Raw genomic sequence first — 57,450 nt, 5'->3', positions numbered from 1 at the left:
TGAGATGAGCGAGATGCGTCGGGAACGTAAAGATGCATCTGCGCGCTATAACGAGGTTTCGACGCAATTGACCGCAGCACAAACTGAACTGAAGAGCGAACGGCGCCGGAACACCGAGCTGCAGCAAAGATTGGATAAGCTGATTTCTGATTTTTCCGATGCGCAGGAGAAACTGGAGCGTTATACGCGTAATGGCTCCAGCTCTATTGTGGGGGGTGAGCAGTCCGCGGAGATTTCAAAGGAAAATGCCGCACTCCGCGAGGAGATGGCGGCTCTAGCGGCCCGGATGGTTGCAGCAACTGCGGAAAAAGAAGGCGAAGATTCGCCCATCGACGCTCTCGTGAATGCAAGCGGATCAGAAGGTGGAAATGAGGGCAACACGACTCGCCCTAAAAGTCTTGCCAGCCGCATTCGCGATTTACGCTAAAGCTTGAAAACGGGAGCTGCGAGTTAAAACTGCTCGCTCCCTATTCTGCTTTGATAACATCGGCCCAATCGGCATGCCGTTTTACCTGTGCCTGCATGAAGCTGCAGCGTGGAATGATCTTCCAGCCGGTTTTGCGAGCATCTTCGACGGCGTTCAATGCCAATGCCTGTGCCACACCTTTACCGCGCATCGAATCGGGTACGAAGGTGTGATCAATGGAAATCAGAGCGGGACCCAGCTTTGTGTAGGTCATCTCTGCTTCATCACCATCAATGACGACAAAGTAACGTCCGCTATCAGCATCATCATTTTTCTTTATCTGGATGTTTTCGCTCATCGGCGAACTCCTTCACAAGACTTGGCTCCTCTCTTCATATAGGCAGTATTGGCCAAAGAAAAACCCCGGCCGATTGACCCGGCCGGGGCTTAATTTGCGTATCTGCTGTTTCCGAAGAAACCGGCAGAATCTTAGTGTCTATACTGCTGGATACGTGTGGTCCTTAGACCGGCGAGACCATGCTCATCGATCGAGGACTGCCAGCCCAGAAATTCCTCCACCGTCAACGTATAACGCTGGCATGCCTCCTCAAGGCTGAGAAGGCCACCGCGTACAGCGGCGACAACTTCTGCCTTTCGGCGAATGACCCAGCGCCTCGTAGTGGCGGGGGGGAGGTCTGCGATGGTCAGCGGACTGCCATCTGGACCAATAACATATTTTATACGCGGTCTTGTCAGATCGGTCATTGTACTCTCTACACAACACTCAAGGACCTAATCGAGACCGAGACTAGCGCCACAGCTTTAAGAATTACCTAAACAGCCGGTAACTCTCTGGTAACACTTGCAAAAAAATGCCTTATTTAGAGAGAAAGTCATAAAAAAACCCGCTTATGCCGGTATTTTATTTTATGTCTCACGCGAAATTGTGACTGCAACGCTGCAAAATGCGCGTTGTTTTTGCTGCGACATCTTGGCAAGCACCCTTTGTGTGACCTATATAGGGCGCAAACCTAAACTTTGAGAAGCAGGGCATTTGCCCGGAAGCTGGAATCAATCATGAGCCTGAACAGCCTCGATCTGCCGGGAAAGCCGGAAGACACGCGCGTTGTCGTCGCCATGTCGGGCGGCGTCGATTCATCCGTTGTGGCGGGGATACTCAAACGTGAGGGCTATGATGTCGTTGGCGTGACGCTGCAGCTTTACGATCACGGTGCGGCGGTGCATCGCGCGGGTTCATGTTGCGCGGGCCAGGACATCGAAGATGCGCGTCGCGTTTCTGAAAGCCTCGGCATTCCGCATTATGTACTGGATTATGAAGCGCGCTTCCGTGAAGCGGTTATCGATCCATTTGCAAATTCCTATGTGAGTGGTGAAACGCCGATTCCGTGTGTTTCGTGCAATCAGACCGTCAAGTTTGCTGATCTTTTGCAGACTGCGCGCGAATTGGGTGCGGACGCTTTGGCAACCGGCCATTATATCCGCAGCAGCCAGAATGGCGACCATCGCGCGATGTTCCGTCCGGTCGATTCTGATCGCGATCAGAGCTATTTCCTCTTTGCCACCACGCAGGACCAGGTTGATTATCTGCGCTTCCCGCTTGGACATCTGCCGAAGGCGCAGGTCCGCGAAATTGCAGAAGAGATGGGGCTGACGGTTGCGAAGAAGCAGGATAGCCAGGACATTTGTTTCGTGCCGCAGGGCAAATATTCTGACATTATTTCCAAGCTGAAGCCTGAAGCAGCGACCCCTGGCGATATCGTACATATCGATGGCCGTGTTCTGGGGCGTCATGAAGGCATCGTGCATTATACCGTTGGTCAGCGCCGCGGTATCGGTGTTGCAACGGGTGAGCCACTTTATGTAGTGCATCTGGATGCCGCCAATACGCGCGTTATCGTTGGCCCACGTGAGGCACTGGAAACACACAAGGTGTTCCTGCGCGACGTGAACTGGCTAGGGGATGGTTCCCTTGATGCGCTGCCAGAAGGTGGTGTGGAGGTCTTCGCCAAGGTTCGTTCGACACGCCCGCCACGGCCTGCTGTGCTCCATCATGCTGATGGAAAGACATGGGTAGAGCTCGTTGACGGCGAAAGCGGCATTGCACCCGGACAGGCATGCGTTCTCTATTCTGATGACAGCAATACGGCGCGCGTGTTTGGCGGTGGGTTTATCGGACGCTCAGAGCGCGAACCGCAGGCTGAAGAAATGCTTCGTCGTCTGGTTGCCAATGCGGCGAATGTATCCGCTGCCTGAGAGTAAAATATTACGAATATGAATATCAAAGCCTCCGACATCGTCGGAGGTTTTTTTATTGGCTGATCCGTTTATTCAGCATCTACCATAACACAATTTAAACTAATTGAGATCGCGGTTAGTCATATCGATCCGATATGCCTTATAGCGGTTCCAATTAAGACTGAATCGTTGGAACCGCAGTAACTATTTGTTTTTACGCATGTCTTTATCCCAAAACCGGGTCCCATTTTGGGAGACATGCTTTAGGGCGCACTGCTCTCGGAGGTTCAACTAAAACGGCTGAAACGGGAGAGGGCGATACCGGATGCCGTTGCTACATTCAGGCTGTCGAACTCTTTGGACATAGGAATTCGCGCGCCAGTCAGTCGTGTCAACAAATGGTCAGGTAGACCATCTCCTTCAGTGCCCAGAAGCAGGGCTTGGCGCTTATGGTGTGGTGCCTGATAAATGTTCATCTCAGACGAAGGGCTCAACGCCAATATATCAAAATTGGCTGACTGTAGAGCGCTGATAATTTCTTCAATGGATGATCCATGAAAATAGGGCATCTTCAGCGTGGCACCCACAGAAACGCGGATTGCTTTTCGATAAAGTGGGTCGCAGCAGGTTTCGTCAAGGAGGACGCAATCAGCTTCGAAAGCGGCTGCATTACGAAAGATAGAGCCGATATTGTCATGGTTGGAAATGCCGCACAAAAGCACCACGAGCGCCGTTTCTGGTAGGCGGTCAATCATTTCGGAAAGCGTGGGTTGGGCTTTACGTCGTCCAACGGCAAGAATTCCGCGATGGACGTGGAACCCTGCGACCTCATCCATGACGGATTGAGGCACAGAATAAACTGTTACACCTGCTGGCAAATGCCTGAATTGCTCTTGTAGCCCATTTAGACGATTGTCGAGAACGAGCAGAGACTCTGTTTCGAAACGCGCATGGGCAGAAAATAGGACATTCAGGACGACTTTGCCTTCAGCAATAAACCGCTGTTGGCGACCAACCAGGTCTTTTTCACGAATATTCGTATAGGGGGATAAACGACCATCGCCAGAATCGGAAATTCTTACGACAACGCCGCGCGATCCGGTTTCTTCTTCCTTCATCGCACGACGTATGCCTCATGGATGTGCGTTATTGATGTATGACCGCCGCCAATTCACGTCGACGCGGAACAGGACTCATATAGAGACTTGAAAGCGTAGACAACATCAACTCAATGTGGGGTGAAGATACCATATAATAAATTGTCTGCGCATCACGTCGCGTCGATACGAGGTCAAGTGCCCGTAGTTTTGCGAGGTGTTGAGATAACGCCGATTGGCTAAGGTCGATTGCTTTTGCCAAAGCACCAACAGACATTTCATTGTGAAGTAACTTGCACAGAATGAGTAGTCTTTTGTTGTTAGCAAGAGCTGAAAGAAAATCAGCCGCTTCATCTACATTTTCTATTAAATCAAAAAAATTATGTTCATTGGTCATTTGCAGTCATACCCCCGTAAGACAGCATTAGGTTAAAAAAATGCCCGCGCAACATTTGTCGAAGGCACCTTAAAATTAATACTATACGGAGAAATTGAAAAGGGCTTGCTTATATTTACCGCCTAAAAAAACTATAAATTTGTCCCAAAACTGTCGAGGTTTTGTTTCAGCGGCGGGTTTTCAGCACACCTGTCAACATTTCCAGTGCCACGCCGTTAGAATCGGCCTGTACTGGAAAATGTGATCGAATGACATGATCGCCACTTGAGAGATTGAAGCCATCGGGGTCAAGGCTCATTATTTTCCAGCGACCCGCCGCATGATTGTGACGTTTTGCAAGCAAATCGATTTCTTTTTCGTACTTGCTATTGGCGTCATCAATGCCGCTCTGCTCCGATGAGGCAATGGCATCGGCTATTTCGGACGGATTTATAAGGTCGGTACGGCTAAGATTGAATGCTTTGCCGAAACCACCGTTGAGACTGGCAGATTCTACAACTAGCCTGAAGAAGACGAAATCACCCAAGTCGACATACAGCGAGCCCTTGGGGTTATGGTTTAGATAGCGCCGCCTTGTACGTGTATAGTCTGCTGAATCTCGTTCAATCTTGAATGCCGTGCAATGGAGCGTGATACGAGGGTGAGCGAGTGGATCTCCCTTGCCGGCTTCTCCCAATAGCAATGAGCAGGCCGGATTAGCGATCAGCCCGGGCGTATGTGCTGCCAGTCCGGAAACAAGAATGACAGGCGTCCCATCAACGTCCGTGGCGACCGCTACACGGCTAGCCAGTGGTCTGCCTGTTACCGAGTCAAGCACGGCCAGTGCACCATAGCGGGAGGTTCGCATCAGCGTTTTAGCTAACTGAATGGCTTGCGGAGTCGTGGGGCGAATAGGGCTTTGGTCTTCGGACATAAAAGCAGGCTCAAACATGAGAATAATTCACCAGTTAATAGCTGGTGAGGATGCAGGAGTACAGAGCCCGATCGATCTTTGTTTGTAGAGGGGCGATCGGCTTTAGTAACAGCTATCATTTTTTCATAGGGCTTGAATGGGAGTAGCTTGGAATCTGGCTGAGCTTAATCCGCTGCGAGGCATCTAATGAGACGGTTTTGTATATATTTTAAGCGCGAAGATTATTATAATTCGACGGCAGTTAGCGCAATTTTCTAAAACCTAGCACTATCGTGGAATAGAAATCTAATAATTTGGGGCAAAATCGGTTGAGAATATGACGGGATTCTAAAAATTGCGCTTGCAATGTGACAAGGCAAGCGTTTCGATAAGGCCAGGTTGCGCGCTTAGGGTGCGCGCAATATTATTTCCGTGGAGGCGGGCACTAAATGAAATTCTATAAAACACTTCTGGCGGCAACGGCAGTTGTCGCTCTGATGAGCGGCGCGGCATCGGCAAAGACCTTTGTATATTGCTCGCCAGCATCTCCTGAGGGTTTCGATCCAGCAGCTTACACCGGTGGTGACACGTTCGATGCGTCCGCGCATCCGGTCTATAACCGCCTTGCAGAATTCAAGAACGGCACGACCGAAGTTGTACCGGGGCTTGCAGAAAGCTGGGAAGTTTCGGAAGACGGCAAGGAATACACCTTCCACCTGCGTAAGGGCGTTAAGTTCCATTCGAGCGATTATTTCACGCCAACCCGTGATTTCAACGCTGACGACGTGATCCTTTCCTTCGACCGTATGGGCAACAAGGAAAACCCTTGGCACGAATATACGGCTGGCATTTCCTACGAATATTTCGATTCGATGGAAATGGGTTCGCTGATCAAGGAAATTCAGAAGGTTGACGACAATACCGTCAAGTTCATTCTGAACCGTTCGGAAGCTGCGTTCCTCGCCAACATCTCGATGCCTTTCGCTTCGATCATCTCGAAGGAATATACTGACAAGCTCGCTGCTGACGGCAAGAAAAGCGATCTCAATCAGGTTCCAGTTGGTACTGGTCCTTTCCAGTTTGTGGCTTACCAGAAGGACGCTGTCGTTCGCTTCAAGGCTAATCAGGACTATTGGGGCGACAAGCCGAAGATCGACGGTCTGGTTTTCGCTATCACCACCGATCCTGCAGTCCGCGCGCAGAAGCTTAAGGCTGGCGAATGCCACCTGATGTCCTATCCTGCTCCAGCAGACATTAAGGACCTTCAGGCCGACAAGAATCTCAAAGTTGATGAACAGGCTGGTCTGAACATCGCTTACTTCGCTTACAACACGCTCGTTCCGCCATACGACAAGCCGGAAGTGCGCAAGGCCCTCAACCAGGCTGTGAACAAGCAGGCAATCGTTGATGCAGTGTTCCAAGGTCAGGGACAGGTTGCTAAGAACCCAATCCCTCCGACAATGTGGAGCTACAACGACAAGATCGAGGACGACAAGTACGATCCAGAAGCTGCCAAGAAGGCTCTTGAAGCCGCTGGCGTTAAGGATCTGAAGATGAAGCTTTGGGCTATGCCTGTCAGCCGTCCTTACATGCCAAATGCACGTCGTACTGCTGAACTCATGCAGTCGGATTTTGCCAAGGTTGGCGTCAGCGCGGAAATCGTTTCGATGGAATGGGGTGAATACCTCAAGAAGTCCGGCGAAAAGGACCGCGACGGTGCAGTCATTCTCGGCTGGACCGGTGACAATGGCGATCCGGACAACTTCCTCGGTACGTTGCTCGGTTGCGCCGGTCTCGGCTCGAACAACCGCGCACAGTGGTGCTACCAGCCGTTCGAAGACCTGATCCAGAAGGCAAAGGTTTCGACCAACCATGAAGAACGCGTCAAGCTTTATGAAGAAGCTCAGGTGATCTTCAAGGAACAGGCTCCTTGGAACACCATTGCTCACTCGACTGTCTTTGTGCCGATGTCTGCTAAGGTCACGGGCTTCAAGCAGAGCCCGCTTGGTGATTATCGCTTCGAAGATGTCGATATCTCCGAGTAAAATCTGACAACACCAGCGGCCGGGTGTGGAGGTTCTCTCCGCACCCGGTCGGAGTTTTTGTATGTTTCGTTTTATTTTAAACAAACTCCTCTATCTGGTTCCGACGTTTATCGGCATCACGATCGTTGCATTCGCCTTCGTCCGCGTATTGCCGGGCGACCCGGTGCTATTGATGGCAGGTGAACGCGGCGTCAGCCCCGAGCGCCATGCGCAGCTATTGGCCCAGCTCGGATTTGATCGTCCGCTGTGGGAACAATATCTCAATTATGTCTGGAACCTTCTGCACGGCGATTTCGGCCAGTCATTGGTTACGAAGAAGCCGGTTCTGGTGGAATTCTTTGCCCTGTTCCCGGCAACGATTGAGCTTGCTGTCTGTGCGATCATTGTCGCCATTCTCGTTGGCATTCCAGCGGGCGTCATTGCTGCTGTGAAGCGTGGCTCCTGGTTCGATCAGGGCCTTATGGGCATATCGCTTGTTGGCTATTCGATGCCGATTTTCTGGTGGGCCTTGTTGCTGATCATCCTGTTCTCGGGTGTGCTACAATGGACGCCGGTTTCAGGCCGCATCTCATTGCTCTATTACTTCCCGCCAGTCACGGGCTTCATGCTGATCGATAGTCTGCTGTCGGGGCAAAAAGGCGCTTTCGCCTCTGCTGCCTCGCATCTCATTCTGCCGACCATCGTGCTTGCAACCATCCCGCTTGCGGTGATTGCACGTCAGACGCGTTCGGCGATGCTGGAAGTTCTGGGTGAAGATTATGTCCGTACAGCACGTGCGAAAGGCTTGCCGATTCGCCGTGTCATTGGTCTGCATGCGCTGCGCAATGCGATGATCCCAGTCATCACGACAATCGGCCTTCAGGTGGGTGTGTTGATGGCGGGTGCTATCCTGACGGAAACCATTTTCTCATGGCCCGGAATTGGCAAATGGATGCTCGATTCCATTTCGCGTCGCGACTATCCGGTCGTACAGAGCGGACTGCTCATCATCGCGTTCATTATCATGATCGTGAATTTGGTCGTCGATCTGCTTTACGGTCTGATCAATCCGCGTATCCGGCACAAGTGAGGGTATAATGACACACTCAGCAATTCAGCCGGAAGCCGTGAACGAAGTCGGAAAAATCCGTGCTTTGAAAGATTTCTGGTTCTATTTCAGCGTCAATCGCGGCGCTGTCATCGGTCTCTTCGTATTTATGGCGCTTGTCGTTGTGGCAATTCTGGCGCCTCTTATTGCTCCGCACAATCCATCGGAGCAGTTTCGTGATTTCATGCTGGCACCTCCGTTCTGGGAGCAGGGTGGAAGCACTCAGTTTCTGCTGGGTACAGATGCTGTCGGCCGCGATATGCTATCCCGCCTGATCTATGGCGCTCAGTATTCGCTGCTCGTGGGTTTTGTCATTGTCATCATTTCGATGTGTCTTGGCATCACTATCGGCCTCATCTCCGGCTATTTCGGCGGCGGTGTGGACACGGTTTTCATGCGTATCATGGACGTGATTCTGGCGTTCCCGTCGCTATTGCTGGCACTGGTTCTGGTCGCCATTCTCGGACCGGGCCTCATCAACGCCGTTCTTGCGATTACGCTTGTTCTGCTTCCGCACTTTTCGCGTCTGACCCGTGCAGCCGTCATGGCTGAAAAGGAACGCGAATATGTGACGGCAGCCAAGCTCGCAGGTGCAAGCAAGCTGCGTCTGATGTTCAAGACCATTTTGCCAAACTGCCTGGCACCATTGGTTGTTCAGGCCACGATGTCGTTTTCCAACGCCATTCTTGACGTTGCAGCTCTCGGCTTCCTGGGCATGGGTGCGCAGCCACCAACACCGGAATGGGGTACCATGCTTGCAGAAGCCCGCGAATTCATCATGCGCGCATGGTGGGTTGTGACCTTCCCAGGTCTTGCGATCCTGATCACAGTTCTCGCGATCAATCTGATCGGCGATGGTCTGCGCGATGCGCTTGATCCGAAACTGAAGAGGAGCTGATCGATGGCTTTGCTTGATATCAAGAACCTCACGGTTTCGTTCGATACATCGACTGGTCCTTTCAAGGCGGTCGATGGCATCGATATCTCGGTCGATAAGGGCGAAGTGCTGGCAATCGTTGGCGAGTCGGGTTCCGGCAAGTCGGTTGGTATGCTTGCAGTCATGGGCCTGTTGCCCAAGACGGCGACGGTTACTGCCGACAGCATGACATTTGATGGCCAAAACCTGCTGGCAATGTCCGACAAGGAACGTCGCAAGATCATCGGACGCGATATTTCGATGATCTTCCAGGAGCCGGTTGCCAGCCTCAATCCGTGTTTTACGGTCGGCTATCAGCTCGAGGAAGTTCTCAATCGACATATGGGGCTTCACGGTGCGGCCAGCCACGCTCGTGCGGTCGAGCTGCTTGAACTGGTCGGTATTCGCGATGCAGCGGAACGCCTGAAGAGCTTCCCGCATCAGATGTCGGGTGGCCAGTGCCAGCGTGTCATGATCGCTATCGCGATTGCCTGTAATCCAAAGCTGCTGATTGCCGATGAGCCGACCACTGCACTCGATGTGACTATCCAGAAGCAGATTCTCGATCTGCTGATGCGTCTTCAGGTCGAACACGGCATGGGCCTGATCATGATCACTCATGATATGGGCGTTGTTGCTGAAACGGCGGATCGCGTGATCGTGCAGTATAAGGGGCACAAGATGGAGGATTCCGACGTATTGTCGTTGTTCACTGCGCCAAAGCACCCTTATACGCGGGCTCTTCTTTCGGCTCTGCCTGAAAATGCGACCGGCGACCGTCTGCCGACGGTTTCTGACTTTGTTCTTCAAAATAGTGTCGCAGGAGAAGCGTGATGAGCGAGATCGTTCTCGAAGCGCGCGATATCAAGCGCGATTACCATGTTGGCGGCGGTCTTTTCGGCAAGCCTAAGGTTGTTCACGCCGTCAAAGGTGTGAGCTTCAAGGTCGAAAAGGGCAAGACCCTCGCCATCGTTGGCGAATCGGGTTGTGGCAAGTCGACGCTTGCGCGTATCCTCACTATGATTGATCCGCAGACATCCGGCGAATTGCTGATCGGTGGACAGGATGTGAACATTGCCCGTGATGGACTGACAGCAGAGATGCGCCAGAAGGTGCAGATCGTGTTCCAGAACCCTTATGGCTCGCTCAATCCACGCCAGAAGATCGGCGATGTGCTGGCAGAACCTCTGTTGCTCAACACCAAGATGTCAGCTGCCGAGCGTCGTGAAAAAGCGATGGAAATGCTGCTGAAGGTTGGTCTCGGCAAAGAACATTTCAATCGCTATCCGCACATGTTCTCGGGCGGCCAGCGTCAGCGTATTGCTATTGCTCGCGCATTAATGCTCAACCCGAAGCTGCTGATTCTGGATGAGCCAGTGTCGGCGCTCGATCTGTCGGTGCAGGCACAGGTGCTCAATATTCTTGCCGATCTGCAGGAAGAGTTTGGCCTGACCTATGTCTTCATCAGCCACGACCTTTCGGTCGTGCGCTACATTGCTGACGATGTGATGGTGATGTATTTCGGTGAAGTGGTTGAATATGGGCCTCGTGAAGAGGTCTTTACCAATCCACAGCACGACTACACGAAGAAGCTTTTTGCAGCCACGCCACGCGCGGATGTTGATGCGATCCGTGCTCGTGTTGAAGCGCGTGCTGCAGCACGCGCGGCGGCTCAGGCTTAACGCCATTGTCTCGATAAGAAAAACGCCGTCCTTTTGGGGCGGCGTTTTTGTTTGAAGACATTGTTTTAGAGCGACGTTTGTGCGCCCAAGAGGGTGCACGGCACTCTAGAGCATTTCCTGTTTTGATTGAGTCATTGGAAATGCTCTATCCATTTGTTTTTACGCGCATCGTGTTCCGAAAACCGCTTCGCACTTTTCGGGATGCGCTCTAATGCTGCCCTCGCTGTTGGTGCCAGGCAAGCGCGCGCACGATGTCGTCGGCGGCAATTTTGCCGATGATCGCGCCGTTCTCGACAATGCCCACATCACCGCCGCTGTCAGCAACGGCACCCATCAACTCGCGGATGAGCGTTTCGCGTCGTGTGGTTGCCGCAAACGGACGAGGTGCCGCATTACGGTCAAATGGCGTCATGATATCGCCCGCGCGCAAAACGCCCAGCGGATTCATGTGGGCCACGAAGTCGGCGACATACTTGTCTGCTGGCTGTAGCAGGATTTCCTGCGGTGTGCCGCATTGGACAATCCGTCCGCCTTCCATGATGGCAATGCGATTACCAATCTTCATGGCTTCATCAAGATCGTGGCTGACGAAGACAATGGTCTTCTTAAGCCGTGATTGAAAAGCCAGAAGTTCATCCTGCAAACGTGTTCGGATGAGCGGATCGAGAGCGGAGAAGGGCTCGTCCATAAGCAGGATCGGTGCGCCGGTCGCAAAGGCCCGGGCGAGGCCAACACGCTGCTGCATGCCGCCTGAAAGTTCACTCACCTTGCGCGTGGCCCAATCTTGCAGGCCCACCAGTTCGAGCTGCTTGCGTGCCTGTGCAAGCCGCTCGTCCTTACGCATGCCGGAGATTTCCAGCCCGAAAGCCACATTCTCTTCGACCGTGCGCCAAGGCAACAGACCGAATTGCTGAAATACCATCGAGACGAGTTCAGTTCGTAAGTGCCGCATCGTGCCGCGATCGGCTTTGCCCACGTCAATCGTTCGCTCACCGTCACGCACCAGAACGCTGCCGCGTGAAATTGGATTGAGGCGATTGATGGCGCGCAGCAGGGTGGATTTTCCCGAGCCCGAAAGGCCCATCAAGACAAGAATTTCGCCTTCCTGAATATTGAGCGAGCAGTCATGTACGCCCAAAACAAGATCGGTTTCTGCCTGAATTTCTGAGCGCGAAGCGCCGCGATCCGCCAGTTCAAGCGCGTTATCGACATTCTTGCCGAAAATGATGCTGACATCTTTCAAGGCGATGATCGTCATGATTGGCTCTCCTACTTTTCGCGTCCGGCGCGGAAGATGCGGTCGAGCACGATGGCGACCACGACGATGACGAAACCTGATTCAAAGCCCAGCGCGGTATTGACCGAATTGAGCGCGCGAACCACAGGCACACCAAGCCCATCAGCGCCCACAAGCGCTGCAATCACCACCATGGACAGTGACAGCATGATGGTTTGGGTGAGGCCGGCGAGGATTTGCGGCATGGCATAAGGCAGTTCGATCTTCCAGAGAAGCTGAGTGCGGGACGCCCCGAAAGCTTCGCCCGCTTCTATCAGCGAGGATGGTGTCGATGAGATGCCGAGATGTGTAAGCCGTACGGGTGCGGGCAGAACGAAGATCGCAGTGGCCAGCAAGCCGGGTACCATACCGATGCCAAAGAAAACGATGGCCGGGATCAGATACACAAAGGTCGGCAGCGTCTGCATCAGATCGAGAACTGGCCGCAGGATTGCATAAAGGGTGGGACGATGGGCGGCCGCAATGCCGAGCGGTACACCGATTGCCATACAGAGAAAGCAGGCCGACAGAACCAGCGTCAGTGTTTTGAGGGTGCCATCCCAATAACCCTGATTGATGATGAACAGAAAGCCAATAATCGTCAGGATAACCACCGAAATACGGCGCTGGATAAACCAGGCGATCACTGCAAAAATGACGATCAAGACGAGGGGATGCGGGAGCTGTAACAAGTACAACAATCCATCGATGAGCCACTGCATGATCGCAGCCAGCGTATCGAAAAAACCACCCATATTGTTCGTAAGCCAATCGACCACCGACTTTGCGGTTGGTCCGACTGGAATCTTATAGTCCGTCAGCCAGTTCAACGATCATGTCTCCTGCTGCGTGCTTTTCTGTTTGTTTTACGCATTTCCGAATGCAAAACCGATACGTACGTTTGCTGGAATTGCTCTGGATATTTACCCACAAATGAGTAGGCCGCGGTGATCCGCGGCCCGAGGCTTTGAAGATTACAGGCCGAGTTCCGACTTCACTGCCGGCAGGCCTTCCTTGCCATCAGCAGTGGTCACACCGTCGAGCCATTTGTCGAGAACAGCAGGATTTGCCTTGAGCCAAGCGTTTGCGGCCTTTGCTGGATCTTCGCCGTCGTCAAGAATCTTACCCATGATCTCGTTTTCCATTTCGAGCTGGAATTCGAGATTGGTAAGGAACTTGCCAACATTCGGGCATTCCTGCGCATAGCCTGCGCGGACATTGGTTTCGACTTTGGCGCCGCCAAGGTTCGGGCCGAAGAAATCGTCGCCACCGGTCAGATAGGCGATTTCAAAGCGCTTGTTCATCGGATGTGGTTCCCAGGCGAGGAACACGATCGGGTCCTTGCCGCGAACGCTCTTGCCGACCTGTGCAAGCATGCCCTGTTCTGACGATTCAGCGAGCTCAAATGACTTCAGGCCGAATGCATCCTTGCTGATCATGTCGAGGATCAGACGATTGCCGTCATTGCCTGGTTCGATGCCGTAAATCTTGCCACCAAGCTTGTCTTTGAAAGTGGCGATGTCTTTGAAGTCCTTGAGCCCTTCGTCATAGGCATATTTTGGTACGGCGAGGGTGTATTTCGCGCCCGTCAGATTGGTGCGGAGTGTTTCGACGGTCTTGTCATCCAGATAAGGCTTGAGATCGGCGCTCATGGACGGGTTCCAGTAGCCGAGAAACACATCAATGTCTTTCTTGCTGAGCGACGCATAGGTCACTGGCACGGAAAGAACCTTGATGTCGGTCTTGTAGCCGAGACCTTTGAGAATCTCAGTAGCCACCGCCGTGGTCGAAGTGATGTCGGTCCAGCCCACATCGGAAAAGCGAACGGTGGAGCAGCTTGCCGGTTCGGCCGCGAAGCTGGTGCCCGGCAGTGCGAACACAGCTGTCGTTAAGGCTAGTGTACTCAAGGCATACTTGAGGGTGGACGTCGAAGTGGACTTCATTTCTCTCTCCATTAACCGGGCCGTTTTGACGGTTGATTGTTTTTCCGGTTCCGGCTTTTAGCAAACACCAAAGATTTCGCCGATCAAGTACCATTGCGGCGAAAATATTTCTGATTGCGACTTTGGGGTGTGTTGTACTCGTTTTTTATGGACCGTCAGTCAAAAAGGTTCTGCAGATGAGGCTTTGTAAGCCGAAGCAGTGCGAAGTGGCGCCATGTTACGCAAGGGGCATCTTGTTTCAACCCTTGAGCGCTGAAAACACGCGATAAAGTCAGAGACAGGCTGGTTCAAGGTTGTCGAAAAGCTTGCCGCACTCTATTTGAGATGTGTGAAGCTAATCAAAATATGCTGATCAGTGGTCAGCGGCTTTTCGGGCCAGTTGCCGGATAAGACCCGGACAATCTAAAATGTCGAATAGCCTGCAATTGCAGGCAAGAGGAAGGAATTTTTACGGTGTGGAATGCAGTACGGGGCGTTTTCTCCTTCCTTGGTCGATTTATCGCGGCGTTGGCCCGCTTGATAGCAGTACCGCTCGGCGGTTTATGGCGGCTTTTCCTTAAGCTGGGAAATTTGTGGAAAGTTGCGATCGCCGTGGCCGTAATTGGACTGGGCGGTCTTTATATCTATTTTATCTGGCAAACGCAGGTCTGGACCAACTTCAATCCTGATTATCCAGCCAAGTACAGCTATCAGACGGCAGTGACACCCGGCGAGGAAGTGCAGAAGACACCTGCGCCATTGGCTGCAACGCCCGAACCGGCAACGCCAGCACCTTCCGAAAATAGCGCTGGTGGTACGGATACGACACCTGCCGCTGGTAACGGCGACACAAACACGCAGTCCGAAACCTCGACGGAGTCACAGTCGCAGCCGATGCAGGCCGCGCAGATTCCATCGACTGCGCGTAAGTGTTCGCCTTCAGCAATTGCTGAAGTCGCAGCTGATCTCACCGATTTCAACGTGAACCAGAACGCGTGGATTTCCTCCATGCTGCTCTACAAGGTTGGTTTCTTTGGAATCGATTGGGATCGCACGCCATTTCTCGATAACAAGGCATCGTTCCAGCGCGGCATCAATGCAGCCGTACGCCGTACGGCTATCGAGTTGGTAGACAATATTGGCCGTTTGCGCGGCACATCCCAAATCGACGGAGATCTGCAAAAAGCGCGTGGCAATCTGCAGTTTGCCGAAGATGCCTGGTATTTCGGCCTGAGCCCGTTTGGACCAAAGACCCCGACGCCAAGCTATTATCGCTCGGCAATCAAGGACTTACGTTCGTTCAATACGCGTCTTGAAAACTGTCAGGCCACGTTTGACGCGCGCGCCGACAATCTGATCCAGTTTGTCGATCGCATTGCGAGCGATCTGGGTTCGACCTCAGCAATCCTCAAGGACCGTGCAGAGAATTATCATGCTGGTTGGTTTGATACGCGCGCCGATGATCGCTTCTGGTTCGCTTATGGCCAGCTCTATGCCTATTACGGCCTCTTGCGCGCTGCCCATTCGGATTTCCGCGGGGTCCTGGCTGAAAAGCATCTTGATGGCGTATGGGATGAAATGGAACGGCAGTTGCGCTCGGCGCTCGATATGCAGCCGTTCATTGTTTCAAACGGTAGCCCGGATGCATGGTTTACACCGTCACATCTGACCACGATGGGCTTTTATATCCTGCGCGTTCGTTCCAATCTGGTCGACGTAAAGCAGGTTCTGGAGCGCTGATCTGCGATGGAATTGCCATCACTATTGCGTCAGGCTGTAGACACGACGCTTGAAGGAGTGGCTCTGGCCGACCTCAAGCGCGCGTCTGAGGTTTTGTCGCGGCGCTATCGCGCGGAAACACGCGATGGTCGCCTGCATATTTCTGACGAACTTGCCGCTAAGGCCTATCTTGCTGCGCGATTGCCTGCGACCTATGCGGCAGTGCGCGCAAGTTTTGAAAGCGTTGCGGAAGTGTGCCCAGACTTTGCGCCGACGACTATGCTTGATGTAGGCTGTGGGCCGGGGACCGCACTTTGGGCTGCACGCGAATGCTGGCCCGATCTCGCATCGGCGACCATGATCGAAGCAAGCCCTGCGATTCGTGCAGTGGGCGGCAAGCTTGCGGAAAATGTGGGTCTTGAAACGGAATGGCGCGCGGGCGATCTGGTCAGGGAAAAGCTTGATTTTCCGCAAGCTGATCTTGTGACGATCGCCTATGTTCTTGACGAGCTGGCACCTCATGATCGCAAGGCGCTTGTCGAACGGCTATGGGCTTCAGCCCGCCATCTGTTCGTGATTGTAGAGCCGGGAACTCCTGCAGGCTGGCAGCGCATTCTCGACGCACGCGCGGCGCTCATTGAACAGGGTGCATATATTGCGGCACCTTGCACGCATCAGCTCGAATGCCCGTTGATTGCACCCGACTGGTGCCATTTTTCGCGCCGGGTTGCTCGCTCCCGTATTCATCGTCTGACCAAGGATGCTGAAGTGCCATGGGAAGACGAGAAGTTCATCTATCTGGCTGCGACGCGTGATCGGTCGCTTGCTGCATCAGCGCGGGTGATTGCGCCCACGCGTGTCGGTGGCGGCAAGGTGGCACTGAAACTTTGCATCGAAGATGGAAGCGCTGAAGAGCGTCTTGTCACCAAGCGGGACGGTGAGTTTTTCCGTTGGGCGCGCCGTGCCGATTGGGGCGATGCGGCATTGGGAAGCTAAGCCATGAAGATCAGTCTCGTCCAGTTGCGTTTGCTCGAAGCGGTAGCCGAAACCGGCAGTGTCGGTGCGGCCGCACGGAAGCTGGGCCTGACCCAGTCAGGGGCCAGTCAGGCGCTGTCGACGCTTGAGAAAATCCTCGGACTGGATCTGCTTGCCCGTAAACGCGACGGTGCGATGCTGACCGCTTTTGGGCAGACCATTCTTGATGATGCGCGCAGTGCTTTATCGGCTGTGGATCGGATAGAAGCTCAGGCACGCAAGATGGTCACCAATGCGCCTGACAGGCTGCGCGTGGCTGCCATTCCCAGCCAGCTGGAATATGTGGTTCCTGATCTGCGCAAAACTTTTTTGCGGCTCCATCCGTGTGTGGAATTCAGCACTTTTGAAGGCGGACACGACGATGTAAGCCTTTGGGTGAGTGACGGCATTGCTGATATTGGCATTACGTCACTGCCATTTTCCGGTTTGGAAGCGGTTGAAGTAGGGCAGGAAGAATTGGTCGTGGTCGGTCGACGTGACGACCCCTTCATGCGGCGGGATATGGTTGCCCCACGCGATCTGCGAGATCGACAGTTGATTGCGGCAGCGGGTTGCGAGTTGATCCTTGATCGTATCATTCATGCGGATGGGGGGGCGCGAAGCGAGCAGGTAAGAACACGGGATGTTGCCACTGTGCTCGAAATGGTGCGACATGGCATTGGCATGACGCTGTTGTCGGAGATCAGCTTACCGGGTTCCGATTTGCATGATCTGCGAGCGATCAAACTCAATCCGCCGACATTCAGAACGGTATATATTGTCTATCGTGCCGATAGCCCGGTAAGGCATTTGATCGATAGTTTCTGCGTTATCGCCAAAGATGCAAATATCAAAGCGGCATAAGAATTTCTAATACCTCATATTTGACTTATCCGTGCCGCTTACGCTCACTGTTTCTGCAATAGTCGCACAACTATTCATGAATCAGAGCAAAGCAAATATGACGGCCACCACCGATTCGACTATTTCAGTTTCAGCAAACGATACGATAAAGGGCTTGCTTTGGGGGCTTTCGGGCGTCCTCGTCTGGTCGGGTTCGTTCGTACTGACCCGCTTTGGCTTTAAAACAGCACTCATGCCGTCGGACATTATTGCATTGCGCTTCGGTGTAGCGGGCTTGGTGCTGCTGCCGGTCGTCTTTGCGAAAGGGTTCGGCTTTAGACAATTGGGGCCGCTTGGCTTTGTGCTTCTTGCGTCCGGCGCTGGCTTTCCCTATGCGCTTCTGACTGTGTACGGGTTGCAGTTTGCTCCCGCGTCCCATGCGGCTGCGCTTATCCCCGGCCTGATGACAGCACTCGTTGCTATTCTCGGTGTCCTTCTGCTTCAGGAGCGTCTGGCGTTATCCCGTTGGGCCGGGGTGGTGCTGATCCTGATTGGAAGCGGATTGATCGCCGGCTTGTCGCAATTGGGTGGGCAAGAGATGATAGGACACCTCTCGTTTTTTGCAGCAGCCTTGGTCTGGTCGATCTACGTGATGGTTTTTCGCAGGAAAGGCATGGACGGGCTTCACGCTACAGCGATTGCCGCCGTGACGTCTGCGCTGGTGTTTCTGCCAATCTATGTGCTGTTCCTGAAAAAAGGCATTGGCGAAACCGCTTGGGGCGACATTGCTTTGCAGGGCTTTTATCAGGGTGTGTTGACATCAGCCTTCGGTGTCTTCGCCTTTAACCGTGCAGTTGTGCTTTTGGGAACAGCAGCGGGAGCGGCCTTATCTGCCCTTATTCCGGTGGCAACTTTGGTGCTGGCTCTGTTGTTGCTCGGAGAAGTGCCGGGCTGGACCGACACCACCGCTGCCCTTCTGATCAGTCTCGGTGTTTTGGCGCTGAACAGAAAGGGCAGAAAATCTAGAGCGTGTCGCGCTTAATCGCACCCATGGCGCTCGCTCTAGATTCCTTTAATTGTCGCATGTCGAGCTCAAATGAATCCATTTGAGCGCGACATGCTTTAGCTTATCATGACGCCTGAAGTATAGGGCGGCGTGAAGGGCGATTGATGAGGAACACCATCGCCGCCGCAGCGAAGCACATGGCACCTGCCAGAATAAGCGCAGGTGTGTAGCTGTCGTAATCGGTGCGGACATAGCCTGCGAAGGCTGCTGCTGCGGCCGCACCCACCTGATGGCCTGTGAATACCCAACCGAAGATCATACCGGCTTTTTCAGGACCGAACTGTTCAGCGGCAAGCTTTACGGTAGGTGGTACAGTGGCTACCCAGTCGAGGCCATAGAACACGGCGAAGAGTGCAAGTTCGTAAAGTGTGAAGTCTGTGAACGTCAGATAGATGAGCGATAGGCCGCGCAGGGCATAGAACCAAAACAAAAGCCAACGATTGTCGAAGCGGTCGGTAAGCCAGCCAGAAGCAATAGTACCGATCAGATCGAACGCGCCAATGACGGCCAGGATACCTGCTGCACCCACTGGTACGATGCCGAAATCGCCGCAAAGTGCAATCCAGTGCGTTTGTATCAGACCATTCGTGGAAAAGCCGCAGACGAAAAATGTGATGAACAGCACCCAGAAGGTTGAGGTGGAAGATGCTTCACGCAATGTCACCAGCGGCGAGATAAGCATGGAGCCAAACTGCTTTTTTGGTTCCGGTGCAGGCATTGGCGCGGTTCTTCCGTAAGGCTTAAGTCCGACATCCGCTGGATTGTCGCGCATCAACGCCAGGACCAGCACAAGCGCTGCCAGCAAGAACGAAATGACAATTGTGAGCGACGTGCGCCAACCGATCGACTGACTCACGCTGGCCAGAATTGGCATAAAAATAAGCTGTCCGGTGGCGTTACTGGCCGTCATCATGCCGACGACGAGGCCGCGGCGCTTTTCAAACCAGCGCGCGGCAACGGTCGCGCCCAGCACGAGGGCTGTCATGCCAGTGCCAAGTCCGATGACGACACCCCAAAGTGCAACCATCTGCCATTGCTCAGTCATGAAAATCGAGCCTACAAGGCCTAGTGAGATCATGATCAGTGCAGCCATGACCACCCGTCGAAGACCGAACTGGTTCATGAAAGCAGCTGCAAACGGTCCCATGAGCCCGAACAAAACGAGACGCAGAGCCATCGCGAATGAAATATCCGCGTTGGTCCAGCCGAATTCACTCTGAAGCGGCTCAATTAATATGCCCGCCGATCCCATTGCCGCAGCTGTTGCCAGCATGGTGAGGAAGGTGACAGCAGCGACGACCCATCCATAATGGATGTTTCTTTGCGCAAGAAAGCTGGCAAGGCTGGCTGAAATCATTTTCGGCGCTTTCGAGTTCGAGCTGGGTTTCGGCCAGCCGCATATTGGAAGGCGGAACCGCTCGCCATCTATCGGCTATGCAGGTTCCTGTCATTGTTTGTAGTCAATTCAGTCAAAGGAGCAGAGCGTCATGAGATGGCGCGGAGCAGCGATTGCAATTGTTCAACACCGTCATCACCAAGCCGCGCTTCTATTTCGTCTTGTGCTTTGTCCCACAGCGGCGCTCCACGTCTGACAATATCTCGTCCTTCGTCGGTGAGTGTGACGCTGGTTTCGCGATGATCTTCACTTGCTGCAGGCTCAACCAACCCCATGCGCTGCAGAACTTTTGCGTTGCGACCCATCGTTGAACGATCAAGCTCCGCCTTGTGGGCAAGCTCGGTTAGCGAAATCGAACCGGCGCGGGAGATTTTTCGCAGCAGGCTGAATTGCGCAATATTGATGCCAAGGGGTGCCAGCGCTTCATCGTAGATAGCTGACGATTTGCGAGCCGCCTGACGCAGAAGGATGCAGATACAAGGAGTAGACATAACGCGGGTATATACCCGTAAATAATAATTTGCAATAGCGCGCGGATCAGAAGGCTAGAGCGCCGTGCGCCCTCTTGGGCGCACAAAGATCGCTCTAACACTCTATATTTACAGCATAATTTTACCTTAAACTGATTCAAGTGTAAGGAATTATGCTGTAGGGCAATACTGCGCTGACCGTCGTCAAACTAAACGAATCTTGGTGCGAGAACGGCTCTGTTTCGTGCGATAAAAGTGTCAGTGTAACCAGATCAAACGGCGATATGTGAGGTTTCCTTGACCTCTTCCATAACCGCGTAAGTGTGGGACTCACGCACGCCGGGCAGCGAAAGCAACGCCTCAGACAGAAAACGCCGATAATGATCCATATCGGACACACGCGCTTTGATCAGATAGTCGAAGCCACCAGCAACCATATGGCATTCCAGAATATCGGGGTTGCCACGCGTGAAAGTAGAGAACGTTTCAAAGACTTCCGGTGTAGTGCGGTCGAGCTTGATTTCGATAAAAACCAGCATTGAGCGGTCGAGCATCTTTGGCGACAGGTGCGCCGAATAGCCCAGAATATACCCCTCGCGCGTCAGACGTTTGACGCGTTCTGCGGTTGCGGTTTGGGAAAGATTAATGCGATCAGCGAGTTCAGTATTGGTCAGTCGACCGTTTTCCTGAAGCGCTTGCAGAATACTCCTGTCCATCGCATCGATATTTTTCATCGTTGTCCCCATTAGGCCGCCTGCTTGGGCGGCTTTTTATTGATTAATTGTAAATGATTTGCTTGCGAAATGAATCCGAATTCTGCGTTTGACGCAAGGCAAAATTTTTGACGCACGCATAAGTTGGAGCTCGTTCATGCAGTTGAAGAGAGAGGGGCAACGATAGAATTAACAGTTGTGAGATGATTACAATCTAAAGTAGAAACAAGATATACTTAAAGTGATATTGCGCGTATAAAGTTATGACTTCTAACGGGTGTTATACCTACCGCTCGCCGGTAAAGGTACACCTCGACAATTCGGATTGTCCTGATGTTACAGCGGTTTCAGTTAATGTTGAATCGTTGGAACCGCTGTGACTATTTGCTTTTACGCATTTCCGAACGCAAAACCGGTTCCCACTTTTGCTGGAAATGCTTTAACGAGAGCAGTTTCAGGCGAGGCTGAGGCTGCTCTATCTATCAGTTTGATTATTCTGGCGCATCTCCGTCATTTAAAACCGCTTAGCAGACGCAATCTGAATTGCGTTCAGTAGCCAAGCTGACAATACTGGCCGTATCGAGCTAACAGGGATGTTACTGCTCTGCTCTAGGCTTCAAATTTCCAGTTGCAAGCGACGCACGGTAAGGATAACAGTATCGCCATGAACATTTCGCGCATTGACATCAAAGGCTGGTGGTGGGCTCGCTAAAAGCGGCCACGCAGGCGTTTGTGCATTTGCGTTTTAGGAACAGGCCGCTGGGATTATTATCCGGGCGGCCTTTTTGTTTGGCTGTTTGAATAAGGTCAGCGGTAGGGGACACCGGGTTTCAGAAGTGTTCGACAACGAAAAAGATTTGGGATTTGCCAGTCATGAATGCGAAGATTGCGGATAGCGAGATATTCACGCACGAGACAGCGGGCGGCATTGTTGTCGAACGCGTGCGCCATCTGACTGCTTATAAGGGAGCCATCGAGACTTATATCGATGCTCTCAATGAGCGGCGGGGGGCGGTCTTTTCCTCTAACTACGAATATCCGGGCCGCTACACGCGATGGGACACGGCAATTGTTGATCCGCCAGTCGTGATCACCTCACGCGCTCGTCAGATGCGTATCGAAGCGCTGAACAAGCGCGGCACGATCCTGCTGCGTCCGATCCTCAAGACGGTTCAAGCACTTGCCGAAGTGAAGGTCGATAAGGCCGATGAAGACCTTATCGAGCTGACGATTGCTGACCCTACAGGCACATTCATTGAAGAAGAACGCTCGCGTATGCCTTCGGTCTTTACCGTGCTGCGTGCGATTGTGGGCCTTTTCTTCTCCGAAGAAGATGCAAATCTCGGCCTTTATGGTGCATTCGGCTACGATCTCGCGTTCCAGTTCGATCCGATCGAATACAAGCTCAAGCGTCCTGATGATCAGCGTGATCTGGTACTTTTCATTCCTGATGAAATCTTTGTGGCCGACCACTATTCGGCGCGCGCATGGGTGGATCGCTACGAATTTGTCTGCGGTGGTTCTTCAACACATGATCTTGCACGGGCGACACCGGTGCAGCCATTCAAGCCTGCAGAGCGTGATCTGCCGCGTGGCGATCATCATCCGGGCGAATATGCCAAGCTGGTTGAACGCGCGAAGGAAAGCTTCAGGCGTGGCGATCTGTTTGAAGTCGTGCCGGGGCAGACTTTCTATGAGCGCTGCCACACGGCTCCTTCTGAAATCTTCCGTCGCCTGAAGTCGATCAATCCATCGCCTTATTCGTTCTTCATCAATCTGGGTGAAAATGAATATCTGGTTGGCGCTTCGCCGGAAATGTTCGTGCGCGTCAATGGTCGCCGCATCGAGACCTGCCCGATTTCCGGCACCATCAAACGCGGTGAAGATGCGATTTCAGATTCGGAGCAGATTCTGAAACTGCTCAACTCCAAGAAAGACGAGTCCGAGCTGACTATGTGTTCGGACGTCGATCGCAATGACAAAAGCCGGGTTTGTGAACCAGGTTCAGTGCGGGTGATCGGTCGCCGTCAGATCGAGATGTATTCACGCCTGATCCACACGGTTGATCATATTGAAGGTCGTTTGCGCGATGGTATGGATGCGTTTGACGGCTTCCTCAGTCATGCATGGGCTGTAACCGTAACCGGTGCACCAAAACTTTGGGCTATGCGCTTTCTCGAAGAAAACGAGCGCAGCCCGCGTGCGTGGTATGGTGGCGCCATCGGCATGATGCACTTCAATGGTGATATGAATACCGGGCTTACGCTGCGCACGATCCGCGTCAAGGATGGCGTAGCGCAGATTCGTGCTGGTGCTACGCTATTGTTTGATTCCAATCCCGAAGAGGAAGAAGCAGAAACCGAACTGAAGGCATCCGCAATGATTGCCGCGGTGCGTGAAGCACAGAAGAGCAATCAGGTTGCTGAAGAACGCGTTGCCGCAAAGGTGGGTGAGGGGATTTCGATCCTGCTGGTCGATCACGAAGATTCCTTCGTACACACACTCGCCAATTATTTCCGGCAGACGGGTGCAACGGTTGCGACTGTGCGTTCGCCGGTTGCCGAAGAAGTGTTCGACCGCATCAATCCTGATCTTGTCGTGCTGTCGCCCGGACCGGGTACGCCGCAGGACTTCGACTGCAAGGCGACCATCGACAAGGCGCGAAAGCGTCAGCTGCCGATCTTCGGTGTCTGTCTTGGGCTTCAGGCGCTGGCGGAAGCCTATGGCGGCACGTTGCGTCAGCTGCGCATTCCGATGCATGGCAAGCCGTCGCGTATCAGGGTTTCAAAGCCTGAACGCATTTTCTCAGGCTTGCCTAAGGAAGTAACGGTTGGTCGTTATCACTCGATCTTTGCCGATCCTGAACGTCTGCCGGATGATTTTCTGGTCACGGCGGAGACGGAGGACGGTGTCATCATGGCTTTCGAGCATAAGAAAGAGCCGGTTGCAGCGGTTCAGTTCCATCCCGAATCCATTATGACACTGGGTCACAATGCAGGCATGCGGATGATCGAAAACGTCGTGGTGCATTTTGCAGCTAAGCACAAAGCGCGTCGCACCAATTACTAATTGATTTTCTGACTCGTAACACAATCAACCGGCCGCGGTGAAAACTGCGGCCGGTTTTTTCGTTTATGGCCTTATAAAATCATGGTTTTTCAGAGCTGCTTTGGCGAACCATTTGCAACTGTAATGCATTGCATTCGCAAGAGAAAATTAAATGCGCGAAGTAAAAAAACAGGGTTTCGAAATTTGGATTTTATGGGCTATAGAACGGCTATCGAAATGCTGCTTACCGGCCACGCCGGAGTGAATGCGCAATAGGCTTCTCGTTAGCCTGAACCCGTCAGTCGGGATAAGAATTTAAGTATCTGAAGGTTTGTGATGGACGCGAGTGTAAAAGTTCGGCGGCTCGCCGCTTGGTCGATTCCTGTTGCGCTGGGCGTAATGGGGCTGAAATATCTGGCCTATGCGCTGACCGGTTCCGTGGCCCTTTATTCGGATGCCTTGGAATCCATCGTCAATGTAATTGCAGCACTTGGGGCCTGGTGGGCGATCAGCGTCAGTTATAAGCCAGCCGATGAGAACCACCCGTTCGGCCATCACAAGGCAGAATATATTTCGGCAGTTGTCGAAGGTGTGCTGATTACGATTGCAGCACTTTTGATTGCAAAAGAAGCATGGTCTGCGCTTGAGAATCCGCGTCAGCTTGATGAGCCATGGCTGGGCCTTGCGATCAACACAGGCGCTGCTGTCATCAACTGCTTATGGGCGCTGCTGCTCATTCGCACTGGTCGCAGTGCGCGTTCGCCTGCGCTGGAAGCAGATGGTCAGCACATTATGACTGATGTGTTTACGTCGGTAGGTGTTCTGGTGGGGCTTGTTGGAGCCGTCATTACGGGTTGGGCGATCCTCGATCCGCTGCTTGCCATTCTGGTTGCGATCAACATTCTCTGGCAGGGCTGGGGGGTTATCAATAAATCCGTACAGGGCCTGATGGATATCGGTGTCGAGCCTGCAGAGGAAATGCGGATTCGCGATGTGATTTCGGCCAATGCCGGTGGCGCAATTGAGGTTCATGATCTCAAGACCCGCATTGCAGGCCGCGTCACCTTCATCGAGTTTCATCTGGTTGTGGCTGCCGAAATGAGCGTGGGCGACGCGCACGTAATATGTGACCGAATCGAAGATGCACTGAAAATGCAGATCGAAAGCGCACGCGTTGTGATCCATGTTGAGCCGGAAGATGAGGCGAAGCTGCCGATAGGCACGAGTTCTGTGCCATTTGCCTAGAGCGCGTTTCGATCTGGTTTTATCAGATCGGCGCTCTAATCTTTATATTTGATGCGCATCCTATCCGAAAACCGCTGCGCACTTTTCGGGGTGCGCATGAAACAAATAGCGGCTTGCGCGTTTTGAACCTCGCGTGTAAAAGCGTGTCCATGGTTATGAAGAACGCAACATCTATGGAACATTCCGCAGCCGCTTCCAGCGCGCGCGTGAACGTTTGCGTTCTAAACTCGCTTCTTACCCTCGGCCTTAGCGGCGATCGCCGGGCTCGTTGAAAGGAGCGTCCGGCGGTCGATAACGATCCCGCCGACGTATGCTCCTTTCTCAAAATCCACATTTGAATTTTAAGACGAGATATCCGTGTCATTTGGGCAGTTAAGAACTGTCGAATAGGCCGGGAGGATGAGAAGACCATGAATCAGAACGTAAACACCTCGAATTCCGCCTCAAAACATGAGAGCCGAAACAAGGGTATGCCGGACGCGGCCGTAAAGTATTCGCCGTTTCCATTTCCAAAACTCGACGACCGTACCTGGCCGGCAAAACGCATTGAGAAAGCACCGATCTGGTGTTCGGTGGATCTGCGTGACGGCAACCAGGCCCTGGTTGACCCAATGGGCCACGACCGTAAGGAACGTATGTTCCGCTTGCTGGTCGATATGGGTTTCCCGGAAATCGAAATCGGCTTCCCATCGGCTTCGCAGACCGATTTCGACTTCTGCCGCTGGGCAATCGAGCAGGGCGATACGCCTGATACGGTCGATTTGCAGGTGTTGGTGCAGTGCCGTCCTGAATTGATTACGCGCACATTTGAATCGTTGGAAGGGGCTAAGACGCCGATCATCCACTTCTACAATTCGACCAGTGAATTGCAGCGTCGCGTCGTGTTCAACAAGGACGTCAAGGGCATCAAGCAAATTGCTACCGATGCTGCAAAGATGATCATGGACATGGCGGCAAAGGCGGGTGGCGGCTATCGCTTCCAGTATTCACCGGAAAGCTTTACCGGCACCGAATTGGATGTAGCGCTGGAAATCTGCAACGCAGTGACCGAGATCGTCAAACCGACGTCTGAGAACAAGCTGATCCTGAATCTGCCATCGACTGTCGAAATGAACACGCCGAACGTCTATGCCGATCAGATCGAATGGATGTGCCGCAACCTCGACAATCGCGAAAACCTGATCATTTCACTGCATCCGCATAATGACCGCGGTACGGGCATTGCTGCGACCGAGCTGGCCTTGATGGCGGGTGCTGACCGTGTCGAGGGCACGCTGTTCGGTAACGGCGAACGCACCGGCAATGTCGATGTGGTGACGCTGGCGCTCAATATGTACACGCAGGGCATCGATCCAGAGCTGGATTGCACTGACATCAATCGCATGAAAGATGTCTACGAATATTCGAACCAGCTGAAAATTGCGGAGCGTCATCCTTATGTGGGTGAGCTGGTTTATACAGCTTTCTCAGGCTCGCATCAGGACGCGATCAACAAGGGCATGAAGGTTCGCAAGACCGCTAATTCGCCGGTCTGGGAAGTGCCTTATCTGCCAATCGATCCGCAGGATGTCGGTCGTTCGTACGAAGCGATCATCCGCATCAATTCTCAGTCGGGCAAGGGCGGTATCGCTTACATTCTTCAGGCTGACTATGGCTTGAACCTGCCGCGTAATCTGCAGGTCGAGTTCCGCGAAATCATTCAGAACATCACGGATGAAGAAGGCAAGGAACTACCATCCAAGCGCATTCATGAAGAGTTCCAGAAGCTCTATGTTGAGCAGACGGAAGGCCGTATCAAGTTTGTGGATCACCATACCTATCCTGACCCAGAGCAGAAGGGTCGCCGTATCCTGACCGCTGAAATCACCGATAACGGCGTGACCAAGAATATTGAAGGCAAGGGTACAGGCCCGATTGATGGCTTCATTGATGCGCTGTCGAAATATCTCGGCGTGAAGATGTCGATTATCGATTATTCGGAGCATTCGCTAAAGCAAGGGTCGGACGCAGCCGCTATCTCTTATGTCGAAGTCGCCTATCCGGACGGCAAATTGTTCGGCGCCGGTATCAACGACAATATCGTGAGTGCCTCGCTTGAAGCAATCGTTTCAGCTGCCAATCGTGTCATTGGTAAGTAACAGAAGCCTTATGTTAAAGAGAAAAGGCGGCACAAAATGCCGCCTTTTCTCTTCTAGAGTTAGAGTGACCTTTAGCGCCGAAAGAGGCGCACGGCGCTCTAGAGCGTGTCGCGTTTAATCGCACTCATGGTGCTCGCTCTAGATACTTTTAATTGTCGCATGTTCGCGAAAGTTAAATGAATCCATTTAACTGCGACATGCTTCTAATAAAGTTCCTGCTCTGAAATCTTGATGATGCGCTCGCTCTCATCTTCGATGCCGTGTTGTTCCCAATGGCACAGCCAGCCGCCCTGCGGCTTACGGTCGATGTTGAAGATATTGTAGCGTGCAGGCGGCTTATGCCCGCCGAAATTCTGGCTGGCAGATGGCACGCAGATAACTGGCACTTTTCCGTTGGGCCCATCAATGTCGTAACGGGTCGCGAGATGCGTATGGCCATGAATGACCAGCTCGGCACCATGCTTGCGAATGACCTTTTGAAACCTGCGAATACCATAAAGCCGCTTATGCGTGGGGGTTGCACCATGGATCGGTGGATGGTGGATCATCACAATGCGGAAAAGTCCCCGTGCGCCTGCCTCATCGAGCGCCGTGGCCAGACGCTTGGCCTGTGCGGATTTAAAATCGCCACTGGCCATGAAGGGAGCTGTCGCGCGTGCAGAGGAGACGCCGATCATCGCCACGGGCCCGCGTTCTCGCATATAGGGGAATATCGGTCGCTCGTCGTGGTTGTCTATGCCATCGCCGCGCATCCATGGTTCCCATTTACGGCAGGATTTGTCGAGCGCACCTGGAACATAAGCATCGTGATTGCCGGGCACAACGGAAACATCGTCGGGGTTGCCGAGGCCGGCAAGCCAATCATGGGCGATATCGATTTCCAGATTAAGCGCCAGATTGACAAGATCGCCAGTGACCGCAATATGATCGGGGTTCTGCGCCAGCATATCGGCAATCAGGCTGTCCAGCACTGTGCCGTGCATTGCGTTCTTACGGTTTCGCAGCCAGTTGATATAGCCGGTAATACGTTTTGACGCCAACTCGCGATAGCGAATACGTGGCAGAGGTGACAGGTGGATGTCTGAGATATGGGCAAGCCGAAACATATAGTCGGTGTACTGTATTATTATTTAATCCGAAACCGTGTTTAGCGACTTTTTGTTGATGTATTTGTAGCACTGTTCGAAGAACAGAATATTTTGTCCGCATTTGCCTAACGCAAAACCTCTATGCAGTTTTGTTGGAAATGCTCTTGGAGTGACGGTATGCGCTTCCGCCATTTTTTGTTTCATACATATTTCTTAATGAGGCGTCCAATGACGTTGGGCGTCAGAGCGATTGTTTTCGATGAGAAGAAAAACTCCGTATTTCTGGTGAAGCATACTTACGTGCCCGGTTGGCAGTTGCCCGGTGGCGGTGTTGATAGCGGCGAGACATTCGGTCAGGCGCTTGAAAAGGAATTGCGTGAGGAGGGTAATATTTACCTCACTGGTCGGCCAGAGCTTTTCGCCCTTTACAAGAATGCACATGCCTCAAAGCGAGACCATGTGGCGCTTTATGTCTGTCGGGCGTTTGAGCAGGCGGAGCCCAAACAGCGAGACAGAGAAATAGCGGAAGCAGGTTTTTTTCCGCTGGACGATCTGCCAGAAGGCACGACGCCTTCAACAAAACGGCGCTTGCAGGAAGCGCTCCATGATCTCGAACCGCTGCCAACGTGGTAATGAAAGGGCGCTTTCGCGCCCTTATTATTAGAGATTAGAAGCGGTAGGTGATACCCGTACCAATCAGCCAAGGATTGAGCTTGGCCTTGCCGCTGACCTGAGTGCCGCCAGCCAGTGTTGCGTCGAATTTTGGTTCGAGGAACAGCTTCTTCACATCGAAGTTGATACCCCAATGTTCATCGATCATGTAGTCGAAACCAACCTGAAGCGCGCCACCAAACGTGTTCTTGACCTTGAGATAATCGACGCCAGCCGCATCTTGATTAAAGAACATGGTGTAGTTCACGCCTGCGCCGACATATGGCTTGAATGCGCCAAAGTTGGTGAAATGATACTGCATGGTCAGGGTTGGAGGCAGCATCCAGACTTTGCCGATCTTGCCCAAACCTTCAATGGAACCCGTGCCATTGATATTGGCATAGGTCGTGCCGAGGATGAGTTCAGCGGCCAGATTGTCGGTGAAGTAGTAGGTGATATCGAGTTCTGGTGTGATTGACTTCGAGTAATCGAGGCCAGAGCCATCAACGCCGTTCACATAGCCCTTGTTTTCGGCAATGACGCCTAACGCGCGCACACGGATCTGCCATGGCGTCAAAGCCTGTGGGACGGCAATGATCTCGGTTGCTGGCTGGGCGACGATCGCATCAGCGGCGAATGCGGCTGGTGCTGCAAAGGTCAGCGCGGTTGCGGCCAGAAGCCCTTTGGCAAAGCGGTTCATCATTCTCTCCTTCAAGTCTTGGGTAGTGATGCGGGCAATCTGAACCGCGTCGCGAGACGCCCCATTGATCAAGATCAAAGAGGCGCCCAAGATTTGAGGAAGTACTGATGTTCCAGTCAGACTGTTGCAGGAAAGGCTCAGTTACCTATTCTAGAGCGTGTCGCGTTTAATCGCATCCATGTGCTCGCTCTAGATTCGTTTAATTGTCGCATGTTCGCGAACGTTAAATGAATCCATTTAACTGCGACATGTTTTAGCTCGATCATGCGGTGATGAGAAATCGATATCCGGACCAAGCGGAACGATGCCTGTAGGGTTGATCGTCTTGTGACTGCGGTAATAATGGCCCTTGATGTGCTCCATATTGACGGTCGGTGCCACACCGCGCACCTGATAGAGCTCGCGCGTATAGTTCCACAGGTTCGGATAATCAGCGATGCGACGCAGATTGCATTTGAAATGGCCGACATAGACCGGATCAAAGCGCAAGAGCGTCGTGAACAGACGCCAGTCGGCTTCTGTCAGGCTTGAACCCGTCAAATATCGTTGTGTTGAAAGCGTATCTTCCAGTTTGTCGAGTGCATTGAACAATTGGCCGAATGCTTCTTCATAGGCATCCTGTGTGGTGGCAAAGCCCGCACGATAGACGCCATTGTTGATGTTCGGATAGATGAAGTCGTTCAGCGCATCAATCTGGCTGCGTAATTGCTCTGGATAAAAATCAAGCGACGCATCACCAAACGCATTAAAAGCGGTGTTGAGCATACGAATGATTTCCGCAGACTCGTTGGAAACGATGGTCTCGCGCTGCTTGTCCCAAAGCACAGGCACGGTCACGCGACCCGAATAATGCGGGTCGGCCCGGGTGTAGATTTCATGCAGGCGCTTTGATCCATAAAGCGCGTCACCTGTGCTGCCTGTCGTTCCAAAAAAGGTCCAGCCTTCTTCCACCATCAATGCATCCACCACCGATACGGAAATAACGTCTTCAAGCTTTTTTAGGGCGCGGAAGATCAGCGTGCGGTGCGCCCACGGACAGGCGTAGGATACATAGAGATGATAGCGGTTGGGCTCGGCCTTAAAGCCGCCTTCGCCGCTTGGGCCTGCACTGCCATCTGCTGTGACCCAATTTCTGAACTGCGATTTTGAGCGTTCGAAGCGGCCTTTGGTGTTTGCAGTATCATACCAGACATCGTGCCACTTGCCGTCTACCAGAAGTCCCATGTGATTTCTCCTTTTGATAAGGAAAATAGTGGGAAAACTGCCATTTGACAGCCTCTCAAGCCGTGAACAGTGCGTAACGGTGCCAAAAAGGTAAGTCGGAGCCTCCATTTTGAAAGAAATTGTTTTACCTCTAACCAATTTGGTGCTAGGCAACTGTCAAATTGCGGCATCATCCATTTTCCCGCCGCGAAGGAGAGAACTATGACCGGAATGCGTTTCATCCGACGATGAAATTAGAACTGTGCTCAACGCGCGCAGAATGCATTCCATTGGCTTCATTTGGCCGTCGACTTCTCCTTAGGCAATTTTACCCATGCAGCAGCTTGAACTGACCTACGCGCAGGAAGATCCTGCGCACGACATCGAGATCGAAGACATGAATGCAGAAGCATTCGGCCCCGGTCGTTTCACCCGTGCAGCGCATTTTATTCGGGAAGGCGGTCCCCACGACCACAACCTGTCTTTTGTTGCGCTGATGGGCGGTATCGTGATCGGGTCGCTGCGTATGACGCCGGTTGTCGTTGGTAAGACGCCAGCCTTGCTGCTGGGACCTCTTGCCGTACGGCCAGATTGGAAAAAGCGCGGCATCGGTGGCACTCTGATGCGGATGTCACTGGAAGCAGCCAAGAATGCGGGTCATCAACTGGTCATTCTTGTCGGGGACCAGCCTTATTATGGGCCGTTCGGATTTAATATGGTGCAGCCGGATTCGATGATTATGCCTGCGCCAGTCGATCCTCGGCGGATGCTCGCTTGTGAGCTTGCTCCCGGTGCGCTGACTGGCGTCAGCGGCATCGTGCGCCACGCCAATAGAGCATAGCGCGGTGTTCGCGAAGACGGTTTAACGCCCTTCGCGATACCACATGCTACCGAATATGAAGAGCAGTGCGGCGAGAGCCGCCAGGCCAGAGAACAATGGCAGGCGATTTACGCTCTTTAGCTGGGTGTCCGATGTCTCACGCAGACCGATCCAGTCGTTGCCGCTTGCAGAGCGACCAGCGCCGACAGCCGTGATAGCGGGTACCTGAATCGAGCTGTTGGCACTTGCATGCACGCGATGAACCGATCCGCCGGTCGCATCGGCAAGTGGCTTCAAATGATCTGGTGTGGAGATGCTGTCCAAAAATTCAGGCGCGTCGACCGGCCCCACGTGGGCAAGCGTTTCATAGTCGCCGTTTTTAATGCGGAAGATACCGATTTCGTCGGTCTGCAACGTAGCATCAAACAGGCCCGGTTTGTTTTGTGTGAGATTGACTTGCAGTTCTTTGCCGGAAGGCGTGGTGACTGAAGCTGTGCCGGGATTGTCGCCCATCGTCTGACGATGAATGGTCAGCGTGCGACCATTGCCGCCAGCGGTCAGGGCTTCTTCTTCAAGTTCCGGTTCCTGCATCAGCCAGTGGGCGATACGGCGATAGAGTGCGGCATAAGGGCCGCCACCTTCAAATCCACGCGCCCAGAGCCAACCCTGATCAGACAGGAACATGCCGACGCGGCCCTTGCCAACACGGTCGAGTACTAGAAGCGGCTTGCCGTCGGCCCCACTCATGACGGTTTCACCGCGCGGTTGGCCAATATCGATGGTACGGAACCAGCGGCTCCAATGTGGCGGCTCCTGGTCACTACCATCAAGACCACGCGTGACGGGATGGCGTTTGCCAAGATCGGTCAGGCGCGGATAAAAGGCCTTTTCCGTGAGAGTGCCGGTCGGCATCGCGGGTAGAGCGCTATAAAGCGGTGTGCGCGCAATCGACATGTCGCCCGCATATTCGGGACCAGCGGCGACCAGCAAAGCGCCGCCATTTTCCACATATTGCGCGATATAATCATAGTAAAGCAGCGGCAACACATCACGATGCTGATAGCGATCAAGAATGATGAGATCGAACTCATTGACCTTGTCGACGAAAAGCTCGCGCGTTGGGAAGGCGATCAGAGAAAGCTCGTTTATCGGTGTCCCGTCCTGCTTTTCAGGTGGGCGCAAAATGGTGAAGTGGACGAGGTCTACTGCTGCGTCAGATTTCAGGAGATTGCGCCATGTGCGCTCACCATTGTGCGGTTCACCCGATACGAGCAACACACGCAGGTTCTCGCGAATGCCGTCGACTGTGGCGACCGCACGATTGTTGGCATCCGTCACTTCGCCGGGAAGGGTTGGAGTGACAATCTCAACAATGTTGACGCCTGCGCGCGGCAGTTCGATGGTGACAGGGGTCTCCTGACCGACCTGTGCCTGCTCTTCACTAACGGCTTCTCCGTTGACGCGAATTTCCACAGGAGCAGAGCTTCCAAGGCTCTTGCCTTCATCGATGACGGTGAAAGACATTTCCATGGGCTTGCCGCTGATGCCATAGCGCGGAGCTTTGTTGAAGCGAATGCGGCGGTCAAATTCGTCCGGTTTGCCCGTAACCAACGCATGAACGGGTGCATCGAAGCCAAGGGCATTTTTGTTGGCCGGAATGTCGTGCACCTGACCATCGGTGATCATGATTGCGCCAGCCACGCGTGACGGTGGCACATCCAGCAACGTGCGGGCGAGTGGGCCGAACAAACGGGTCGCATAACCGTCTTCGTTCTCGCCCGGCTGTGCTGCTTCAACCACGCGCGTTTCAAACTGCGGCATGGTTGCAAGCTGGTCCTGCACGGCCTTAAGAGCCGCATCTGTATCAGCCCGACGGTTGCCCAGTTCCTGGCTCTGGCTGCGATCAACAACAAGGGCGACGACGCTTTTAAGCGACTCACGTTCTTCACTGATGATCACCGGATTGAGCAGTGCCAGCGCTAGGGCTGCGGCTGCAAGCAAACGGATGAACCCACCGCGCATGCGAAAGACAATCGTTGCCAGTATGAGCAATGCTAGTGGGACCAGAATGCCAATGAGCCATGGCAGGGAGAGGAACGGTTCGAAATCGATATTCATGTTCATCACCCTAATTACCAAGCCGCTCAAGCAGGGCCGGAACATGGACCTGATCGGATTTGTAATTGCCGGTGAGCATATACATGACAATATTCACGCCGCCACGGATCGCATAAATGCGCTGCATTGGATCATTCGGTACTGTCGGCAACATCGGGTTGCCTTGTTCGTCCACTGCCCATGCACCTGCAAAATCATTAGCAGTGATCATGATCGGTGAAACACCGTCGCCTGTGCGCACAGGCCTGTCCTGTGCTGCATTGGTGGGCGCGGTTGCCTCTACCCAAAGCGGGCTGCCTTCATAGCGACCGGGAAAATCCGGCATGATAAAGAAGGATTTGGTTAGCACATGATCGTCTGGTACAGGCTCAAGTGCTGGAACATTCATACCGTTGAGAATGGCGCGTAAGCGTTGGTTGGCTGGTGACGCAGCCGGATCAAGACTAGCGCCTGCCTGCAACTGGTCACGCGTATCGAACAAAACCGTGCCACCCTGCTGCATATAGGCGTCTACCTTGGCGATGGCCTCGGGACTTGGCATTTGGGCATCGGGATCAATCGGCCAATAGATCAGAGGATAGAATGCGAGTTCGTCCTTGGCAGGATCGACACCTATCGGATCACCTGGTTCCAGTGCTGTCTTGTCCAACAGAGCAAAGCTTAAACCGCGCAGGCCGGCTTTGCTAATATCATCGGTCGCGGCATTACCAGTGATGATATAGGCCAGATGTGTTTTCGAGACAGAGTTGATAATTGCCTCATCGCCCGGCTTGCTGTCGTCATGCGTTTGCGGCTCTTGCGCGCGCGCTGAAGGGGTCGCTGCGGGGATCAGACTGATGGCCGAGGTTGCTGCAATCAATATAGCGATACCTGCAACTTTCGAACGAATTTTCATACGGCGGCGGAATGCACCACGCAGCCAAAGCATCAGCAATGTGTCAAGAGCCAGCAGCATGGCGGCTGCCGCGAAAAATGGGCCGCGCAGCGAAATCGATTGATCAGCACTGTAAGATGTCGGGGTTATACCGACAGAAAGTGCAGGTTGGCTGATTGGCTGAAGCTTGATGTCATTACCCTCGAAGATATTCAATGCTTTCAGACCGTCTTCATTGCCGTAAAAACCGGGCGGCGTGTTGATACTCACATCGGGCAGTTTGTCTTTTTCCACAATCAAGGGTTTTGCTTCCGATGATGGAGGGGCCAGTTCACCAGACGCCGAAAGGAGTTGGAACGGTGGCAGCGAAATGGATTGCTGATTATCTTGTGAGCCCATGCGCTGCGACAGCGTTACGATGCGGCGCAACATATCGACAAACGACCCGGAAATCGGCAGGCTCGACCATGTTGCATCAGGTGAAATGTGGAAGAGCACGACATTGCCGCGACCGCGACTCTCGCCGGTAACAAGTGGTGTTCCGTCTGCCAGCGTCGCATAGGCCTTGTCGTTGAGATCGAAAGACGGTTCAGCGAGAACCTGCCGGTTGACCGTCACATCATCAGGAACAGAAAGGCCAGAAAAGGGGCCTTTCTCGGAAAATGAACGTAGTTTCTGAGGCTCTGACCATGACAAGGTACCACCGAGTGCGCGTTCTCCCTTGCGAAGACGGACAGGCAGTAGCGGATCATTTTCGCTGGCACCTGCCAAGCGAGGTCCGGCAAAGCGGACCAGCGTACCACCATCCTCGATCCAGTTTGCAAGCTGTTCTTCAACGGGCTTAGGCAAAGTGCCGATGTCGGCCATGATCAGAATGGACGGCTTGGCATCCAGCAATTCCGGTATCGTCTTCATCAGATCCGCGGAACGCGGTTCGATCAGATTAGCAAAGGGTGACAGCGCACGCGAAATATAATGAAGCGGAGACAGTAGCGGTTGCGCGAGATCCCCATCACCGCTGGCCAGAAGGCCAATGGTTCGGCGTTCTGAACCGGCATCAATCAGGCGCACGGCAGCTGCCTGTTGAACTCCATCGACACGGATCAAGCGGAAATCGTTGCGCAGTTCCACCGGCAGGCTAAAGTGGGCGGTGCCCGCCTTGCTACCCACCGCGAAGGATAACGGGGCTTCCGCGATACGTCGGCCTTTGTCGTCGTAAGCTGAAGCCGTGAGCGTGCGAGGTATGGCTATGCCGTCGGGACGAATGGCTATGGCTTCAAGACTGTCGGCCTTATTCTCAATGCCGGTCAATGCAAAAACGTGATTCAGATCAGCGGCATACCAAAGGACAGAAGCGAGGCGATCATTCTGATCGAGCTTTGTGAAAGCGTCTTTATCGGTGGCCTGCGCCAAGCCATCATTCATGAAAGCCAGGCGGATTTTCTCTCCCTGTGGCACAGTCAACGCAAGGCGGTCCAGTGTGGCTTTACGATCAACGGGGATGGGGCGCGGCTGCAAGGCTTGCAGGCGCTCGGTCGCGCGATTGCCGTCATAAGGGCCGATCTCAGCATTTGCAGGTTCTGCGGTTCCAAGCACATAAATTTGCGTATTGGTGGTCCCGGCATCTGCAATCAGCTTTTCCGCAGCTGTTACACGCTGTGTCCATTCTTCGGCTGATGCCCAACCATTATCAATAACGATTGCCAGCGGTTCTTTGCCGGAAAGCGCGATAGGGCGCGGGTTCCAGACCGGCGAAGCAAGGGCGAGAATAACTGTTGCTGCGATCAGAAGACGCAGAAGTGTCATCCACCATGGGCTTTTGGACGGCACTTCTTCGCGTTTGAAGACCTGTGCAAGAATTCGTAGCGGCGGGAATGTTTCTTCCTGTGGGCGTGGTGGCGTCATGCGCAGCAACCACCAGATAACCGGCAGTGCGATAAGGCCAGCCAGAATTAACGGCGATCCGAATGCGAGCGGAAGAAAATTCATTTGCGCGAGCCTCCCCAAGAGGGGCCTTGTGAGGACGCGCTTAGAGCATCATGCAGTCTCGACAGTGCCTGTGTGGCGGGTGTGTCGGTACGATGCACTGTAAAGCTCCAACCAAGACGTCTGCAAAAATCTGCCAGCGTATCCCGACGGGCTGTATAAAGGCGACGATAGTCTTCAGCATAGGTTTCGGCGCGGCCTGCGACCAGAGTGGTACCCGTTTCAGGATCGCGAAACTCGGTGCGACCGGAATAAGGGAAAGTTTCCTCTGCGGGGTCTGCAACTTCCACCAAATGCGCGCGCACGCCACGGCGCGCCAAATTATCGAGCAATTCCGTCAACTCATCCAATGGGTGCAGGAAATCGGAAATGAGAACCACTTCGGAAAAGCGGCGTATCTGATCAATGTCGGGTAAAGGTCGAGCGAAACTATCATGCATCAGGGCGCCCGCCAGACGTTCCGCGCCATTGCGCGCAGAAAAGGGTTGCAACAAGGATGGAAACGCGATGCGTTCGCCGGAGCGGGAAAGTAGTTCTGCCAGAGCCAAGGTGAGTACAAGCGAACGCGCTTCTTTTGAAACAGGCGAGAGCTGCGAGCGATAAAGCATGGAAGGTGAGAAATCGCACCACAGCCAGACGGTATGCGCCGACTCCCATTCGCGGTCACGCACATAGGTATGATCGTCTCGCGCTGAACGTCGCCAGTCGATGTGCGCGAGAGATTCGCCCTGAACATAAGGTCGGAACTGCCAGAAGTTTTCGCCGGGACCGCGCTTGCGGCGGCCATGCCAGCCGTTCATCACAGTGTTGACGACACGCTGCGCTTCAACCAGCAGATCAGGAATACTGGATGCCCGCGCACGTGCACGAGCCAGCGTATCCTTGCGATCTGACGATGAAACTTCCGCGCCGATCACCATTAGGCAGCAACCTTCACCAGATTGGCAATGACATCGCGAACATGCATGCCATCAGCTCGGGCAGCAAAATTGAGTGCCATTCGATGCTGAAGAACGGGCTCGGCCAATGCTTTCACATCATCGATGGATGGCGCGAGACGACCCTCGTAAAGTGCACGTGCACGGGCGCAGAGCATCAGTGCCTGGCTGGCGCGTGGTCCCGGTCCCCATGCAATGTGCTTTCTTGCATGGTCATTGTCAGCATCGGGCCGTGCTGAGCGTACGAGTTTCAGGATCGCATCGACGACGCTTTCGGAAACCGGCATGCGACGCACAAGCGCCTGCATCTGACGTAGACGATCCGCATCAAGAATTGAATAAGCCTTCGCCTCGGTTACGCCTGTGGTTTCAAGCAGGATGCGACGTTCCGCGTCCAGTTCAGGATAGAGAATATCGATTTGCATCAGAAAGCGATCAAGCTGCGCTTCAGGCAGAGGATAGGTGCCTTCCTGCTCCAGAGGGTTCTGCGTGGCAAGCACGTGGAACGGGGCTGGCAGGTCATAACGCTGACCGGCAACGGTCACGTGATATTCCTGCATGGCCTGCAAAAGGGCGGACTGGGTGCGCGGCGAGGCACGGTTGATTTCGTCAGCCATCAGAAGCTGGGTGAAGATCGGCCCCTTGAGATAACGGAAGGAACGGCGACCGTCTGGGTCCTGCTCCATCACTTCGGAACCGATAATGTCGGAGGGCATCAGGTCTGGTGTGAACTGGATACGCTGGCCCGACAGGCCAAGAACAGTTCCCAGAGTTTCGACAAGTTTCGTCTTCGCAAGGCCGGGCACGCCAACGAGCAGCGCATGACCACCCGCGAGAATGGCTACGAGTGCGCGTTCGATGACGCTTTCCTGCCCGAAGATAACCGTGCCGATATTTTCCTTGATGCGAGCGATGTCAGCGAGGGCGCGTTCGGCTTCGGCAATAATTTCATTGGAAGCGGTTGGTGGGGTAGCGGCTTCGGGCGTAACAACAACGCTCATAGGGACCTCGCAATATTTCCGCCTATGATTTGGCGGAGAACCGGACTTAAGGCGACTGCCTCTGAAATTTAAATCGCACTATAATGCTGACAAGCCGTGAAACGGTGACTATTTCATGACTCTAAGCATTTTAATCACATTCGAGCAGGAATAACCGAGTCGGATGACAAAAAGCACCCCTAACGGCAAACAAGAGCCGCAAAGTTCAATGAAGGCGGCTGCAAGTACCAGCGGACTGGAAGCTCTGATTGCGCGCGCCCACGCTGATGCGCATAGCGGCCCAGCGACGAATGAACGGGGAATTCCGCCTGTGGAACGCTGGAACCCTGAGTTTTGCGGCGATCTGGATATGGAAATTCGCGCAGATGGCACCTGGTTCTATATGGGAACACCCATTGGACGCCCTCAGCTCGTGCGACTGTTTTCGACCGTCTTACGCAAGGACGAAGACGGAAAAACTTATCTTGTAACGCCGGTGGAAAAAGTCGGAATCCGGGTGGAAGACGCACATTTCCTCGCTGTTGAAATGCAGGTTTCGGGCGAGGGAGAGGGGCAGAAGCTGATTTTGCGGACCAATGTCGGAGATGTGATCGAAGTGGGTGATGAGCATCCACTACGCTTTATCCTCGAAAAGGAAAGCGGTGGTCTCAAACCTTATGTGCTTGTTCGCGGTCGATTGGAAGCATTGCTGACTCGGGCTGTGATGTATGATCTCGTAGCGCTTGGCGAAGAGATCGAAGTCGATGGCGTGACAATGTTTGCGGTGCGTTCAAACGGCGTGGTTTTTCCAATCATGCCTGTCGATGCACTGGAGGCCGCACTGCAATGAATAACCGTGCATCTCATCTGTTTCCGGCGTTTTCAGCGGGTGATTTTGCCGAGCGCGTGCGCAACTGGCAGCCGGATCATGATGATCTGACTGGCGATCATTTGCTGAATCCGGAATTCACGCAAGCCATGATCACATCTAAAATGCGCGATGCCGCCGTGCTCGTGCCGGTGGTGGATCGTGGACCAGAATCGACATTGTTGCTGACGCGGCGCACTGAAAAATTGCGCAAGCATTCCGGTCAGATTGCTTTTCCGGGTGGTGCGATCGACCCTGAAGACGGTACGGCTGAAAATGCAGCGCTACGAGAGGCCAATGAGGAAATCGGTCTTATCTCCGAACGGGCAGAAATCATCGGACATATGCCGCGCTATCTGACCGGCAGCGGGTTTTCGATCACCCCTGTTCTGGCGGTCGTTAACACGCCATTCGATGTTTATCCCAATCCAGACGAGGTGGCGGACATCTTTGAAGTACCGCTTTCATTTCTCATGAACCCGGCCAACCATCGGCGCGAAAGCCGACTGTTCAACGGTGAGGAACGTTTTTATTACGCAATGCCATATCACGAACGATTCATCTGGGGCGCGACCGCAGGGATCATTCGCGGACTTTATGAAAGGCTCTACGCTTGAGCGAGACACTCATTCATTCCATCAATATTTCTAGCCGTGCCGACTGGCTGAAGGCGAAGCCACTTCAGGCGCTTTTTGCAGCATTGAACCGTGATGGTGGCGAGGCGCGCGTGGTCGGCGGAGCTGTGCGCAACACGCTGCTGGGTACAAAAGTCAGTGATATCGACTTGGCCACCACGCATCTGCCGCAGGATACTGTACGACTTGCTCAGGAAGCAGGCTTCAAGCCCGTACCAACTGGTATTGAGCATGGCACGGTGACGGTTGTCGTTCAGGGACAGCCGTTTGAAGTGACAACACTGCGTAAGGATATCGAAACCGATGGTCGCCATGCAAAAGTGGCTTTCGGTACCGACTGGAAGACGGACGCCGAGCGACGTGATTTTACGATCAACGCGCTTTATGCAACGGTTGATGGCGAGGTCATCGATTTTGTCGGTGGGCTGGCTGATATCGAAACGCGGACGCTGCGTTTCATTGGTGATGCTGAAGCGCGCATCCGGGAAGATTACTTACGTATCCTGCGCTTTTTCCGTTTCTTTGCATGGTATGGTTCGGGTCGTCCCGAAACCGATGGTCTGCGCGCCAGTGCGCGTCTCAAGGATGGCCTTGATCAGCTTTCTGCCGAGCGGGTCTGGTCTGAACTTAAAAAGCTCCTTGCTGCTCCCGATCCTTCGCGGGCGCTTTTGTGGATGCGGCAGGCTGGTGTCCTCACCGCCATTCTGCCTGAAAGTGAAAAATGGGGCATCGATTCAATCCATGGCCTGGTGCGCACGGAAGGCGATCTTGGCTGGCCTATAGATGCCTTGTTACGGCTTGAAAGTATAATCCCGCCCGATACGGCACGCGTCAATGCTATGGGCAAACGACTGAAAATGTCGAACGCAGAACGGGCGCGGCTCGAAGCATGGGCACGCACTGAAATTATCAAGCCGGAAATGTCTGAACAGGCGCTGAAAAAGCTCGTTTATCGTGGCAGCAAGCAGGCGGTCCTGGATCGCATTCAGCTCAGCTATGCTCAAGCACGCAATGAAGCGATCGGCAGTGATGAGGCCATGATCCGTGCGGGCGGTTTTGCCCGCCTGCTTGACGCTGTTCAAAGCTATGAAGCGCCGGTGTTCCCGGTTACGGGTGGCGATCTTCTTCGCCTTGGCTTCGAGAAAGGCCCCGTTTTGGGCGAAAAGCTGCGCGAGTTGGAAACTCTCTGGATTGACTCAGGTTTTAGTCTTGACCATGAAGCGCTTCTGGACAAACTTGATCGCAATAAAATGAACGATTGACGGTTGATTATACAAAATCATGCCGCGATTTTCTGAGTTTATATCGTAAGTTCGGTTTTAAGCGCCTGATTTGAAAGAGCAATGAATGTCCACTTCCGATACCTCGACTTCGCAGAATACGGCCACTGACCCCAAGCAGAATTTTGGCACGGACGGTATCGCACCTATGGAGCGTCCGGGTGCGGTTACACGTTTCTTCATGGGAATTGTTGCATGGGCGGAGCGGCTTAATCTCAAATACGCAAAGCTTGGCAATCCGCCAGTATATGACAATGCTATTTTCCCATGGGTGGCAGAAGTCGAGAAGGCATATCCGGCTATCCGTGCGGAGCTGGAAAAGGTTCTGCTGCGCCAGAGTGAATTGCCATCCTTTCAGGATATTTCCTCAGACGTGAAGACAATCTCGACGGATAATCATTGGAAGACGTTCTTCCTGCTTGGTTTTGGCGTGAAGTCGGAACAGAACGTTCACGCTTGTCCCAACACATGGAATGCCGTGCAGAAAATTCCCGGCTTGACCACCGCTATGTTCTCGATCTTTGAACCGGGCAAGCATCTGCCGCCGCACCGAGGCCCTTACAATGGCGTGTTGCGTTTGCATATGGGCATGATTGTACCGGAGCCTGCCGATAAGCTCGCGATCCGGGTCGATAAACAGGTCTGCCATTGGCAGGAAGGCAAGGTTCTTATTTTCGATGATGCCTATGAACATGAGGCATGGAACCATACCGACCATACGCGTGTGGTGTTGTTTGTCGATTTCGTAAAGCCGCTGAAGTTTCCGGCCCGCTTCGTAAATTGGGCTTTGATGAATCTTGCAATCTTTACGCCCTTCATCAAGGAGGGGTTGGACAACCACAATGAGTGGGAAAAGAAGTTTTATGCGGAGGCTGAAAAGCTCCGCAACCAGCCAAAAGCCTGAACGATTTGACTTTAAGCTACAGCACTCTTAAATAATCTTCGGGAGGGCTCTTGAGCCCTTCTGTCGTTTGTACCCCACTATTAAATCTGGGTCTGCGTTAAGAGGAATTGTTGATGCTGGAGATTGTCGGAAGCCTCTGATCGTTCCGAATAACTGCGCGTTTTAATCCACGCAGATGTTCAGGGACGGAAATGGCATTGGCCGTGGGCAAATCTTTGTTTGTCCACGCAGGCCGGTGCTTGTCATGGTTTCCATCCAGGCATTAACGACAATGAATATCTCACGCATTGAACAGCGCGTGCTACACGTGCTGGCGCAGGGCGGTTACATCCGCCATTTGCGCGAAGACCGACGTATCTGCGAAATCGAATGTTATACCCGCGAAGGTTATCTACTTTCCGATTGTACAATGGTTGTTTTCCAGCAATTGCGACGGAAGCGGCTGATCGAATCTCGGGCTGGCGACGCGTATCGCATTTCGCTCAAAGGACGCATCAACGTCCGCGCACAAGCCAATAATCGATGAAGGAGAGCATGATGCTTATCCGCAAGGAGCAACCAGAGGACACGGCTGCAATCCGTCGCCTGACTGAAGAGGCGTTTCGTTCGGTGCCGTATAGTAACCAGAAAGAGGCGGCCATTATTGATGCGCTTCGTTCGGCATCGGCGCTGATCTTGTCACTGGTAGCAGAGGAGGAAGGCTTTCTTCTCGGTCACGTGGCTTTTTCGCCCGTACTCATCGATGGTGCCGATTGTGGCTGGTACGGGCTTGGCCCCGTCTCGGTCCAGCCGGGCAGGCAAGGTGAAGGGATTGGTAGCGCACTCATTCGAGAAGGTCTTTTGCGACTGAAGGAGGCAGGAGCCAAGGGCTGTGTCTTGCTCGGAGATTCCGGCTATTATCAGCGTTTTGGTTTCAAAGCTGATGATAGGCTCAGGCTTGAAGGTGTACCAGCGGAGTATTTCCAGTGCCTCGTTATCGAGGGGGAAATACCACGAGGCAACGTGAGCTATCACGCAGCATTCGACGCATAAAGAAAGGGCGGGAAATTCCCGCCCTTTTTAAATTCCCAGAACCTGTTACGGCCATTTCACCACAGGCGGCATGGACGACAGAATGGAATTCACATTGCCGCCGGTCTTGAGACCGAAGATCGTGCCACGATCATAGAGCAGGTTGAATTCCACATAGCGCCCGCGGCGGATGAGTTGCTCTTCGCGATCTTCAGGTGTCCAGTCCTTGTTGAAGTTCTGGCGAACCAGATGCGGATAGACGACCGAGAAACCACGGCCTACGTCGCGTGTGAACGCGAAGTCCTTGTCCCAGCCGCCCTGTTCTTCAGATGAATGCAGCCAGTCATAGAAGATACCGCCAATGCCGCGTGCCTCGTCACGGTGAGGCAGGAAGAAATATTCGTCGCACCATTCTTTGACTCGCTGGTAATCGACGATGTCTTTGTGCTTTTCGCAGATGAAGCGGAATGCTTTATGGAAAGCGAGTGTATCCGGGTCTTCCTGCGTGCGACGACGGTCGAGCACCGGCGTCAGGTCTGCACCACCGCCGAACCACTGGCGCGTGGTAACGACCATGCGCGTGTTCATGTGGACTGCCGGAACATTGGGATTTTGTGGATGCGCGATCAGCGAAATTCCACTGGCCCAATAGCGTGGGTCTTCTTCGGCGCCAGGTATCTGCTTGCGAAACTCTGGCGAGAACTCGCCATGAACAGTGGAGACATGCACGCCGACTTTTTCAAAGACACGACCATGCATGATGGACATGACGCCGCCACCACCATTGCCATCATCCTTCTGCCAGGGTGTGCGAACAAAGCGGCCCGGCTCCTGATCGGAAAGCTGTCCCTGCAAGTCGTCTTCGAGTTGCTCGAAGCTTGCACAGATACGATCGCGCAGCTCTTCAAACCAGTCCCGGGCGGCTTGCTTTTTTTCTTCGATATCTTGCGGGATGATTGCCGGAATTTCGTCGCGCTGCATTTTTGTATCCTCTCACGCAATGTACCGTGCGACTGGAGAAGTCGCGAAAATTCAAACTTCTATGTTTCTGACTTAGCAAAGTCCTGCAGTCTGGCAAAGCACGAAGACGTTGCACGTCGCGCGCATGATTTCCTCTCCCCAAGAAAAGACTCGTCATCAAGTCGTTGCTTCCCTATCTTATGCTACCTAGGGATTGGATATTCCTTGTTTCGGGAGGCTCCTGCATGACCGCATCACCGCCCCGACCACCGCTTGAAGGACTGCGCAAGCAGCTTGAAAAAGGCCGCGCGAACAAGAGCCGGCTTCCGCGCGATGGTTTCATCCGGGAAACATTTGCATTGCCGCGACAGGCTGCGCGTGAAAAGGCGCGTGAATGGTTTGAGACATTTCCCAAAGCTGCATACTGGACAGAAATAGAAAGCTGGTGCGAACGTCCCGACGATGTCATCGAATTTACGATGCGCCGTTTGCCGACATCGGATTAGCTTCGCGATCTGATTCAAAGCGCGGACTTAAGTCGTTGAAACGAGATTCAGATTAGCCATTTGTAGAAACCGCCCTCCGGCATTGCCGAAGGGCGGTTTCGTTTTTGAGTCGTTATAGCATTACGACTTTATTTTACTTCCGTCTGAGGAGCTTGCTCCCACGACTTCCAATCCTTGATGATGCTGTCGGCGTAGACTTTGCCAACGCGATAGGCATTGGTTGTGGCCAGCGGGAAGCCGCCCGACTTTGCTGCAAGCGATTGCGCCGCAGTCTGGTCTTTGCCCTGACGGTCAAAGTTAGAGGCAGTGCGCAATAGCGCAATACGGTCGTAATCTAGCTTGCCTGCGTCTGCAGCACGCTTGAGCGAAGTGAGTGTCGCATTGTCTTCCATTTGAGACGTGCAGTATTCGGCCTTGCCGTCGGTCAAAAGCTTCGACCACTGTTCCATGGCTTCGCCCAGCTTGGTGCCGTGCCAGTAAGTATCGCCCGATGCTGTATCGCAGATCGTGACCATTGGTGCGCTGGTCGCAGCTTTTTCCGTATAGTGCTTGCGATATTCCTTGGCATCGTCGCCGTCGAGAAGCTCGACGCCCTTGGTCTTTGCCAATGCGTAGTCGGCAAGTTTGCCGTTGAGTTCGAAGACTTCCGTGCCTGCGGCCCATTTTGGCTTTTCGCCCGGCTTTTCAGCGCCAAGGCCGAAGAAGTCAGTCGGCCAGCCTTCAGGCGCTTCGCGAATATCAATGCGATGGTTGAGGTTGGCATCAACTGCGTATTTCGCCCAATGCGCGGAACCCAGTGTGCCGTGCTTTGGATCAACGCCTGCAATGCCTGCGATGAGGAAATAGGTGTGCGTGAGATCAAGCTTGTCGCTGAGCGCCATTGCGGTGACCGCGCTTGCTGCATTGGCGAAGCCCATGGCCGTCGTCATATGGCAGAGGCCTTCGGCTGTGCAATCGACCTCAGGATATTCAGGGCTCAGGCCCGGCAGTTTCAGCTTCTGCGTGAACTTCTCGCCTTCCAGCCATGGCTTGGCTTCTTCGCCAAACATGGTGATGACCATGACCTTTGGCGAAATGGTTTCGGCACCTTGAGCGAATGCAGGTGCTGCTGCGAGCATAGACAGCGCGGACGCAGCAAAGGTGAGATTGCGGAGCGATGACTGCATCGAATGATAGCCTTTCAGACCGGAGATTAAAGAAGGGGCGCCCGGCACAACCGGCATTGTGCAAAGCTTATTGAACATGCTTCGGGAACTGATTCCGCTTGCCCGTCTAAGCGTTTGAAACGGAATCGAGTTCCAGTTTTTGCTGGCGCATAGCTTCGCCTGCGGTTAGCGCTACGGAAACCGCAAGATTTAGGGATCGTGCGCCCGGTACCATGGGTATAATCAGCCGTGCATCAGCGAGATCCTGAATGCTGTCCGGTACACCGGCAGATTCACGCCCAAAGAGCAGGATGTCATTTTTCTGAAACTGATAATCCGTATAGCCAACTGCAGCTTTGGTTGAAAGCAACACAAGGCGTTTGCCTGCCTGCAGGCGCCAGTCATTGAAATGTTGCCAGTCGGCATGGCGGGTGAGGGCAGCCTGTTCCAGATAATCCATACCGGCGCGTTTTAGCGATCTGTCGGAAACGTCAAAACCCGCAGGCTCGATCAGGTCCACCGCGAAGCCAAGGCATGCGGCCATGCGCAGGATGGTTCCCGTATTGCCGGGAATGTCAGGCTGGTAAAGAGCGATACGCAGTTCCATATGAGGCGGGTAACTCACAAACTCTGTTGCTGCAAGTACAGAGAACGAATGTTCCCATGACGTCAACACATCAATCGTGCGCGATAACGCTGCGGTGAGCAAAACTGTCCTCTAATCACAAAAATATTCCCTTTTTGTTCCTATTCCGCCTTGGCAATTTTTGCTGAGGCACATAAAAGGATCGCCATGTTTAGATGGTTTGAAAAACGACTCGAAGCCTATCCCGAAGAGCCTCCACGCGAACCTCCGCGCGGACTGGTGGCCTTCTGCCTTTACTATACCCGTGGCGCATGGCCATGGATTATCGGCATGGCAATTTTCACAACACTGATCGCGATCATCGAAGTGTCGCTCTTTGCCTTCATGGGCAATATCGTCGACTGGCTTTCACATCAGTCGCGCGAAACGTTCCTGAGCAACGAAGGCTGGCGGCTTGCGATGATCGCAGGCGTTGTACTTGTCGGCTTGCCTGGTGTGGTGCTGGTCCATTCGCTGCTCATTCACCAGACGTTGCTTGGCAACTATCCGATGCGCGTGCGCTGGCTGATGCATCGCTATCTGATCCGTCAGTCCATGTCGTTCTTCCAGGACGAGTTTGCCGGGCGTATCTCGACCAAGCTGATGCAGACCGCGCTCGCGGTGCGCGAAACGGTTATGAAACTGCTCGACGTGCTGAACTATGTCATCGTCTATTTTGCGGGCACGCTGTTCATTGCAGCGTCCGCAGACATTGTTCTGATGATCCCGTTTGCGGTCTGGCTAATCGTCTACATGATCTTGCTGCGCTTCTTCATTCCGCGTCTGCGTGTGATTTCCGAAGAGCAGGCCGATGCGCGTTCGTCGATGACCGGGCGTATCGTCGACAGCTATACCAATATTGCGACGGTCAAACTGTTCTCGCATTCAAGCCGCGAAGAGTCTTACGTCAAGGAAAGCCTCGATGGCTTCCTTGGTACAGTGCATCGCCAGATGCGGCTCATCACGATGTTCCATTTCACACTCTATATGGCTAACTGTATTTTGCTGTTTGCCGTGGGTGCGATTGGCATCAAGCTCTGGATGAATGAAGCGATCTCCGTTGGTGCGGTGGCTGTTGGTATCGGCCTTGTGCTGCGTCTCAACGGCATGTCGCAGTGGATCATGTGGGAAATGTCTGCACTGTTCGAGAATATCGGAACAGTAGAAGACGGTATCACAACGATTGCTCGTGCTCACGAGGTGGTGGACGTGCCGAATGCGCCTGCGCTGCATGTCAGCAAGGGTGCGCTGGATTTCGACAAGATCGGGTTTCACTACGGCAAGGGCAAGGGCGTTATTGAAGGTTTGTCACTCGACATCCAGGCTGGACAGAAGATTGGCCTCGTCGGTCGTTCGGGTGCGGGTAAATCCACGCTGGTCAATCTGCTGCTGCGCTTCTACGATCTCGAAAAGGGCCGCATTCTGATTGACGGCCAGGACATTTCCAAGGTCACGCAGGACTCGCTTCGTGCAAGCATCGGCATGGTCACACAGGACACATCGCTTCTTCATCGTTCCGTACGTGAGAACATCATGTATGGCCGACCTGATGCCACCGAAGAAATGGTCGAGCGCGCAATCCGTCTGGCACAGGCTGATCAGTTCATTCCGCTGCTGACTGACGCGAAAGGTCGGCGTGGGCTTGATGCCCATGTCGGTGAACGCGGCGTGAAGCTTTCCGGCGGACAGCGTCAACGTATCGCGATTGCGCGTGTGATGTTGAAGGATGCGCCGATCCTCATTCTGGACGAGGCAACCTCTGCGCTCGACTCGGAGGTGGAAGCGGCCATTCAGGACAGCCTCAACACGCTGATGGAAGGCAAGACGGTTATTGCGATCGCGCACCGTCTTTCGACCATCGCGGCGCTTGATCGTCTGGTCGTGATGGACAAGGGCCAGATTGTTGAAGATGGGACGCATGAGGAACTTGTTGCGCTCGGCGGCATTTATGCCGGACTATGGGCACGACAGTCGGGCGGCTTCCTCGGATTTGACGAACAGGCCGAAGCAGAGATGGCAAAGTAAGGATTAGGCATTTGATGAAAGCGGTTTATAGCCTGTTCGAGCGCTGGGTTGATCCCTTCCGCGAACCGGACAAGCTTAGGCCGCCTTCAACTACGCTCGCATTTCTCTGGCATTATGCCCGTCAGGCCAAATGGCCGCTTGCAGCCTCGCTGGTTGTTGGCGGTCTTTTGCCTTTGGTCGAGGCGGGACTGTTTTATTTTACCGGCAGACTGGTCGATATTCTCGATCAGGCAGGTCGGGCTGGTGTTGAACGTAGCTGGTCTGCACTGTTTCAGGCAGCAGGTCCCGAGCTGTTGTTCATGGGCATTACCGTCCTTGTCATCCGGTTTGTCGTGACCGGCATAAATACGCTGCTCGAAGGTCAGACACTGTCGCCGGGCTTCTACAACATGATCCGCTGGCAGGCCAATTCTTATGTCCAGCGCCAATCCTATGCCTTTTTTCAGAATGATTTTGCCGGTCGTATTGCCACCAAGGTGTGGCAGGCCGGACAGGCTGCCGGTGATCTCATCGAAAGCCTCATTCAAGTCGTCTGGTTCATGGCGATTTACAGCATCACAACGCTGTTTCTGGTTGGTCGCCTCGACTGGCGGTTGGCGGCAGCCGTTATCTTATGGATATTGGCATTTGGTTTGATCGCCCGCCATTATCTGCCACGTATTCGCAAAAGCGCTGAAGCGTCCGCAGAAGCCGGTTCGATGATCAATGGCCGCATCGTCGACAGCTATTCCAACATTCAGACGATCAAGCTCAATACCGCTGATGATGATGAACGCTACATGCGTGAAGGCTTCATGCGGTATCTCGCTGCGATCTTGCCTTTCATGCGCTCACTGACCGGCGTGCGCCTTGCTATGACCGCGCTTTCTGGTGTGATGATCGTTACCGTTGCTGCGATTACCATCGATTTGTGGACGCGCGATGCGATCACTGTCGGGCAGGTGTCCTTCACGCTTGGCCTGGTTCTGCGGTTGAACATGCTGCTTGGTCGATTGATGATGCAGCTCAATGGAATGCTGCGTCAGCTGGGACTGATCGAGAATTCGATGAAGCTTGTTTCCGCCCCTCTTGGTCTTGAAGACAAGCGCGATGCAAAAACATTGCAGATCACCGAAGCTCGCATCGATATTAACAATGTCACTTTCCATTATGGCAAAGCAGCGGGTGTCCTTGATGGTATCAATTTCACCGTTAAGGGCGGTGAGCGCATTGGCCTGGTAGGGCATTCGGGCGCGGGTAAATCGACGCTCGTCAATCTGATCCTGCGCCTTTATGACGTCGAGAAAGGTGCGATCCTTGTGGATGGGCAGGATGTTCGCGATGTGACGCAAGCCTCACTGCGCCGCGCTTTTGCAGTGGTCAGTCAGGAGACAGCGCTCCTGCATCGCTCATTGCGCGAGAATATCATGCTGGCGCGCGACAATGCGAGTGATGAAGAACTGCTTCAGGCAGCGCGACAGGCGGAAGCTGATGAGTTTATCGCCAAGCTTGAAGACTTCAATGGCCGCAAGTCTTTTGACGCGTTTGTTGGTGAACGTGGCGTGAAACTTTCAGGTGGCCAGCGACAGCGCATCGCAATCGCGCGCGCTATCCTGAAAGATGCGCCTATTCTTATTCTGGATGAGGCGACTTCCGCGCTCGACTCAGAGGTGGAAGCTTCGATTCAGGAAAACCTCCGTCAGCTCATGGAAGGCAAGACGGTGATCGCTATTGCGCATCGGCTTTCGACTATTGCGGCGCTAGATCGTCTCATTGTCATGGACAAAGGCCGGATTGTCGAGGAGGGAACCCATGAAGAACTTATTGCGCGAGGTGGAATTTACGCCGGTCTCTGGGCGCGTCAATCGGGCGGGTTTCTCGGCATAAACGGCTAATTCCAGCCAATTTTGCAAAATGTTCGACGCACCGCTCAAAGTGAGATTTGAGCGGTGCGGTTTGTCTGGTCGCTTTTAAAACATCCCAATAAAGCAGCCTGCGACATGGTGCCGTCCTATGGGGTTGGCGTCTGGACAAGGCTTTTCAACCTGCCTAAACCTCTATGTTGAGATGGAGGGAATTTCGTTCTGCAAGCAATTGTGGAACTGCTTTTTGCGTGAGCGCAAAAGGCTGGACTGCTTTTGCGCAATTGCAAAGGAACGAGGGGAGATTTCAATTGGATATCCAGGTTAAAAAGGAATTGGCACGTGAGCGCACACGACACGGCTGAGCCGACACGGCGTGATTTTTTGTATATTGCGACGGGAATGGCCGGTGTCGTCGGTATCGGCGGACTGGCATGGCCGTTTATCGACCAGATGCGCCCCGACGCTTCGACGCTTGCTGCAGCGTCTATTGAGGTTGATGTGTCTTCTCTAGCAGAAGGCGCATCACTCACCGTTAAATGGCGCGGAAAGCCAGTTTTCATCCGTAACCGTACGGCCAAAGAAATTGAAGATGCCAAGACGACTGCTCTTGGTGATCTGAAAGATATCGCGGCCCGCAATGCGAACCTTCCTGCTGATGCGCAGGCGACCGATGTCGCGCGTTCTGCAGGTGAAGGTAAGGAAAACTGGATCATCATGATCGGCGTTTGTACCCACCTTGGTTGCGTACCGCTCGGTGAGTCAGGTTCTTTCGGTGGCTGGTTCTGCCCATGCCATGGTTCGACCTATGACACCGCAGGCCGTATCCGCAGCGGTCCAGCGCCGGAAAACATGCACATTCCGGCATATGCATTTGCTTCCGATACGGTCATCAGGATCGGCTAAAACAGATCTTGGGGAGAGAAAACATGAGTGGTGGACACTCCACATATACGCCCTCGACCGGCATCGAAAAATGGGTCGACGAACGACTGCCTTTACCGCGTCTTGTCTATGATTCCTTTGTTGCTTATCCGACGCCACGTAACCTGAACTACATGTATACGTTCGGCGGCATTTTGGCATTTATGCTGATTGCGCAGATCATTACCGGCATTGTGCTGGCCATGCATTATGCTGCGGATACGGGAATTGCTTTCAATTCCGTTGAAAAGATCATGCGTGACGTCAATTCCGGCTGGCTGCTGCGCTACATGCACGCCAACGGCGCGTCATTCTTCTTCATTGCGGTTTATCTGCATATTGCTCGCGGTCTGTATTATGGCTCCTACAAGGCGCCGCGTGAGCTTCTGTGGATCCTTGGTGTGGTGATTTTCCTTCTCATGATGGCAACCGCTTTCATGGGGTACGTGCTGCCATGGGGACAAATGTCCTTCTGGGGTGCGACGGTTATCACGGGCTTCTTCACCGCGTTTCCGGTGATAGGCGAACCGATCCAGCAATTGTTGCTTGGTGGCTTTGCCGTCGATAATCCGACGCTGAATCGCTTCTTCTCGCTGCATTATCTGCTGCCGTTCATGATTGCAGGCGTTGTTATCCTGCACGTCTGGGCGCTGCACGTAACCGGCCAGACCAACCCGACAGGGATTGAAGTTAAGTCGGAGACTGATACGCTGCCGTTCACGCCTTATGCGACCATCAAGGACGCTTTTGGCGCGCTCGTCTTCTTCATCTTCTTCGCTTATTTCGTCTTCTATATGCCGAACTTCCTCGGTCATCCGGATAACTACATCCCGGCAGACTCGCTGAAGACGCCAGCTCACATCGTCCCTGAATGGTACTTCCTGCCGTTTTACGCGATGCTGCGCGCCATCACTTTCAACATCGGACCCATCGACTCGAAGCTCGGCGGCGTTCTGACCATGTTCGGTTCGATCGCAATCCTCTTCGTTGTTCCCTGGCTCGATACGTCGAAGGTTCGTTCGGCAGTCTATCGCCCTTGGTTCAAGCTGTTCTTCTGGCTGTTCGTCATCAATGCCATCTTCCTGGGCTGGCTTGGTTCGCGTCCTGCTGAAGGCACTTATACGCTGCTGGCGCAGTTCGGTACGCTCTACTACTTCGCATTTTTCATCGTCATCATGCCGGTTCTTGGCCTGATCGAGACGCCAAAGCGTCTGCCGAACTCGATTACCGAGGCGGTACTGGAAAAGAATGCAGGCAAGGCCGAGATTGCCCCAGTGGACATCAAGGCTTGAAGCAGCGAAAGATGAAGGACGTATCAATGAAAAACATCCTCAAGAGTTTCGCTGCCTTCGGTATCGCTCCGCTGGTAGCACTGGGTGTGACAATGGGTGGTGCCTTTGCCGCCGGTGGTGGCGAGGGGGAGCCGGAGCATTTTCCGATCCACCATCCAAAGCAGGAAAAGTGGACCTTCTCAGGTCCATTTGGAACCTATGACAAGGGACAGCTTCAGCGCGGTCTCAAGGTCTATAAGGAAGTCTGCTCGGCCTGCCATTCGATGAACCTGGTGGCTTTCCGTACACTGGAAGATCTTGGTTATTCGCCTGAACAGGTAAAGGCATTCGCTGCGGAATATGAAGTGCAGGATGGCCCGAATGCGGATGGTGAAATGTTCACCCGCAAGGCAATCCCGACGGATCATTTTCCGTCGCCATTTGCGAACACGAATGCAGCCGCTGCCGCGAACAATGGCGCAGCTCCGCCAGACTTTTCGCTAATCGCCAAGGCGCGTGCGGTTGAGCGTGGTTTCCCGACTTTTGTCTTCGATATATTCACGCAATATGCCGAAGCAGGTCCCGACTACATTCACTCGCTTCTGACTGGCTATGATGAACAGCCGCCAGCAGGCATGCATGTCCCGGAAGGCACGCATTACAACCCGTATTTCATCGCGGGAAAATCGCTTGCCATGGCTAAGCCGCTGAGCGACGATCAGGTGACATATGACGACGGTTCGCCGCAGACGGTGGATCAGTATGCGCGTGACGTTTCTGCATTCCTGATGTGGGCCGCTGAACCGCATCTGGAAGACCGCAAGAAAACAGGTTTCCGGGTTATTATTTTCCTGATCCTGTTCGCTGGTCTTGTTTACATCGCCAAGCGTTCGGTCTGGGCGAATGTGAAGCATTGATTCTTTAATCAAGCAGATGTGTTGAAAGGGCGCCTCGAGGCGCCCTTTTTGTTTGGGAACAGCAGAAGCCGTTCAAAAAAGTGCGAACGCGCTTGGCGTGATGCGCATATCGTGATTGAAGAGAGTTCAATATAATTGCGTCAGCAAACACGCCCTTATGACAGCGCGTGAGCTTACCCTCTGAAAGGACTGAAAATGGAATCCGGACTCAAAGCGACGCTGAAGGACGCGATCAGAACGATTCCTGATTACCCGAAACCCGGTGTTCAGTTCCGTGATGTGACAACGCTCATGGGTGATGCGCAAGCTTTCCGCCGTGCAGTGGATGAGCTCGTCTATCCTTATGCAGGCAACAAGGTGGACAAGGTTGCGGGCATTGAAGCACGCGGCTTCATTCTTGGCGGCGCGATTGCTCATCAGCTTTCGGCTGGGTTCGTGCCGATCCGTAAGAAGGGCAAACTGCCGCGCGATACAGTGCGCATTGCCTACAGCCTTGAATATGGCATCGACGAAATGGAAATGCACCGCGATGCTATCGTCCCAGGCGAGCGCATCATGCTGGTTGACGATCTGATTGCAACCGGTGGCACAGCCGAGGCTGCAGCGAAGCTGCTGCTTCAGATGGGTGCAGAAATCGTTGCAGCTTGCTTTATTATCGACCTGCCAGACCTTGGGGGTCGCAAGAAGCTCGAAGCTCTTGGTGTGCCGGTGCGCACGCTTGTCGAGTTTGAAGGCGATTGAATGGCATAAAACGCCCGGATTTAAAGCATTTCCAGCAAAAAGTGCGAAGCGATTTTGCGTTGGATAATGCGTAAAAACAAACAGTTACAGCGGTTCCAACGATTAAGTCTTAACTGGAACCGCTGTAATCTGGGCGTTTTAGTATTATGACGGCAGTTTCACCATCGCAGCATTGTCGAAGGACAGAACCTGCTCGCCGTCCTGATTAAAGGCACTGGTACTCATGTTCAGCATCGACCAGCCCGGCCGCGAGGTGAGAGGGCGTACCGCATGCACGGTCCGCTTATAGGTGATTGTATCACCAGCATAGACTGGTCTCATCCATTTCAGATTTTCAAAGCCGGGTGAGGGGCCAAAAGTCGGCGGAACTTCACCACGTTTCATTGCGTCTTTTGTTGCTTCTACGATCGAGGCAACGTTCAGCTTCATAAAGACCGCGGTGGTGTGCCAGCCGGAGGCACAGAGGCCGCCGAAGACGCTTTTTTTTGCCGCTTCCGCATCAAGGTGAAATGGCTGTGGGTCATACTTTCTTGCGAAGTCGACAATTTCTTCGGCGGAGAAAGTATAGCTTCCGATGACAAGATTTTGCCCGAGGTTTTCTTCAAGGAAACTCATGCCGCACCTTCCGAGATTGCATCATGACCGCGTCGTACCATCATGCATGGGTGCTGCATCTCACAGACGCTTTCGCCACGTTGATTGAACAGTTCATGATGGAACGTAATCAAACCGATTGTCGGGCGCGATTTCGAGATACGTTTGTCCTTGACCGTCGTTATGCCATTAAGCGTATCGCCCGCGAGCACGGGACGTTTCCACCGAGTGAACTCGACACCGGGCCCACCTTGCGAGGTGGAGTTTGTGAGAAAGGCATCGCAAACCATTCGCATGATTAAGGAAGCTGTCTGCCAGCCCGACGCGGCAAGCCCACCTAGCACGCTTGCCTTGCCCGCTTCTTCATCAAGATGAAAAGGCTGTGGGTCGAATTCGCGGGCGAACTCGATGATTTCTTCTTTGGTGATGGTGCGCGGTCCGAAGGGGAGCTTCAGTCCTTGCGTGAAATCTTCATAGGCATATTTAGGCGTCTTATCAGTCAATCCGGTCTCCTCCCAACCAAAGCGGCACTCGCCACTCTGGTTCTTTGCTGAGGCATGTCTTTACCCCCAAACCGGCTCCCGCTTTTGAGAGACATGCGTAGAAAAAAGCCACCGTTTTCACGGTGGCCTGATCGTATCAGGTATTGAAGCGGAACAGCATCACATCGCCGTCATGGACGATGTATTCCTTACCTTCGTCCCGCGCTTTGCCTGCTTCCTTGGCACCGACTTCACCGTTGAACTTGATATAGTCTTCGTAGGCGATGGTCTGTGCGCGAATGAAGCCGCGCTCGAAATCGGTATGAATAACGCCTGCCGCACCCGGAGCCTTGGTTCCGCGCTTGATAGTCCAGGCACGCGTTTCTTTGGGGCCTGCCGTGAAGTAGGTGATGAGGTCGAGAAGCTTGTAGCCAGCGCGAATGAGACGGTCTAGGCCGGGTTCTTCGAGGCCCATGGCGTCGAGATATTCCTTGGCTTCTTCGTCGGCAAGCTGGGCTACTTCTGCTTCAATAGCAGCCGAGATGATGACGCTCTCTGCGCCTTGTTCCGCAGCCATTTTAGCAACGGCTTCGCTATACTCGTTGCCCTTGGCAGCATCACCTTCGGCGACATTGCATACATAAAGCACTGGCTTGGAGGTAAGCAGGTTCAGACCCTTGAGGATCAGGAGATCGTCTGGGGCAATGTCTTTCAGCATCAGGCGAACAGGCTTGCCATTCTGCAACAGCTCGAGCGCCTGCTCCATGATCGGCAAGACCGTGGTTGCTTCCTTGTCCTTGCTGCTGGCGCGCTTGCGGATCTGCACGATGCGGCGCTCGATGCTTTCAAGGTCCGACAGCATCAATTCCGTTTCAACGGTTTCTGCGTCAGACACCGGATCGATACGGCCTTCAACATGGGTGATGTCATCGTCTTCAAAGCAGCGCAGAACATGCACAATGGCGTCGACTTCGCGGATATTGGCAAGGAACTGGTTGCCCAGGCCTTCACCTTTGGAAGCTCCGCGCACCAGACCTGCAATATCAACGAAGTTGATGCGGGTAGGGATGATTTCCTTCGAGCCTGCGATTTTCGCAATGCCATTCTGACGTGGATCGGGAACCGCCACTTCGCCAGTGTTTGGTTCGATGGTGCAGAACGGATAGTTTGCAGCCTGTGCTGCGGCCGTCTTGGTCAGCGCGTTGAAGAGCGTGGACTTGCCGACGTTAGGCAGGCCGACGATGCCGCATTTGAAACCCATGATATTCGTCCCTTATCGCTTGACGCGGTAAATTGAGCGCACGGCGCCATTATGAAGCGCATTGGCGGATTGCAAATCCAGCCAGTGGCGTGATGAATTTTTGAAAGCCGGTTTGCCGCTTCCCAGAATGATCGGAATAGTTCCTATATCAATGATGTCAAGCAGACCGGCATCGAGAAATTGCCGCGCCAGATCGCCGCCACCCAAAAGCCAGATGCGCCCACTTGCGCCGAGAGCTTTGAGTTTCGCAAGCAGCTCGGCTGGTTTGCCAGTCATTGCGGCAGTGTTCGCGGGCAGATTGTCGAATTTCTGATGCGTTGCAACAACGACTGGCAGCGAGCCATAAGGCCACTCTGGAATGGAACACATGACATCATAGGTCTGGCGCCCCATGACAATACCGGTAATGCCAGCCATGAATTCATCGAAGCCAAAGCCATCATCTGGCGGAAATTGTTCGAGCCAGTCAAAGCT

At 53.5% G+C, this 57,450-nt stretch carries 54 protein-coding genes (2 of these 54 cut by a window edge); 29 read left to right on the top strand and 25 right to left on the bottom strand.

What is annotated here, in order from left to right; all coding sequences use genetic code 11:
• Positions 1–427 carry the end of a hypothetical protein gene (locus CES85_RS17870; protein ID WP_191794043.1) on the top strand. 485 nt of this gene lie to the left of the window's left edge, so the window shows 427 of its 912 coding nt (coding positions 486–912); its start codon lies beyond the left edge, outside the window; it ends in the stop codon at positions 425–427.
• Between the two features lie 40 nt (positions 428–467).
• Here CES85_RS17870 and CES85_RS17865 read toward each other — a convergent pair whose 3' ends face one another.
• Together CES85_RS17865 and sciP are read right to left on the bottom strand one after the other, a co-directional pair.
• On the bottom strand, positions 468–764 hold the full coding sequence (locus CES85_RS17865) for a GNAT family N-acetyltransferase (RefSeq protein WP_095447144.1): 297 nt from the start codon (positions 762–764) through the stop codon (positions 468–470).
• A gap of 131 nt (positions 765–895) precedes the next feature.
• The gene (sciP, locus tag CES85_RS17860) at positions 896–1,171 is read right to left on the bottom strand and encodes a CtrA inhibitor SciP (protein ID WP_007876112.1); all 276 of its coding nucleotides are present in this window, start codon (positions 1,169–1,171) and stop codon (positions 896–898) included.
• A 312-nt stretch (positions 1,172–1,483) separates the two neighbouring features.
• On the opposite strand from sciP, the gene mnmA reads away from it, so the two are divergent.
• Complete coding sequence (gene mnmA / locus CES85_RS17855; protein WP_191794042.1) at positions 1,484–2,680, top strand: tRNA 2-thiouridine(34) synthase MnmA; 1,197 nt, start codon at positions 1,484–1,486, stop codon at positions 2,678–2,680.
• A gap of 269 nt (positions 2,681–2,949) precedes the next feature.
• Here mnmA and CES85_RS17850 read toward each other — a convergent pair whose 3' ends face one another.
• The 3 genes from CES85_RS17850 to CES85_RS17840 all read right to left on the bottom strand — a co-directional run bounded on the left by CES85_RS17850 (position 2,950) and on the right by CES85_RS17840 (position 5,087).
• Positions 2,950–3,780, bottom strand: coding sequence for a TrmH family RNA methyltransferase (locus CES85_RS17850; RefSeq protein WP_095447143.1), 831 nt, complete (start codon positions 3,778–3,780; stop codon positions 2,950–2,952).
• A gap of 28 nt (positions 3,781–3,808) precedes the next feature.
• The gene (locus CES85_RS17845) at positions 3,809–4,156 is read right to left on the bottom strand and encodes an ArsR/SmtB family transcription factor (RefSeq protein WP_095447142.1); all 348 of its coding nucleotides are present in this window, start codon (positions 4,154–4,156) and stop codon (positions 3,809–3,811) included.
• A 166-nt stretch (positions 4,157–4,322) separates the two neighbouring features.
• Positions 4,323–5,087 carry a HugZ family pyridoxamine 5'-phosphate oxidase gene (locus CES85_RS17840; protein WP_235902048.1) on the bottom strand — a complete coding sequence of 255 codons (765 nt, stop codon included), beginning with the start codon at positions 5,085–5,087 and terminating at the stop codon, positions 4,323–4,325.
• Between the two features lie 410 nt (positions 5,088–5,497).
• Here CES85_RS17840 and CES85_RS17835 point away from each other — a divergent pair, with 410 nt between their 5' ends.
• The 5 genes from CES85_RS17835 to CES85_RS17815 all read left to right on the top strand — a co-directional run bounded on the left by CES85_RS17835 (position 5,498) and on the right by CES85_RS17815 (position 10,778).
• Positions 5,498–7,093 (top strand): ABC transporter substrate-binding protein, encoded by a 1,596-nt coding sequence (locus tag CES85_RS17835; protein WP_095447141.1) that lies wholly within the window; start codon positions 5,498–5,500, stop codon positions 7,091–7,093.
• A 61-nt stretch (positions 7,094–7,154) separates the two neighbouring features.
• Positions 7,155–8,162: an ABC transporter permease subunit gene (locus CES85_RS17830; protein WP_095447140.1), complete on the top strand. Its 1,008-nt coding sequence runs from the start codon at positions 7,155–7,157 to the stop codon at positions 8,160–8,162.
• Positions 8,163–8,169: 7 nt separating this feature from the next.
• The gene (locus tag CES85_RS17825) at positions 8,170–9,078 is read left to right on the top strand and encodes an ABC transporter permease subunit (RefSeq protein ID WP_095447139.1); all 909 of its coding nucleotides are present in this window, start codon (positions 8,170–8,172) and stop codon (positions 9,076–9,078) included.
• Between the two features lie 3 nt (positions 9,079–9,081).
• Positions 9,082–9,930, top strand: a complete 849-nt coding sequence (locus tag CES85_RS17820; RefSeq protein ID WP_095447138.1) for an ABC transporter ATP-binding protein — start codon at positions 9,082–9,084, stop codon at positions 9,928–9,930.
• Entirely contained in the window at positions 9,930–10,778 is an 849-nt protein-coding gene (locus tag CES85_RS17815) for a dipeptide ABC transporter ATP-binding protein (RefSeq protein ID WP_095447137.1), read from the top strand. The genes CES85_RS17820 and CES85_RS17815 overlap by 1 nt, the downstream gene beginning before the upstream one ends.
• Positions 10,779–10,986: 208 nt before the next feature.
• On the opposite strand, the gene choV is transcribed toward CES85_RS17815, so the two are convergent.
• From choV to CES85_RS17800, 3 genes are all read right to left on the bottom strand, one after another.
• Positions 10,987–12,036, bottom strand: coding sequence for a choline ABC transporter ATP-binding protein (choV, locus tag CES85_RS17810; protein WP_095447136.1), 1,050 nt, complete (start codon positions 12,034–12,036; stop codon positions 10,987–10,989).
• Positions 12,037–12,047: 11 nt separating this feature from the next.
• The gene (gene choW / locus CES85_RS17805; RefSeq protein ID WP_095447135.1) at positions 12,048–12,884 is read right to left on the bottom strand and encodes a choline ABC transporter permease subunit; all 837 of its coding nucleotides are present in this window, start codon (positions 12,882–12,884) and stop codon (positions 12,048–12,050) included.
• Between the two features lie 144 nt (positions 12,885–13,028).
• Complete coding sequence (locus CES85_RS17800; protein ID WP_095447134.1) at positions 13,029–13,997, bottom strand: choline ABC transporter substrate-binding protein; 969 nt, start codon at positions 13,995–13,997, stop codon at positions 13,029–13,031.
• Positions 13,998–14,450: 453 nt separating this feature from the next.
• On the opposite strand from CES85_RS17800, the gene CES85_RS17795 reads away from it, so the two are divergent.
• From CES85_RS17795 to CES85_RS17780, 4 genes are all read left to right on the top strand, one after another.
• Positions 14,451–15,716, top strand: coding sequence for a DUF2333 family protein (locus CES85_RS17795; protein WP_095447133.1), 1,266 nt, complete (start codon positions 14,451–14,453; stop codon positions 15,714–15,716).
• 6 nt (positions 15,717–15,722) lie between these two features.
• Complete coding sequence (locus CES85_RS17790; RefSeq protein WP_095447132.1) at positions 15,723–16,691, top strand: small ribosomal subunit Rsm22 family protein; 969 nt, start codon at positions 15,723–15,725, stop codon at positions 16,689–16,691.
• 3 nt (positions 16,692–16,694) lie between these two features.
• A complete protein-coding gene (locus CES85_RS17785) occupies positions 16,695–17,573 on the top strand; it encodes a LysR family transcriptional regulator (RefSeq protein ID WP_095447131.1) in 879 nt (292 codons plus the stop codon).
• Between the two features lie 97 nt (positions 17,574–17,670).
• Positions 17,671–18,594 carry a DMT family transporter gene (locus CES85_RS17780; protein ID WP_095447949.1) on the top strand — a complete coding sequence of 308 codons (924 nt, stop codon included), beginning with the start codon at positions 17,671–17,673 and terminating at the stop codon, positions 18,592–18,594.
• Between the two features lie 88 nt (positions 18,595–18,682).
• Here CES85_RS17780 and CES85_RS17775 read toward each other — a convergent pair whose 3' ends face one another.
• From CES85_RS17775 to CES85_RS17765, 3 genes are all read right to left on the bottom strand, one after another.
• Positions 18,683–19,975, bottom strand: coding sequence for an MFS transporter (locus tag CES85_RS17775; RefSeq protein WP_095447130.1), 1,293 nt, complete (start codon positions 19,973–19,975; stop codon positions 18,683–18,685).
• Between the two features lie 128 nt (positions 19,976–20,103).
• Complete coding sequence (locus CES85_RS17770; protein ID WP_095447129.1) at positions 20,104–20,505, bottom strand: MarR family winged helix-turn-helix transcriptional regulator; 402 nt, start codon at positions 20,503–20,505, stop codon at positions 20,104–20,106.
• 251 nt (positions 20,506–20,756) lie between these two features.
• Complete coding sequence (locus tag CES85_RS17765; protein WP_095447948.1) at positions 20,757–21,218, bottom strand: Lrp/AsnC ligand binding domain-containing protein; 462 nt, start codon at positions 21,216–21,218, stop codon at positions 20,757–20,759.
• 852 nt (positions 21,219–22,070) lie between these two features.
• Here CES85_RS17765 and CES85_RS17755 point away from each other — a divergent pair.
• The 3 genes from CES85_RS17755 (at position 22,071) to leuA (ending at position 27,628) form a co-directional block, all read left to right on the top strand.
• Positions 22,071–24,266, top strand: a complete 2,196-nt coding sequence (locus tag CES85_RS17755) for an anthranilate synthase component I (protein ID WP_095447128.1) — start codon at positions 22,071–22,073, stop codon at positions 24,264–24,266.
• A gap of 315 nt (positions 24,267–24,581) precedes the next feature.
• The gene (locus tag CES85_RS17750; RefSeq protein ID WP_095447127.1) at positions 24,582–25,490 is read left to right on the top strand and encodes a cation diffusion facilitator family transporter; all 909 of its coding nucleotides are present in this window, start codon (positions 24,582–24,584) and stop codon (positions 25,488–25,490) included.
• Positions 25,491–25,900: 410 nt separating this feature from the next.
• A complete protein-coding gene (leuA, locus tag CES85_RS17745; RefSeq protein WP_095447126.1) occupies positions 25,901–27,628 on the top strand; it encodes a 2-isopropylmalate synthase in 1,728 nt (575 codons plus the stop codon).
• Between the two features lie 203 nt (positions 27,629–27,831).
• On the opposite strand, the gene CES85_RS17740 is transcribed toward leuA, so the two are convergent.
• Positions 27,832–28,734: a metallophosphoesterase family protein gene (locus tag CES85_RS17740; RefSeq protein WP_095447125.1), complete on the bottom strand. Its 903-nt coding sequence runs from the start codon at positions 28,732–28,734 to the stop codon at positions 27,832–27,834.
• Positions 28,735–28,893: 159 nt separating this feature from the next.
• On the opposite strand from CES85_RS17740, the gene CES85_RS17735 reads away from it, so the two are divergent.
• The gene (locus CES85_RS17735; protein WP_095447124.1) at positions 28,894–29,349 is read left to right on the top strand and encodes an NUDIX domain-containing protein; all 456 of its coding nucleotides are present in this window, start codon (positions 28,894–28,896) and stop codon (positions 29,347–29,349) included.
• 34 nt (positions 29,350–29,383) lie between these two features.
• Here the strand turns inward: CES85_RS17735 and CES85_RS17730 are convergent, their stop codons facing one another.
• Positions 29,384–30,067 (bottom strand): OmpW/AlkL family protein, encoded by a 684-nt coding sequence (locus CES85_RS17730; protein ID WP_095447123.1) that lies wholly within the window; start codon positions 30,065–30,067, stop codon positions 29,384–29,386.
• Between the two features lie 237 nt (positions 30,068–30,304).
• Complete coding sequence (locus CES85_RS17725; RefSeq protein ID WP_095447122.1) at positions 30,305–31,291, bottom strand: glutathione S-transferase family protein; 987 nt, start codon at positions 31,289–31,291, stop codon at positions 30,305–30,307.
• Positions 31,292–31,604: 313 nt separating this feature from the next.
• On the opposite strand from CES85_RS17725, the gene CES85_RS17720 reads away from it, so the two are divergent.
• The gene (locus CES85_RS17720; RefSeq protein WP_095447121.1) at positions 31,605–32,111 is read left to right on the top strand and encodes a GNAT family N-acetyltransferase; all 507 of its coding nucleotides are present in this window, start codon (positions 31,605–31,607) and stop codon (positions 32,109–32,111) included.
• A gap of 21 nt (positions 32,112–32,132) precedes the next feature.
• On the opposite strand, the gene CES85_RS17715 is transcribed toward CES85_RS17720, so the two are convergent.
• Genes CES85_RS17715 through CES85_RS17700 form a run of 4 tightly spaced genes read right to left on the bottom strand, consistent with a single transcriptional unit; the run spans position 32,133 to position 39,007 of the window.
• Positions 32,133–34,208 (bottom strand): hypothetical protein, encoded by a 2,076-nt coding sequence (locus tag CES85_RS17715; RefSeq protein WP_095447947.1) that lies wholly within the window; start codon positions 34,206–34,208, stop codon positions 32,133–32,135.
• A 10-nt stretch (positions 34,209–34,218) separates the two neighbouring features.
• A complete protein-coding gene (locus CES85_RS17710) occupies positions 34,219–37,071 on the bottom strand; it encodes a DUF4159 domain-containing protein (RefSeq protein ID WP_095447120.1) in 2,853 nt (950 codons plus the stop codon).
• Positions 37,068–37,988 carry a DUF58 domain-containing protein gene (locus CES85_RS17705; protein ID WP_095447119.1) on the bottom strand — a complete coding sequence of 307 codons (921 nt, stop codon included), beginning with the start codon at positions 37,986–37,988 and terminating at the stop codon, positions 37,068–37,070. Before CES85_RS17705 ends, CES85_RS17710 begins: the two co-directional genes overlap by 4 nt.
• Complete coding sequence (locus tag CES85_RS17700; RefSeq protein ID WP_095447118.1) at positions 37,988–39,007, bottom strand: AAA family ATPase; 1,020 nt, start codon at positions 39,005–39,007, stop codon at positions 37,988–37,990. The genes CES85_RS17705 and CES85_RS17700 overlap by 1 nt, the downstream gene beginning before the upstream one ends.
• A 163-nt stretch (positions 39,008–39,170) precedes the next feature.
• Between CES85_RS17700 and CES85_RS17695 the strand changes: the two genes are divergently transcribed.
• The 6 genes from CES85_RS17695 to CES85_RS17670 all read left to right on the top strand — a co-directional run bounded on the left by CES85_RS17695 (position 39,171) and on the right by CES85_RS17670 (position 43,705).
• Positions 39,171–39,836, top strand: coding sequence for a DUF1285 domain-containing protein (locus CES85_RS17695; protein WP_095447117.1), 666 nt, complete (start codon positions 39,171–39,173; stop codon positions 39,834–39,836).
• Positions 39,833–40,471 (top strand): CoA pyrophosphatase, encoded by a 639-nt coding sequence (locus CES85_RS17690; protein ID WP_095447116.1) that lies wholly within the window; start codon positions 39,833–39,835, stop codon positions 40,469–40,471. Before CES85_RS17695 ends, CES85_RS17690 begins: the two co-directional genes overlap by 4 nt.
• Positions 40,472–40,482: 11 nt before the next feature.
• Positions 40,483–41,751, top strand: a complete 1,269-nt coding sequence (locus tag CES85_RS17685) for a CCA tRNA nucleotidyltransferase (RefSeq protein ID WP_404901451.1) — start codon at positions 40,483–40,485, stop codon at positions 41,749–41,751.
• Between the two features lie 85 nt (positions 41,752–41,836).
• Positions 41,837–42,673, top strand: coding sequence for an ornithine lipid ester-linked acyl 2-hydroxylase OlsC (olsC, locus tag CES85_RS17680; RefSeq protein ID WP_095447115.1), 837 nt, complete (start codon positions 41,837–41,839; stop codon positions 42,671–42,673).
• A gap of 271 nt (positions 42,674–42,944) precedes the next feature.
• Positions 42,945–43,199, top strand: a complete 255-nt coding sequence (locus CES85_RS17675) for a YjhX family toxin (RefSeq protein WP_095447945.1) — start codon at positions 42,945–42,947, stop codon at positions 43,197–43,199.
• An 11-nt stretch (positions 43,200–43,210) separates the two neighbouring features.
• A complete protein-coding gene (locus CES85_RS17670; protein WP_095447114.1) occupies positions 43,211–43,705 on the top strand; it encodes a GNAT family N-acetyltransferase in 495 nt (164 codons plus the stop codon).
• Positions 43,706–43,750: 45 nt separating this feature from the next.
• Here the strand turns inward: CES85_RS17670 and hemF are convergent, their stop codons facing one another.
• Complete coding sequence (hemF, locus tag CES85_RS17665) at positions 43,751–44,665, bottom strand: oxygen-dependent coproporphyrinogen oxidase (RefSeq protein WP_095447113.1); 915 nt, start codon at positions 44,663–44,665, stop codon at positions 43,751–43,753.
• A gap of 224 nt (positions 44,666–44,889) precedes the next feature.
• Here hemF and CES85_RS17660 point away from each other — a divergent pair, with 224 nt between their 5' ends.
• Complete coding sequence (locus CES85_RS17660) at positions 44,890–45,150, top strand: hypothetical protein (protein ID WP_095447112.1); 261 nt, start codon at positions 44,890–44,892, stop codon at positions 45,148–45,150.
• Between the two features lie 128 nt (positions 45,151–45,278).
• Here the strand turns inward: CES85_RS17660 and CES85_RS17655 are convergent, their stop codons facing one another.
• Positions 45,279–46,316, bottom strand: a complete 1,038-nt coding sequence (locus CES85_RS17655; protein ID WP_095447944.1) for a purine-nucleoside phosphorylase — start codon at positions 46,314–46,316, stop codon at positions 45,279–45,281.
• A 106-nt stretch (positions 46,317–46,422) separates the two neighbouring features.
• Positions 46,423–46,902, bottom strand: a complete 480-nt coding sequence (locus CES85_RS17650) for a tRNA (cytidine(34)-2'-O)-methyltransferase (protein WP_095447943.1) — start codon at positions 46,900–46,902, stop codon at positions 46,423–46,425.
• Positions 46,903–47,088: 186 nt separating this feature from the next.
• On the opposite strand from CES85_RS17650, the gene CES85_RS17645 reads away from it, so the two are divergent.
• The 6 genes from CES85_RS17645 to CES85_RS17620 all read left to right on the top strand — a co-directional run bounded on the left by CES85_RS17645 (position 47,089) and on the right by CES85_RS17620 (position 54,639).
• Positions 47,089–48,945, top strand: a complete 1,857-nt coding sequence (locus CES85_RS17645; RefSeq protein ID WP_095447111.1) for an ABC transporter ATP-binding protein — start codon at positions 47,089–47,091, stop codon at positions 48,943–48,945.
• Positions 48,946–48,959: 14 nt separating this feature from the next.
• Complete coding sequence (locus tag CES85_RS17640) at positions 48,960–50,819, top strand: ABC transporter ATP-binding protein (protein WP_095447110.1); 1,860 nt, start codon at positions 48,960–48,962, stop codon at positions 50,817–50,819.
• A 309-nt stretch (positions 50,820–51,128) separates the two neighbouring features.
• Positions 51,129–51,692 carry a ubiquinol-cytochrome c reductase iron-sulfur subunit gene (gene petA, locus CES85_RS17635; protein ID WP_095447109.1) on the top strand — a complete coding sequence of 188 codons (564 nt, stop codon included), beginning with the start codon at positions 51,129–51,131 and terminating at the stop codon, positions 51,690–51,692.
• 23 nt (positions 51,693–51,715) lie between these two features.
• Positions 51,716–53,002: a cytochrome b gene (locus CES85_RS17630; protein ID WP_095447108.1), complete on the top strand. Its 1,287-nt coding sequence runs from the start codon at positions 51,716–51,718 to the stop codon at positions 53,000–53,002.
• 26 nt (positions 53,003–53,028) lie between these two features.
• The gene (locus CES85_RS17625; protein ID WP_191793940.1) at positions 53,029–53,898 is read left to right on the top strand and encodes a cytochrome c1; all 870 of its coding nucleotides are present in this window, start codon (positions 53,029–53,031) and stop codon (positions 53,896–53,898) included.
• A gap of 195 nt (positions 53,899–54,093) precedes the next feature.
• Positions 54,094–54,639, top strand: a complete 546-nt coding sequence (locus CES85_RS17620) for an adenine phosphoribosyltransferase (RefSeq protein ID WP_024899419.1) — start codon at positions 54,094–54,096, stop codon at positions 54,637–54,639.
• Positions 54,640–54,783: 144 nt separating this feature from the next.
• Here the strand turns inward: CES85_RS17620 and CES85_RS17615 are convergent, their stop codons facing one another.
• The 4 genes from CES85_RS17615 to CES85_RS17600 all read right to left on the bottom strand — a co-directional run.
• The gene (locus tag CES85_RS17615; protein ID WP_095447106.1) at positions 54,784–55,254 is read right to left on the bottom strand and encodes a MaoC family dehydratase; all 471 of its coding nucleotides are present in this window, start codon (positions 55,252–55,254) and stop codon (positions 54,784–54,786) included.
• Positions 55,251–55,736 (bottom strand): MaoC family dehydratase, encoded by a 486-nt coding sequence (locus CES85_RS17610; protein WP_095447105.1) that lies wholly within the window; start codon positions 55,734–55,736, stop codon positions 55,251–55,253. Before CES85_RS17610 ends, CES85_RS17615 begins: the two co-directional genes overlap by 4 nt.
• Before the next feature lie 136 nt (positions 55,737–55,872).
• Complete coding sequence (gene ychF / locus CES85_RS17605) at positions 55,873–56,976, bottom strand: redox-regulated ATPase YchF (RefSeq protein WP_095447104.1); 1,104 nt, start codon at positions 56,974–56,976, stop codon at positions 55,873–55,875.
• A gap of 12 nt (positions 56,977–56,988) precedes the next feature.
• Positions 56,989–57,450, bottom strand: the 3' portion of a protein-coding gene (locus CES85_RS17600) for a dihydrofolate reductase family protein (protein WP_095447103.1). 63 nt of this gene lie beyond the right edge of the window; 462 of the gene's 525 nt are visible here — the last part of the coding sequence; its start codon lies off the right edge, out of view — the gene reads right to left on this strand; the stop codon is at positions 56,989–56,991.

Origin of the sequence: Ochrobactrum quorumnocens (assembly GCF_002278035.1) — a bacterium.
In the GTDB taxonomy this organism is placed as follows: Bacteria; Pseudomonadota; Alphaproteobacteria; order Rhizobiales; family Rhizobiaceae; genus Brucella; species Brucella quorumnocens.
This window is presented reverse-complemented; position numbering and strand designations above follow the sequence as displayed.

Coding starts and splice junctions, on each gene's coding strand:
- CES85_RS17865 (WP_095447144.1), bottom strand. CDS start 764: ATGAGCGAAAACATCCAGATAAAGAAAAATGATGATGCTGATAGCGGA.
- sciP (WP_007876112.1), bottom strand. CDS start 1,171: ATGACCGATCTGACAAGACCGCGTATAAAATATGTTATTGGTCCAGAT.
- mnmA (WP_191794042.1), top strand. CDS start 1,484: ATGAGCCTGAACAGCCTCGATCTGCCGGGAAAGCCGGAAGACACGCGC.
- CES85_RS17850 (WP_095447143.1), bottom strand. CDS start 3,780: ATGAAGGAAGAAGAAACCGGATCGCGCGGCGTTGTCGTAAGAATTTCC.
- CES85_RS17845 (WP_095447142.1), bottom strand. CDS start 4,156: ATGACCAATGAACATAATTTTTTTGATTTAATAGAAAATGTAGATGAA.
- CES85_RS17840 (WP_235902048.1), bottom strand. CDS start 5,087: ATGTTTGAGCCTGCTTTTATGTCCGAAGACCAAAGCCCTATTCGCCCC.
- CES85_RS17835 (WP_095447141.1), top strand. CDS start 5,498: ATGAAATTCTATAAAACACTTCTGGCGGCAACGGCAGTTGTCGCTCTG.
- CES85_RS17830 (WP_095447140.1), top strand. CDS start 7,155: ATGTTTCGTTTTATTTTAAACAAACTCCTCTATCTGGTTCCGACGTTT.
- CES85_RS17825 (WP_095447139.1), top strand. CDS start 8,170: ATGACACACTCAGCAATTCAGCCGGAAGCCGTGAACGAAGTCGGAAAA.
- CES85_RS17820 (WP_095447138.1), top strand. CDS start 9,082: ATGGCTTTGCTTGATATCAAGAACCTCACGGTTTCGTTCGATACATCG.
- CES85_RS17815 (WP_095447137.1), top strand. CDS start 9,930: ATGAGCGAGATCGTTCTCGAAGCGCGCGATATCAAGCGCGATTACCAT.
- choV (WP_095447136.1), bottom strand. CDS start 12,036: ATGACGATCATCGCCTTGAAAGATGTCAGCATCATTTTCGGCAAGAAT.
- CES85_RS17800 (WP_095447134.1), bottom strand. CDS start 13,997: ATGAAGTCCACTTCGACGTCCACCCTCAAGTATGCCTTGAGTACACTA.
- CES85_RS17790 (WP_095447132.1), top strand. CDS start 15,723: ATGGAATTGCCATCACTATTGCGTCAGGCTGTAGACACGACGCTTGAA.
- CES85_RS17785 (WP_095447131.1), top strand. CDS start 16,695: ATGAAGATCAGTCTCGTCCAGTTGCGTTTGCTCGAAGCGGTAGCCGAA.
- CES85_RS17780 (WP_095447949.1), top strand. CDS start 17,671: ATGACGGCCACCACCGATTCGACTATTTCAGTTTCAGCAAACGATACG.
- CES85_RS17775 (WP_095447130.1), bottom strand. CDS start 19,975: ATGATTTCAGCCAGCCTTGCCAGCTTTCTTGCGCAAAGAAACATCCAT.
- CES85_RS17770 (WP_095447129.1), bottom strand. CDS start 20,505: ATGTCTACTCCTTGTATCTGCATCCTTCTGCGTCAGGCGGCTCGCAAA.
- CES85_RS17765 (WP_095447948.1), bottom strand. CDS start 21,218: ATGAAAAATATCGATGCGATGGACAGGAGTATTCTGCAAGCGCTTCAG.
- CES85_RS17755 (WP_095447128.1), top strand. CDS start 22,071: ATGAATGCGAAGATTGCGGATAGCGAGATATTCACGCACGAGACAGCG.
- CES85_RS17750 (WP_095447127.1), top strand. CDS start 24,582: ATGGACGCGAGTGTAAAAGTTCGGCGGCTCGCCGCTTGGTCGATTCCT.
- leuA (WP_095447126.1), top strand. CDS start 25,901: ATGAATCAGAACGTAAACACCTCGAATTCCGCCTCAAAACATGAGAGC.
- CES85_RS17740 (WP_095447125.1), bottom strand. CDS start 28,734: ATGTTTCGGCTTGCCCATATCTCAGACATCCACCTGTCACCTCTGCCA.
- CES85_RS17735 (WP_095447124.1), top strand. CDS start 28,894: ATGCGCTTCCGCCATTTTTTGTTTCATACATATTTCTTAATGAGGCGT.
- CES85_RS17730 (WP_095447123.1), bottom strand. CDS start 30,067: ATGAACCGCTTTGCCAAAGGGCTTCTGGCCGCAACCGCGCTGACCTTT.
- CES85_RS17725 (WP_095447122.1), bottom strand. CDS start 31,291: ATGGGACTTCTGGTAGACGGCAAGTGGCACGATGTCTGGTATGATACT.
- CES85_RS17720 (WP_095447121.1), top strand. CDS start 31,605: ATGCAGCAGCTTGAACTGACCTACGCGCAGGAAGATCCTGCGCACGAC.
- CES85_RS17715 (WP_095447947.1), bottom strand. CDS start 34,208: ATGAATATCGATTTCGAACCGTTCCTCTCCCTGCCATGGCTCATTGGC.
- CES85_RS17710 (WP_095447120.1), bottom strand. CDS start 37,071: ATGAATTTTCTTCCGCTCGCATTCGGATCGCCGTTAATTCTGGCTGGC.
- CES85_RS17705 (WP_095447119.1), bottom strand. CDS start 37,988: ATGGTGATCGGCGCGGAAGTTTCATCGTCAGATCGCAAGGATACGCTG.
- CES85_RS17700 (WP_095447118.1), bottom strand. CDS start 39,007: ATGAGCGTTGTTGTTACGCCCGAAGCCGCTACCCCACCAACCGCTTCC.
- CES85_RS17695 (WP_095447117.1), top strand. CDS start 39,171: ATGACAAAAAGCACCCCTAACGGCAAACAAGAGCCGCAAAGTTCAATG.
- CES85_RS17690 (WP_095447116.1), top strand. CDS start 39,833: ATGAATAACCGTGCATCTCATCTGTTTCCGGCGTTTTCAGCGGGTGAT.
- olsC (WP_095447115.1), top strand. CDS start 41,837: ATGTCCACTTCCGATACCTCGACTTCGCAGAATACGGCCACTGACCCC.
- CES85_RS17675 (WP_095447945.1), top strand. CDS start 42,945: ATGAATATCTCACGCATTGAACAGCGCGTGCTACACGTGCTGGCGCAG.
- CES85_RS17670 (WP_095447114.1), top strand. CDS start 43,211: ATGCTTATCCGCAAGGAGCAACCAGAGGACACGGCTGCAATCCGTCGC.
- hemF (WP_095447113.1), bottom strand. CDS start 44,665: ATGCAGCGCGACGAAATTCCGGCAATCATCCCGCAAGATATCGAAGAA.
- CES85_RS17660 (WP_095447112.1), top strand. CDS start 44,890: ATGACCGCATCACCGCCCCGACCACCGCTTGAAGGACTGCGCAAGCAG.
- CES85_RS17655 (WP_095447944.1), bottom strand. CDS start 46,316: ATGCAGTCATCGCTCCGCAATCTCACCTTTGCTGCGTCCGCGCTGTCT.
- CES85_RS17650 (WP_095447943.1), bottom strand. CDS start 46,902: ATGGAACTGCGTATCGCTCTTTACCAGCCTGACATTCCCGGCAATACG.
- CES85_RS17645 (WP_095447111.1), top strand. CDS start 47,089: ATGTTTAGATGGTTTGAAAAACGACTCGAAGCCTATCCCGAAGAGCCT.
- CES85_RS17640 (WP_095447110.1), top strand. CDS start 48,960: ATGAAAGCGGTTTATAGCCTGTTCGAGCGCTGGGTTGATCCCTTCCGC.
- CES85_RS17630 (WP_095447108.1), top strand. CDS start 51,716: ATGAGTGGTGGACACTCCACATATACGCCCTCGACCGGCATCGAAAAA.
- CES85_RS17625 (WP_191793940.1), top strand. CDS start 53,029: ATGAAAAACATCCTCAAGAGTTTCGCTGCCTTCGGTATCGCTCCGCTG.
- CES85_RS17620 (WP_024899419.1), top strand. CDS start 54,094: ATGGAATCCGGACTCAAAGCGACGCTGAAGGACGCGATCAGAACGATT.
- CES85_RS17615 (WP_095447106.1), bottom strand. CDS start 55,254: ATGAGTTTCCTTGAAGAAAACCTCGGGCAAAATCTTGTCATCGGAAGC.
- ychF (WP_095447104.1), bottom strand. CDS start 56,976: ATGGGTTTCAAATGCGGCATCGTCGGCCTGCCTAACGTCGGCAAGTCC.